Annotated in this window: 56 protein-coding genes, 1 tRNA gene and 1 pseudogene (2 of these 58 cut by a window edge); 37 read left to right on the top strand and 21 right to left on the bottom strand. The window is 64.9% G+C overall.

What is annotated here, in order from left to right:
• From hisC to AC1Q7H_RS16170, 14 genes are all read left to right on the top strand, one after another.
• Positions 1-1,070, top strand: partial view of a histidinol-phosphate transaminase gene (gene hisC, locus AC1Q7H_RS16235; RefSeq protein ID WP_013958204.1) — the 3' portion only. Its footprint begins 31 nt before the window's first position; the window shows 1,070 of its 1,101 coding nt (coding positions 32-1,101); the start codon falls outside the window, past its left edge; it ends in the stop codon at positions 1,068-1,070.
• Between the two features lie 4 nt (positions 1,071-1,074).
• On the top strand, positions 1,075-1,662 hold the full coding sequence (gene hisB / locus AC1Q7H_RS16230) for an imidazoleglycerol-phosphate dehydratase HisB (protein WP_013958203.1): 588 nt from the start codon (positions 1,075-1,077) through the stop codon (positions 1,660-1,662).
• A 92-nt stretch (positions 1,663-1,754) separates the two neighbouring features.
• Positions 1,755-2,378, top strand: a complete 624-nt coding sequence (locus AC1Q7H_RS16225; protein ID WP_010812329.1) for a YchE family NAAT transporter — start codon at positions 1,755-1,757, stop codon at positions 2,376-2,378.
• Entirely contained in the window at positions 2,375-3,028 is a 654-nt protein-coding gene (gene hisH, locus AC1Q7H_RS16220) for an imidazole glycerol phosphate synthase subunit HisH (RefSeq protein ID WP_013958202.1), read from the top strand. Before AC1Q7H_RS16225 ends, hisH begins: the two co-directional genes overlap by 4 nt.
• Positions 3,029-3,166: 138 nt before the next feature.
• Positions 3,167-3,913 carry a 1-(5-phosphoribosyl)-5-[(5-phosphoribosylamino)methylideneamino]imidazole-4-carboxamide isomerase gene (gene hisA / locus AC1Q7H_RS16215; protein WP_153955125.1) on the top strand — a complete coding sequence of 249 codons (747 nt, stop codon included), beginning with the start codon at positions 3,167-3,169 and terminating at the stop codon, positions 3,911-3,913.
• A 60-nt stretch (positions 3,914-3,973) separates the two neighbouring features.
• Complete coding sequence (gene hisF, locus AC1Q7H_RS16210; RefSeq protein WP_013958201.1) at positions 3,974-4,744, top strand: imidazole glycerol phosphate synthase subunit HisF; 771 nt, start codon at positions 3,974-3,976, stop codon at positions 4,742-4,744.
• A 2-nt stretch (positions 4,745-4,746) separates the two neighbouring features.
• Positions 4,747-5,151, top strand: coding sequence for a phosphoribosyl-AMP cyclohydrolase (gene hisI / locus AC1Q7H_RS16205; protein WP_013958200.1), 405 nt, complete (start codon positions 4,747-4,749; stop codon positions 5,149-5,151).
• On the top strand, positions 5,148-5,519 hold the full coding sequence (locus tag AC1Q7H_RS16200; protein ID WP_013958199.1) for a phosphoribosyl-ATP diphosphatase: 372 nt from the start codon (positions 5,148-5,150) through the stop codon (positions 5,517-5,519). The genes hisI and AC1Q7H_RS16200 overlap by 4 nt, the downstream gene beginning before the upstream one ends.
• 60 nt (positions 5,520-5,579) lie before the next feature.
• Positions 5,580-5,972: a DUF4870 family protein gene (locus AC1Q7H_RS16195; protein WP_041228198.1), complete on the top strand. Its 393-nt coding sequence runs from the start codon at positions 5,580-5,582 to the stop codon at positions 5,970-5,972.
• 63 nt (positions 5,973-6,035) lie between these two features.
• Positions 6,036-6,392, top strand: a complete 357-nt coding sequence (locus tag AC1Q7H_RS16190) for a histidine triad nucleotide-binding protein (RefSeq protein ID WP_013958197.1) — start codon at positions 6,036-6,038, stop codon at positions 6,390-6,392.
• 148 nt (positions 6,393-6,540) lie between these two features.
• Positions 6,541-6,774 (top strand): Sec-independent protein translocase subunit TatA, encoded by a 234-nt coding sequence (gene tatA, locus AC1Q7H_RS16185; RefSeq protein ID WP_013958196.1) that lies wholly within the window; start codon positions 6,541-6,543, stop codon positions 6,772-6,774.
• Positions 6,775-6,869: 95 nt separating this feature from the next.
• Positions 6,870-7,379, top strand: a complete 510-nt coding sequence (tatB, locus tag AC1Q7H_RS16180; protein WP_013958195.1) for a Sec-independent protein translocase protein TatB — start codon at positions 6,870-6,872, stop codon at positions 7,377-7,379.
• Between the two features lie 140 nt (positions 7,380-7,519).
• The gene (gene tatC / locus AC1Q7H_RS16175; protein ID WP_153955126.1) at positions 7,520-8,317 is read left to right on the top strand and encodes a twin-arginine translocase subunit TatC; all 798 of its coding nucleotides are present in this window, start codon (positions 7,520-7,522) and stop codon (positions 8,315-8,317) included.
• Positions 8,318-8,561: 244 nt separating this feature from the next.
• Entirely contained in the window at positions 8,562-9,680 is a 1,119-nt protein-coding gene (locus AC1Q7H_RS16170) for a porin (protein WP_041228196.1), read from the top strand.
• Positions 9,681-10,146: 466 nt separating this feature from the next.
• Here the strand turns inward: AC1Q7H_RS16170 and AC1Q7H_RS16165 are convergent, their stop codons facing one another.
• On the bottom strand, positions 10,147-11,340 hold the full coding sequence (locus AC1Q7H_RS16165; RefSeq protein WP_013958191.1) for a Do family serine endopeptidase: 1,194 nt from the start codon (positions 11,338-11,340) through the stop codon (positions 10,147-10,149).
• Between the two features lie 20 nt (positions 11,341-11,360).
• Between AC1Q7H_RS16165 and AC1Q7H_RS16160 the strand changes: the two genes are divergently transcribed.
• The gene (locus tag AC1Q7H_RS16160) at positions 11,361-12,107 is read left to right on the top strand and encodes a Nif3-like dinuclear metal center hexameric protein (RefSeq protein ID WP_013958190.1); all 747 of its coding nucleotides are present in this window, start codon (positions 11,361-11,363) and stop codon (positions 12,105-12,107) included.
• A gap of 72 nt (positions 12,108-12,179) precedes the next feature.
• Here the strand turns inward: AC1Q7H_RS16160 and mscL are convergent, their stop codons facing one another.
• Entirely contained in the window at positions 12,180-12,605 is a 426-nt protein-coding gene (gene mscL, locus AC1Q7H_RS16155) for a large conductance mechanosensitive channel protein MscL (protein ID WP_153955127.1), read from the bottom strand.
• Between the two features lie 214 nt (positions 12,606-12,819).
• Here mscL and petA point away from each other — a divergent pair, with 214 nt between their 5' ends.
• The 8 genes from petA to AC1Q7H_RS16115 all read left to right on the top strand — a co-directional run bounded on the left by petA (position 12,820) and on the right by AC1Q7H_RS16115 (position 17,978).
• Complete coding sequence (petA, locus tag AC1Q7H_RS16150; protein ID WP_013958189.1) at positions 12,820-13,437, top strand: ubiquinol-cytochrome c reductase iron-sulfur subunit; 618 nt, start codon at positions 12,820-12,822, stop codon at positions 13,435-13,437.
• Between the two features lie 2 nt (positions 13,438-13,439).
• A complete protein-coding gene (locus tag AC1Q7H_RS16145; protein WP_013958188.1) occupies positions 13,440-14,843 on the top strand; it encodes a cytochrome b in 1,404 nt (467 codons plus the stop codon).
• Positions 14,844-14,879: 36 nt separating this feature from the next.
• Complete coding sequence (locus tag AC1Q7H_RS16140; protein WP_013958187.1) at positions 14,880-15,623, top strand: cytochrome c1; 744 nt, start codon at positions 14,880-14,882, stop codon at positions 15,621-15,623.
• A 219-nt stretch (positions 15,624-15,842) separates the two neighbouring features.
• The gene (locus AC1Q7H_RS16135; RefSeq protein ID WP_010812311.1) at positions 15,843-16,454 is read left to right on the top strand and encodes a glutathione S-transferase N-terminal domain-containing protein; all 612 of its coding nucleotides are present in this window, start codon (positions 15,843-15,845) and stop codon (positions 16,452-16,454) included.
• A gap of 57 nt (positions 16,455-16,511) precedes the next feature.
• On the top strand, positions 16,512-17,000 hold the full coding sequence (locus tag AC1Q7H_RS16130; RefSeq protein ID WP_013958186.1) for a ClpXP protease specificity-enhancing factor: 489 nt from the start codon (positions 16,512-16,514) through the stop codon (positions 16,998-17,000).
• Between the two features lie 52 nt (positions 17,001-17,052).
• Positions 17,053-17,128 (top strand) — tRNA-Thr (locus AC1Q7H_RS16125).
• Between the two features lie 224 nt (positions 17,129-17,352).
• Positions 17,353-17,586 (top strand): type II toxin-antitoxin system Phd/YefM family antitoxin, encoded by a 234-nt coding sequence (locus AC1Q7H_RS16120; RefSeq protein ID WP_013958166.1) that lies wholly within the window; start codon positions 17,353-17,355, stop codon positions 17,584-17,586.
• A complete protein-coding gene (locus AC1Q7H_RS16115; RefSeq protein WP_013958165.1) occupies positions 17,583-17,978 on the top strand; it encodes a type II toxin-antitoxin system VapC family toxin in 396 nt (131 codons plus the stop codon). Before AC1Q7H_RS16120 ends, AC1Q7H_RS16115 begins: the two co-directional genes overlap by 4 nt.
• 141 nt (positions 17,979-18,119) lie before the next feature.
• Here the strand turns inward: AC1Q7H_RS16115 and AC1Q7H_RS16110 are convergent, their stop codons facing one another.
• The gene (locus tag AC1Q7H_RS16110; protein WP_153955128.1) at positions 18,120-19,952 is read right to left on the bottom strand and encodes a DEAD/DEAH box helicase; all 1,833 of its coding nucleotides are present in this window, start codon (positions 19,950-19,952) and stop codon (positions 18,120-18,122) included.
• A gap of 317 nt (positions 19,953-20,269) precedes the next feature.
• Here AC1Q7H_RS16110 and AC1Q7H_RS16105 point away from each other — a divergent pair, with 317 nt between their 5' ends.
• Both AC1Q7H_RS16105 and AC1Q7H_RS16100 read left to right on the top strand, forming a co-directional pair.
• Complete coding sequence (locus AC1Q7H_RS16105) at positions 20,270-21,184, top strand: sensor histidine kinase (protein ID WP_492381473.1); 915 nt, start codon at positions 20,270-20,272, stop codon at positions 21,182-21,184.
• Between the two features lie 14 nt (positions 21,185-21,198).
• Entirely contained in the window at positions 21,199-21,960 is a 762-nt protein-coding gene (locus AC1Q7H_RS16100) for a LytR/AlgR family response regulator transcription factor (protein ID WP_153955129.1), read from the top strand.
• Positions 21,961-21,998: 38 nt separating this feature from the next.
• Here the strand turns inward: AC1Q7H_RS16100 and AC1Q7H_RS16095 are convergent, their stop codons facing one another.
• Positions 21,999-22,322, bottom strand: a complete 324-nt coding sequence (locus AC1Q7H_RS16095) for a 2TM domain-containing protein (protein WP_013958161.1) — start codon at positions 22,320-22,322, stop codon at positions 21,999-22,001.
• A 304-nt stretch (positions 22,323-22,626) separates the two neighbouring features.
• On the opposite strand from AC1Q7H_RS16095, the gene AC1Q7H_RS16090 reads away from it, so the two are divergent.
• The 5 genes from AC1Q7H_RS16090 to AC1Q7H_RS16070 all read left to right on the top strand — a co-directional run bounded on the left by AC1Q7H_RS16090 (position 22,627) and on the right by AC1Q7H_RS16070 (position 27,034).
• A complete protein-coding gene (locus tag AC1Q7H_RS16090; RefSeq protein WP_238553008.1) occupies positions 22,627-23,361 on the top strand; it encodes a FadR/GntR family transcriptional regulator in 735 nt (244 codons plus the stop codon).
• A gap of 105 nt (positions 23,362-23,466) precedes the next feature.
• On the top strand, positions 23,467-24,888 hold the full coding sequence (locus tag AC1Q7H_RS16085) for an amidase family protein (RefSeq protein WP_013958159.1): 1,422 nt from the start codon (positions 23,467-23,469) through the stop codon (positions 24,886-24,888).
• Between the two features lie 15 nt (positions 24,889-24,903).
• Positions 24,904-25,908 carry a Bug family tripartite tricarboxylate transporter substrate binding protein gene (locus AC1Q7H_RS16080; protein WP_153955132.1) on the top strand — a complete coding sequence of 335 codons (1,005 nt, stop codon included), beginning with the start codon at positions 24,904-24,906 and terminating at the stop codon, positions 25,906-25,908.
• A 263-nt stretch (positions 25,909-26,171) separates the two neighbouring features.
• Positions 26,172-26,579 (top strand): hypothetical protein, encoded by a 408-nt coding sequence (locus AC1Q7H_RS16075; protein ID WP_153955133.1) that lies wholly within the window; start codon positions 26,172-26,174, stop codon positions 26,577-26,579.
• Entirely contained in the window at positions 26,576-27,034 is a 459-nt protein-coding gene (locus AC1Q7H_RS16070; RefSeq protein WP_013958156.1) for a DUF2846 domain-containing protein, read from the top strand. Before AC1Q7H_RS16075 ends, AC1Q7H_RS16070 begins: the two co-directional genes overlap by 4 nt.
• Before the next feature lie 58 nt (positions 27,035-27,092).
• Here the strand turns inward: AC1Q7H_RS16070 and AC1Q7H_RS16065 are convergent, their stop codons facing one another.
• From AC1Q7H_RS16065 to AC1Q7H_RS16055, 3 genes are all read right to left on the bottom strand, one after another.
• Entirely contained in the window at positions 27,093-27,278 is a 186-nt protein-coding gene (locus AC1Q7H_RS16065) for a DUF1484 family protein (RefSeq protein WP_211980358.1), read from the bottom strand.
• A gap of 351 nt (positions 27,279-27,629) precedes the next feature.
• Complete coding sequence (locus tag AC1Q7H_RS16060; RefSeq protein ID WP_153955437.1) at positions 27,630-29,036, bottom strand: amidohydrolase family protein; 1,407 nt, start codon at positions 29,034-29,036, stop codon at positions 27,630-27,632.
• A 3-nt stretch (positions 29,037-29,039) separates the two neighbouring features.
• Entirely contained in the window at positions 29,040-30,389 is a 1,350-nt protein-coding gene (locus AC1Q7H_RS16055; RefSeq protein ID WP_153955438.1) for a nucleobase:cation symporter-2 family protein, read from the bottom strand.
• Between the two features lie 344 nt (positions 30,390-30,733).
• Between AC1Q7H_RS16055 and AC1Q7H_RS16050 the strand changes: the two genes are divergently transcribed.
• Positions 30,734-31,741 carry an AraC family transcriptional regulator gene (locus tag AC1Q7H_RS16050; protein ID WP_153955439.1) on the top strand — a complete coding sequence of 336 codons (1,008 nt, stop codon included), beginning with the start codon at positions 30,734-30,736 and terminating at the stop codon, positions 31,739-31,741.
• A 70-nt stretch (positions 31,742-31,811) separates the two neighbouring features.
• On the opposite strand, the gene AC1Q7H_RS16045 is transcribed toward AC1Q7H_RS16050, so the two are convergent.
• Positions 31,812-33,002: a CaiB/BaiF CoA transferase family protein gene (locus tag AC1Q7H_RS16045; RefSeq protein ID WP_153955466.1), complete on the bottom strand. Its 1,191-nt coding sequence runs from the start codon at positions 33,000-33,002 to the stop codon at positions 31,812-31,814.
• 130 nt (positions 33,003-33,132) lie between these two features.
• Positions 33,133-34,035 carry a LysR family transcriptional regulator gene (locus tag AC1Q7H_RS16040; protein ID WP_249678668.1) on the bottom strand — a complete coding sequence of 301 codons (903 nt, stop codon included), beginning with the start codon at positions 34,033-34,035 and terminating at the stop codon, positions 33,133-33,135.
• A gap of 156 nt (positions 34,036-34,191) precedes the next feature.
• On the opposite strand from AC1Q7H_RS16040, the gene AC1Q7H_RS16035 reads away from it, so the two are divergent.
• Positions 34,192-35,175 carry a tripartite tricarboxylate transporter substrate binding protein gene (locus AC1Q7H_RS16035; protein ID WP_194946878.1) on the top strand — a complete coding sequence of 328 codons (984 nt, stop codon included), beginning with the start codon at positions 34,192-34,194 and terminating at the stop codon, positions 35,173-35,175.
• 54 nt (positions 35,176-35,229) lie between these two features.
• A pseudogene (locus AC1Q7H_RS16030) lies at positions 35,230-35,688 on the top strand (MaoC family dehydratase); the annotation flags it as partial.
• Positions 35,689-35,752: 64 nt separating this feature from the next.
• On the opposite strand, the gene AC1Q7H_RS16025 reads toward AC1Q7H_RS16030, so the two are convergent.
• The 5 genes from AC1Q7H_RS16025 to AC1Q7H_RS16005 form a co-directional block, all read right to left on the bottom strand.
• Complete coding sequence (locus AC1Q7H_RS16025; protein WP_153955441.1) at positions 35,753-36,841, bottom strand: CobW family GTP-binding protein; 1,089 nt, start codon at positions 36,839-36,841, stop codon at positions 35,753-35,755.
• A 62-nt stretch (positions 36,842-36,903) separates the two neighbouring features.
• Entirely contained in the window at positions 36,904-37,500 is a 597-nt protein-coding gene (locus AC1Q7H_RS16020) for a UbiX family flavin prenyltransferase (RefSeq protein WP_153955442.1), read from the bottom strand.
• Positions 37,497-39,785, bottom strand: coding sequence for a xanthine dehydrogenase family protein molybdopterin-binding subunit (locus AC1Q7H_RS16015; protein WP_153955469.1), 2,289 nt, complete (start codon positions 39,783-39,785; stop codon positions 37,497-37,499). The genes AC1Q7H_RS16020 and AC1Q7H_RS16015 overlap by 4 nt, the downstream gene beginning before the upstream one ends.
• Complete coding sequence (locus AC1Q7H_RS16010) at positions 39,785-40,291, bottom strand: (2Fe-2S)-binding protein (RefSeq protein ID WP_492381472.1); 507 nt, start codon at positions 40,289-40,291, stop codon at positions 39,785-39,787. The genes AC1Q7H_RS16015 and AC1Q7H_RS16010 overlap by 1 nt, the downstream gene beginning before the upstream one ends.
• Entirely contained in the window at positions 40,279-41,151 is an 873-nt protein-coding gene (locus AC1Q7H_RS16005; RefSeq protein ID WP_492378263.1) for an FAD binding domain-containing protein, read from the bottom strand. The genes AC1Q7H_RS16010 and AC1Q7H_RS16005 overlap by 13 nt, the downstream gene beginning before the upstream one ends.
• Before the next feature lie 196 nt (positions 41,152-41,347).
• Here AC1Q7H_RS16005 and AC1Q7H_RS16000 point away from each other — a divergent pair, with 196 nt between their 5' ends.
• Positions 41,348-42,271 carry a LysR family transcriptional regulator gene (locus tag AC1Q7H_RS16000; RefSeq protein WP_475681369.1) on the top strand — a complete coding sequence of 308 codons (924 nt, stop codon included), beginning with the start codon at positions 41,348-41,350 and terminating at the stop codon, positions 42,269-42,271.
• Between the two features lie 5 nt (positions 42,272-42,276).
• Here AC1Q7H_RS16000 and AC1Q7H_RS15995 read toward each other — a convergent pair whose 3' ends face one another.
• From AC1Q7H_RS15995 to AC1Q7H_RS15980, 4 genes are all read right to left on the bottom strand, one after another.
• On the bottom strand, positions 42,277-43,668 hold the full coding sequence (locus AC1Q7H_RS15995; protein ID WP_211980353.1) for a nucleobase:cation symporter-2 family protein: 1,392 nt from the start codon (positions 43,666-43,668) through the stop codon (positions 42,277-42,279).
• A gap of 226 nt (positions 43,669-43,894) precedes the next feature.
• Positions 43,895-45,337, bottom strand: coding sequence for a UbiD family decarboxylase (locus tag AC1Q7H_RS15990; protein ID WP_153955446.1), 1,443 nt, complete (start codon positions 45,335-45,337; stop codon positions 43,895-43,897).
• 116 nt (positions 45,338-45,453) lie between these two features.
• Positions 45,454-46,368: an amidohydrolase family protein gene (locus AC1Q7H_RS15985; protein WP_153955447.1), complete on the bottom strand. Its 915-nt coding sequence runs from the start codon at positions 46,366-46,368 to the stop codon at positions 45,454-45,456.
• 47 nt (positions 46,369-46,415) lie between these two features.
• Positions 46,416-47,318: an amidohydrolase family protein gene (locus AC1Q7H_RS15980; protein WP_153955448.1), complete on the bottom strand. Its 903-nt coding sequence runs from the start codon at positions 47,316-47,318 to the stop codon at positions 46,416-46,418.
• 417 nt (positions 47,319-47,735) lie between these two features.
• Here AC1Q7H_RS15980 and AC1Q7H_RS15975 point away from each other — a divergent pair, with 417 nt between their 5' ends.
• Positions 47,736-48,632, top strand: coding sequence for an endo alpha-1,4 polygalactosaminidase (locus AC1Q7H_RS15975; RefSeq protein ID WP_013958155.1), 897 nt, complete (start codon positions 47,736-47,738; stop codon positions 48,630-48,632).
• Here the strand turns inward: AC1Q7H_RS15975 and AC1Q7H_RS15970 are convergent.
• Both AC1Q7H_RS15970 and AC1Q7H_RS15965 read right to left on the bottom strand, forming a co-directional pair.
• Positions 48,617-49,186 carry a M48 family metallopeptidase gene (locus AC1Q7H_RS15970; protein ID WP_211980352.1) on the bottom strand — a complete coding sequence of 190 codons (570 nt, stop codon included), beginning with the start codon at positions 49,184-49,186 and terminating at the stop codon, positions 48,617-48,619. The genes AC1Q7H_RS15975 and AC1Q7H_RS15970 overlap by 16 nt on opposite strands.
• Positions 49,187-49,199: 13 nt before the next feature.
• Complete coding sequence (locus AC1Q7H_RS15965; RefSeq protein WP_010812270.1) at positions 49,200-49,424, bottom strand: hypothetical protein; 225 nt, start codon at positions 49,422-49,424, stop codon at positions 49,200-49,202.
• A 138-nt stretch (positions 49,425-49,562) separates the two neighbouring features.
• On the opposite strand from AC1Q7H_RS15965, the gene ettA reads away from it, so the two are divergent.
• The gene (gene ettA, locus AC1Q7H_RS15960) at positions 49,563-51,230 is read left to right on the top strand and encodes an energy-dependent translational throttle protein EttA (protein ID WP_013958153.1); all 1,668 of its coding nucleotides are present in this window, start codon (positions 49,563-49,565) and stop codon (positions 51,228-51,230) included.
• A 204-nt stretch (positions 51,231-51,434) separates the two neighbouring features.
• Here ettA and AC1Q7H_RS15955 read toward each other — a convergent pair whose 3' ends face one another.
• A complete protein-coding gene (locus tag AC1Q7H_RS15955) occupies positions 51,435-52,583 on the bottom strand; it encodes a metallophosphoesterase (protein ID WP_492381471.1) in 1,149 nt (382 codons plus the stop codon).
• Positions 52,584-52,931: 348 nt separating this feature from the next.
• On the opposite strand from AC1Q7H_RS15955, the gene AC1Q7H_RS15950 reads away from it, so the two are divergent.
• Positions 52,932-55,226: the 5' portion of a carbohydrate-binding family V/XII gene (locus tag AC1Q7H_RS15950; RefSeq protein ID WP_492381470.1), read on the top strand. Its footprint extends 102 nt past the window's final position; 2,295 of the gene's 2,397 nt are visible here — the first part of the coding sequence; its start codon is at positions 52,932-52,934; its stop codon lies off the right edge, out of view.

The raw sequence follows: 55,226 nt of genomic DNA, 5'->3' as shown, positions 1-55,226 counted from the left end.
GCATCATCCGTGACGACGTACGCGCCATGGGCGCCTACCACGTGCCGGATTCGCACGGTCTGGTCAAGCTTGACGCGATGGAGAACCCGTACCGGCTGCCGCCCGATCTGCGCCGCGAACTGGCCGAGCGCCTGGGCGAGGTTGCGCTGAACCGCTACCCGGTGCCCAGCAGCGAAGCGCTGCGCGCGAAGCTGAAGACCGTGATGCAGGTGCCCGCCGGCATGGATGTGTTGCTCGGCAATGGCTCGGACGAGATCATCAGCATGCTGGCGCTGGCCGCGGCCAAGCCCGGCGCCAAGGTGATGGCGCCGGTGCCGGGCTTCGTCATGTACGCGATGTCGGCGCAGTTCGCCGGCCTGCAGTTCGTCGGCGTGCCGCTGCGCGCGGACTTCACGCTCGACCGCGCCGCCATGCTGGCGGCGATGGCCGAGCACCAGCCCGCCATCATTTACCTGGCCTACCCGAACAACCCGACCGGCAACCTGTTCGATGCCGCCGACATGGAGGCCATCGTCCGCGCCGCCCAGGGCGAGGTCTGCAACAGCCTGGTGGTGGTCGACGAGGCCTACCAGCCGTTCGCGCAGCACAGCTGGATGCCGCGCCTGACGGAATTCGGCAACCTGCTGGTGATGCGAACCGTATCCAAGCTGGGCCTGGCCGGCATCCGGCTGGGCTACCTGGCCGGCGCGCCGGAATGGCTGTCGCAGCTCGACAAGGTGCGCCCGCCCTACAACGTCAATGTGCTGACCGAAGCGACAGCGCTGTTCGCGCTGGAGCATGTGTCGGTGCTGGACGAACAGGCCGCGCAGCTGCGCGCCGAACGCACCCGCGTGGCCGACGGCATGGCCGCCCACGCGGGGGTGACGGTGTTCCCCAGCGCCGCCAACTTCCTGCTGGCGCGCGTGCCGGATGCTGCACAGACGTTCGACCGGCTGCTGGCCCGCAAGGTATTGATCAAGAACGTGAGTAAAATGCACCCGTTGCTGGCCAATTGTCTGCGCGTCACGGTCAGCACCCCCGAAGAAAACGCGCAGTTCCTTGAGGCATTCGCAGCGTCGCTGCAGGATTAACACCATGCGTGTTGCAGAGGTCACCCGCAATACTTCGGAAACGCAAATTCGCGTTTCCCTGAATCTCGACGGCAGCGGCCGCCAGAAACTGGCGTCCGGCGTGCCGTTCCTTGACCACATGCTGGACCAGATCGCCCGGCATGGCATGTTCGACCTGGAGGTCGAAGCCACCGGCGACACGCATATCGACGACCACCACACGGTGGAAGACGTGGGCATCACGCTCGGCCAGGCCGTGGCAAAAGCCATCGGCGACAAGAAGGGCATCACCCGCTACGGCCACAGCTATGTGCCGCTGGACGAATGCCTGTCGCGCGTGGTGATCGATTTCTCCGGCCGCCCCGGCCTGGAATTCCACGTGCCGTTCACGCGTGCGCGCGTGGGCAGCTTCGATGTGGACCTGACCATCGAGTTCTTCCGCGGCTTCGTCAACCATGCGGGCGTGACCCTGCATATCGACAACCTGCGCGGCATCAATGCCCACCATCAGTGCGAGACCGTGTTCAAGGCCTTTGGCCGGGCACTGCGCATGGCGGTGGAGCTGGACCCGCGCGCGGCGAACACGATCCCGTCGACCAAGGGTACGCTCTGACCTTTCCACCACGGTAGGCGTGCCGGCTGGTTGCGGCGCCCGCTGACCTTCCAAGCCTGAACCTGGCCAGCGATGCTGGCGACCCGCAACCGATGGATACGCTCAAGTCGTTTATTTCGCTGCTGGCGCTGATCAACCCGATCGGGGCGATCCCGTTCTTCATCAGCCTGACCAGCCTGCAGACGGAAGCGGAAAAGCTGCGTACCATCAAGATCGCATCGGTTTCGGTGGCGATCGTGGTGGCGGTGTCGGCCTTGCTGGGGCAGCAGATCATCGAGTTCTTCAATATCTCGGTGGCGTCGCTGCAGGTGGGTGGCGGGCTCATCATGATCATGATGGCCATGAACATGCTGAACGCGCAGACCAGCCGCACCAAGGCCACGCCGGAAGAAGAGGACGAGGCCGAGGTAAAGTCCAGCATCGCGGTGGTGCCGCTGGCGCTGCCGCTGCTGACCGGGCCGGGCTCGATCAGCACGGTGATCGTCTATGCCGGCAAGACCCAGCACTGGTACCAGTTGCTGATCCTGGTCGGCCTGGGCGTGGTGATCGGTGCGGTGGTGTACCTGGTGTTTCGCGCGGCCGACCCGATTGCCCGGGTCATCGGCCGCACCGGCATCAATATCGGCACGCGCCTGATGGGGCTGATCCTGTCGGCGCTGGCCGTGGAATTCATTGTGGACGGGCTGAAGACATTGTTGCCTGTTTTGAAATCATGACTACCATAGCAATTGTGGATTACGGCATGGGCAACCTGCGCTCGGTGGCGCAGGCGCTGCGTGCCGCGGCGCCGGAAGCGGACGTGCGCGTGGTGAATGCCCCCGAAGGCATCCGCTCGGCCGACCGCGTGGTGCTGCCCGGCCAGGGCGCGATGCCCGACTGCATGTCGGCGCTGGGCGCGTCCGGGCTGCAGGAGGCGGTGGTGCAGGCCGCCGCCAGCAAGCCGATGCTGGGCGTGTGCGTGGGCGAGCAGATGCTGTTCCAGTTCAGCACCGAAAGCCGGGCCGGCGTGGACCGTACGCCGGCGCTGGGCCTGATGCCCGGCCAGGTGGTGCGCTTTGCGCTGGACGGCATGACGCAGCCCGACGGCTCGCGCTACAAGGTGCCGCAGATGGGTTGGAACCGGGTTCGCCAGGCCAGGCCGCACCCGCTGTGGGACGGTATCCCGGACGACAGCTGGTTCTATTTCGTCCACAGTTACTATGTGCAGGCGCAGGACCCGGCCCATGTTGCCGGTGAAACGGAATACGGAGTCGTATTTACCAGCGCGGTAGCGCGCGATAATATTTTCGCGACGCAGTTCCACCCCGAGAAGAGCGCGGCCCTGGGCCTGCAGCTGTACCGGAACTTCGTCCACTGGAATCCCTGACCCGATTCGTTTTTTTACCGATCATCGACCGCTAACTCGACCCGTCACCCGACCTGTTTCCGATCGACTATCGACCCGACCTGACCGGCAGCGCCGGTCTCGCTCAATCTCTATCACTCAACCACGCTCGTCACGCATATGTTGCTCATTCCGGCCATCGACCTGAAGGACGGTCAGTGTGTACGCCTCAAACAAGGCGACATGGACCAGGCCACCGTCTTTTCCGAAGATCCCGCCGCCATGGCACGGCACTGGGTGGAGCAGGGCGCCCGCCGCCTGCATCTGGTGGACCTGAACGGCGCGTTCGTGGGCAAGCCCCGCAACGAGGAGGCCATCAAGGCCATCATCGCCGAGGTCGGCGACGAGATCCCGGTGCAGCTGGGGGGCGGCATCCGCGACCTGAACACCATCGAACGCTGGCTGGATGACGGCCTGTCGTACGTCATCATCGGCACGGCCGCGGTGAAAAACCCCGGTTTCCTGAAGGACGCCTGCTCGGCCTTCGGCGGCCATATCATCGTCGGCCTGGATGCCAGGGACGGCAAGGTGGCGACCGACGGCTGGAGCAAGCTGACCGGCCACGAGGTGGCGGACCTGGCACGCAAGTATGAAGACTACGGCGTCGAGGCCATCATCTACACGGATATTGGCCGCGACGGCATGCTGCAGGGGATCAATATCGATGCCACCGTCAAGCTGGCGCAATCGATGTCGATTCCGGTGATCGCCAGCGGCGGGCTGTCCAACCTGGCCGACATCAACAACCTCTGCGCCGTCGAGGGCGAAGGTGTCGAAGGCGTCATTTGCGGCCGAGCGATCTACTCCGGGGATCTCAACTTTGCCGCCGCGCAGGCACTGGCGGACAAGCTGCGCGACGGGCAATAAGGCAACGCGCCGCGGGCGCAGCCGCCGCCAGGCCGGAACTGGCGGCGGACAAGGAATCTCATGCTAGCCAAACGTATCATCCCCTGCCTGGACGTGACCAACGGGCGGGTGGTCAAGGGCGTCAACTTTGTCGAGCTGCGCGACGCGGGCGATCCCGTGGAAATCGCGCGCCGCTATGATGAGCAGGGCGCCGATGAAATCACATTCCTGGACATCACCGCGACCAGCGACGGGCGTGACCTGATGCTGCACATCATCGAGGATGTGGCGTCGCAGGTCTTTATCCCGCTGACGGTGGGCGGCGGCGTGCGCACGGTCGAAGACGTGCGGCGCCTGCTCAATGCCGGCGCGGACAAGATCAGCGTCAACTCGTCAGCCATCGCCAATCCGCAGCTGGTGTCGGACGCGACCGCAAAGTACGGCTCGCAGTGCATCGTGGTGGCGATCGACGCCAAGCGCAGTTCCGCCCCGGGCGAAGCGCCGCGCTGGGAAGTCTTCACCCACGGCGGGCGCAAGGCCACCGGCCTGGATGCGGTCGAATGGGCGCGAGAGATGGCCGCGCGCGGCGCCGGCGAGATCCTGCTGACCAGCATGGACCGCGATGGCACCAAGAGTGGTTTCGACCTGGAACTGACCCGCGCCGTCAGCGACGCCGTGCCGGTGCCGGTGATCGCCTCGGGCGGCGTCGGCGGCCTGCAGGACCTGGCCGACGGCATCACCCAGGGCCGCGCCGACGCGGTGCTGGCCGCCAGCATCTTCCACTACGGCCAACACACCGTAGGCGAAGCCAAGGCATTCATGGCCCGCGAGGGCATTCCCGTGCGGATCTGATCATGGCAAAGAAGTGGCTCAACAAGGTCAAATGGGACGATAACGGCCTGGTGCCGGTGATCGTGCAGGAAGTCGGCTCGAATGACGTGCTGATGTTCGCCTTCATGAACCGCGACGCGCTCCAGCGCACCGTGGAGCTGGGCGAGGCCGTATTCTGGTCGCGCTCGCGCAAGCGCCTGTGGCACAAGGGCGAAGAGTCCGGCCACGTGCAGAAAGTGCATGAGATCCGCCTGGACTGCGATGAAGACGTGGTGCTGCTCAAGGTGACCCAGATCGACAATATCGCCTGCCATACCGGACGCCATTCCTGCTTCTTCCAGAAGTTCGAGGGCGATGTGGAAGCCGGCGACTGGCACACGGTCGAGCCGGTGCTGAAGGACCCTGCCCAGATCTACACCAAGCCATGAGCGACACCCAACTCAGCAGCAATGATGTCCTGGCGCGCCTGGCCGAAGTGCTGGAATCGCGCAAGCCCGCCAACGGCGGCGACCCTGACAAGTCCTACGTGGCGCGCCTGTTCAGCAAGGGCGACGATGCCATCCTGAAGAAGATCGGCGAGGAAGCCACCGAGACCGTGATGGCCGCCAAGGACGCGCGCGCCGCCGGGCAGAGCGGCGCCGAGGCCGGCAAGGTGGTCTATGAAGTGGCCGACCTGTGGTTCCACAGCATGGTATTGCTGGCCAACTTCGGTCTGACCCCGGCGGATGTGGTCAACGAGCTCGCGCGGCGCGAGGGGCTGTCTGGCCTCGAGGAAAAGGCCCGGCGCAAGGACTAGCTGGCGCAGGCGCCGGCCGGTCTTCCGCCTGCCCGCAAGGCAGGTTTCCAACCAAGGGCAATGATGGCGAACGACTACACCGGGCAAGTCACCACTCCAAGCGGCGAACAGTTGAGCAGCCTGCGCAAGCTGCTGCACATCCTGTATGCCCTGTATGCGATCTTCTGGCTGACCGGCGGCATCACCGCGCTGATCGCCATCGTGATCGACTACGTCAAGCGCGACGACGCGCGCGGTTCGCTCTATGCCTCGCACTTCGCCTGGCAGATCCGCTCGTTCTGGTGGTCGGTGGTGTGGGGCGTGCTGGGCGGGGTGCTGTTTGCGACAGTCGTGCTGATACCGCTGGCCTTTGCGGTCTGGGGCGTGCTGTCGCTGTGGATGCTGTATCGTATCGTCAAGGGCTGGCTGTACCTGAATGACAGCAAGCCGATGTACCCGGATCAGCAGTTCTGATGCCGGGCAGGCCGGGCGCGCGAAGGTGACAGCGGGTGCCGCGGCCGTCGCAATGAAATCTTCATGAACGCTCAGGATAATTGCATCTTCTGCAAGATCGTGGCCGGCCAGCTACCGTCGCGCAAGGTCTATGAAGACGACGACATGGTGGCCTTCCACGATATCCATCCCAAGGCCCCGGTACACTTTCTGGTTATTCCCAGGTTGCATGTCGACTCGCTGGCCGATTGCGGCGCCGGCGAAGGGGCGGTGCTTGCTAGAATGATGCTGAAGGTGCCTGAACTGGCGCGCGCGGCAGGCTGTGCCAACGGTTTTCGGACGGTGATCAATACCGGCCCGGACGGTGGGCAAGAGGTCTACCACCTGCACCTGCATGTGCTGGGTGGGCCGCGCCACGCGTGGAAGGCACCGCTGCCCTGACCGGGCAGCCTTGGCATGGGAGCGCCCGCGGCGGAAACGCCCCGGGCAGAAGCTGCGCCGGCAACCGTCGCCCGGCGCGGCCATAACGGGACGGAACAACGGGTCCGGGCATATCTGATTGCGCCCGCGGCTTCATCAGGAGCAAGAAATGGGTTCGTTTAGCATTTGGCACTGGCTGATCGTGCTGGTGATCGTCATGCTCGTGTTCGGCACCAAGAAACTGCGCAATATCGGCCAGGACCTGGGCGGCGCGGTTAAGGGCTTCAAGGATGGCATGAAGGAAGGCGAAGGCAAGGCGGCCGCCGATCCTGCCCAGTCCAAGGAACTGCGCGACTCCACCACCATCGACGTCGAAGCCAAGGAAAAGACCCGCCAGCAGTAATCCGGCGGTGTGCCATCCCTTCTACGCAAACCTCGCTGCCCGCGTGTCGTCCCGCGCCTGCGCTTTTCCGCATATTGTCCGCATGATGTGTCCGCATGATTGATCTCGGCATTTCCAAGCTGGCGCTGATCGGCGCCGTGGCACTGATCGTGATCGGTCCCGAACGGCTGCCCAAGGTTGCGCGCACGGTGGGCGCGCTGGTCGGCCGGGCGCAGCGCTACATCAACGACGTCAAGGCCGAGGTCAGCCGCGAGGTTGAACTGGAAGAACTGCGCAAGATGCGCACGGAATTCGAGGACGCCGCGCGCGATGTCGAGCGCACCATCCACAAGGAAGTCAGCGAGCAGACCCAGGCGCTGAACGAAGCCCTGGGTGGTGCCGAGGGAACCAGCGGCGGCAGCGCCGACGCCAGTGGCGGCTTTGTGCCAAGCTGGGATGCGGCCCACAAGGCGCACAACGGGCGCAAGAGCTGGCGCGTCAAGCAGGGCGCCCGCCCACTCTGGTTCAAGCGCCAGCACAATGTCCGCGTCTGGGTGCAGTCAGGCGCGGCGCGGGTCAAGCGCCACCGGCCGGTCACCCGGCCATCCCGATCCTTCTTCGAGTGAGCATGCGCCGCGGCAACACCTTGCCGGCCGTCGTTCCGGCCGCTGCCGTCGTGGCCGCAGTCCTGGTCGCACTCGCGCGCCGCCGCGTTGCGGCCCCATCGATCCACCTTGCCAGCCCCCGCGGCTGAGCGGTTCACGCCATGAGCGACACCCGGTCCCCAGATCCCCAAGACCCGCAAGACGAGTCGCAGCAGGAAACCTTTATTTCCCACCTGGTCGAGCTGCGCCAACGCCTGGTCAAGGCGGTGGCCGGCATCATCCTGGTCTTCGTCAGCCTGGTCTACTGGGCGCCGCTCATCTTCAACCTGTTTGCCGCGCCGCTGATGGAGTCGCTGCCCAAGGGCGGCAAGATGATCGTGACCGATGTCACCGGCTCGTTCTTCGTGCCGATGAAAGTCACCTTGCTGGTGGCCTTCCTGATCGCATTGCCGTGGGTGCTGTACCAGATCTGGCAGTTTGTCGCGCCCGGCCTGTACCAGCATGAGAAGCGCCTGATCCTGCCGCTGGTATCGAGCAGCTATTTCCTGTTCCTGTGCGGCGTGGCATTCGCGTATTTCCTGGTGTTCCCCACGGTGTTCCATTTCATGGCGCACTACAACGCCCCGTTGGGGGCGGAGATGTCGACCGACATCGACAAGTACCTCAGCTTTGCCATGACCACCTTCCTGGCCTTCGGCATTACCTTCGAAGTGCCGGTGGTGGTGATCGTGCTGGTGCGCTTTGGCGTGGTGGAACTGGAAAAGCTCAAGCAGATCCGCCCCTATGTAATCGTGGGGGCGTTCATCATCGCGGCCATCGTGACCCCGCCCGATGTGCTGTCGCAGCTGCTGCTGGCCGTGCCGCTGGTGGCGCTTTATGAACTGGGACTACTGCTGGCGCGCTTTGTGGGCCGCCCGGCACCTGAAGCCACCGCTTCAGGGGAAACGCAGCCGGACTAATTCGGCTGAGGTAGGAGATCTTGTCGGCCTGCCATCCCTGTTTTGCACCAAAACGGGGATTTTTCTACCCATTCCTGTTGCTCCCCGACAACAAAAACCGCCAGTGGGCATGGTTTACGCCGAAAAAGCCTTCTGACGGCCGGGGGGGCTGGCACATAATACGCAACAGACGTGAACGTTAATGCGTCGCCCAAGTACTTGGGCAACCAAGATTTCCCAATCAGTTGACAAGGAAAGTGTCGATATGAAGATGAAACTGTTTGCTGCTGCCGTCGCCGCTCTGGCCGCTGGTGGCGCCTATGCCCAATCGAGCGTAACCCTGTACGGCGTGGTCGATGCCGGTATCGAATACCAGCAAAACCAACCGAATGGCCACGACGTGGTTCGCATGACCTCGGGTAACCTGTCGGGCAGCCGTTGGGGCCTGCGTGGCGTGGAAGACCTGGGCGGCGGCCTGAAGGGCGTCTTCGTGCTGGAAAGCGGTTTCAACCTGGACGACGGCAAGTCGGGTAACGACAACCGCCTGTTCGGCCGCCAAGCCTACGTCGGTCTGGCTAGCCAATATGGCCAGCTGAGCCTGGGTCGTCACCAGACCCCGTTCTATGACTTCGGTCTGCAGTTCGACCCGATGGCCATTTCGAACAAGTACTCGATCACCGCTCAGGACGCCGCTTTCGCCAGCCGTGCTGACAACTCGGTCAAGTACATTGGCACGTTCGGTGGCCTGACCGCCAGCGCCCTGTACAGCGCTGGTGCAAACACCGGCGCCGGCGCCCTGGGCGAAGTCCCGGGTTCGGCCAAGCTCGGCCGTGAATTCGGCGCGAACCTGACCTACGCTGCTGGTCCGTTCGCGGTCGGTGCTGCCTATGACGAAGTCAACCTGGCTTCGGCAAACGCCGTGGGCACGGTCGTGAACCCGGACGCTACGATCCGCCGCGCTTCGGTGGCTGGCTCGTACGGCTTCGGCCCGGCTAAGGTCTACGCTGGCTACCGTTGGGCAAAGGGTGTGGATCTGGGCGCGCTGCCGTTCCAGGGCCAGAACATCCAGGCTATCACCGGTGCCAAGGCATCGTCGAACCTGTACTGGCTGGGCGTTGGCTACCAAGTGACCCCGGCTCTGTCGCTGACCGGCGCTGCTTACTACCAAGACTTCCGCGGCCAGAAGGGCGATCCGTGGAGCTTCGTGGCTTCGGCTGACTACGCTTTCTCGAAGCGTACCGATGCCTACCTGAGCCTGGGTTACGTTCTGAACAAGAACAACTCCAACCTGGGCCTGGACGGCTTCGGCAAGGTTAGCACCAACGCCAGCGGCGAAGGTGACAACCAGTTCGGCGCCGTGGTTGGTCTGCGCCACAAGTTCTAATCTGACGCGAGCGTAAGCTCGCTTAGGATTGGCTTGAACCAAGAGGCCGGCATCCGTAAGGATGCCGGCCTCTTGTCTTGTGGGGCTGCCAAGAGCAGGCACAGGCCGGGTTGTGCATGTTGCCGTGCTTCGCGTGTCATGTTGCGCATCGGCAGCCGGGCAGGGAGGGGGAGCGGGTGGCTCGCGGCGCGCAGGGAATTCTGCTTCGTCTTGCTGACGATCGGGAAGGCGTTGCCGGCGCGGATTGCGGCCCGCCAGCACGTGGACAGGATTCGAGGGGCTGCCCTGCCTACGACCCTCACGGGCATTGATGTGGGCCGCCATGCCATCGAGGCGCGGTGTCTGCCGCTCAGGTCCATTGTTTCCCGTCGCATCACCGTGACGCGGCGGGCTGCCTGGCCACCGGGCACAAAAAACCCCGCCAAGGCGGCGGGGTTCTTTCTTCAGGCCCGTGTCGTGCCGAGCCTCACTCTTCCTCTTCAAACGGCAGTGCGCGGCGCGGCGGCGGAGGCCGTTTGCCGATCGTCACCGTCAGGTCCGTTGCCTTGCCGCGGCGGATCACGGTCATCTTGATGTCCACGCCTGGCTTGAGTTGGGCAATCGCATTGAGCAGCGCGGTCGTGTCCGTGATCGACAAGCCATCCACCTTGGTCAGCACATCGCCGGGCTTCACGCCTGCCTTGTCGGCCGGCCCGCCCTGGACCACTGCGGCGATCAGTGCGCCTTCCTTGGCATCGAGGCCGAACGATTCGGCGATCTCGGGCGTCATGTCCTGCGGCTCGACCCCGATCCAGCCGCGCGTCACGCTGCCGGTGGAGATGATCGATTCCATCACCTGCTTGGCGGTCGACACGGGAATGGCAAAGCCGATCCCCAGCGAGCCGCCCGAACGCGAGTAGATCGCCGTATTGATGCCCAGCAGGTTGCCCTGCGCATCCACCAGCGCGCCACCCGAGTTGCCCGGGTTGATGGCCGCATCGGTCTGGATGAAGTTCTCGAAGGTATTGATGCCCAGGTGGCTGCGGCCCAGCGCCGAGACAATGCCCATCGTCACCGTCTGGCCGACGCCGAACGGGTTGCCGATGGCTAGCACCACGTCGCCGACCTTCACGTTCTCAAGCCGGCCCAGCGTGATCGCGGGCAGGTCCTTGAGCGTCACCTTGAGCACGGCCAGGTCGGTTTCCGGGTCGGAGCCCACCACCTTGGCGTTGGCCTTGCGGCCGTCGGTCAGCGCGATCTCGATTTCATCGGCGCCGTCGACTACGTGGTGGTTGGTTAGAATGTAACCCTCGGCGCTGACAATGACGCCAGACCCCAGGCTGGAGACCGGCTCCTGCCGCTCAGGCAGGCGGTCGCCAAAGAAGAAGCGGAACCACGGATCCTCGGCCTGCGGGTTGGGCGAGCGCTTGTTGCCGTTCTTGCTGGTAAAGATATTGACCACCGCCGGCATGGCCACCTGGGCGGCTTCGCTGTAAGACCCTTCGGCCGCAGGACCGGACACGTTGGGCACGACTTCCTTGAGCGCCACGATGGGCGAACCGGACTGGACCGCGACGCGCCCCCTCTGCAGCCAATCAGGCTTGAGCGTTGCCACGACGAACCAGACCGCCAGCACGACGGTGACAGCCTGGGCAAAGAACAGCCAAAAGCGCCGCAACATATTGGAGTTTTGAGCAGAAAATGAAAACAAAAGAGCTTGAATTGTACTTGAACGACCTGTTGGAAGTTTCCCGCTACAAGGACTATTGTCCCAACGGGCTGCAAGTGCAAGGTCGCTCGGAAGTCACACACGTCGTGACGGGAGTGACGGCAAGCCTGGCATTGGTCGATGCCGCGATCGAAGCGGGGGCCGACGCCATCCTCGTCCATCACGGCTACTTCTGGAAAAACGAAGATGCGCGCGTGGTCGGGCAGAAGCACGCGCGTCTGAAGCGCCTGCTGGGCGCGGACGTCAACTTGTTCGCCTTCCACCTGCCCCTGGATAACCACCCTGAGTTCGGCAACAACGCCCAGCTCGGCCTGCAGCTCGGCTTTACGCCGACCGGCCGCTTCAGCGACGACCAGCTCGGCTGGACCGGCACGCTGCCCGCGCCGATGCCGCTCTCTGCGCTGGCCGCGCACGTTGGTGGCGTGCTGGGGCGCGAGCCGCTGGCCATCGGCGAGCCGGACCAGATGATCCGCACCGTCGGCTGGTGCACGGGCGGGGCGCAAGGTTATTTCGATGCCGCGGTGGCCGCGGGTGTCGATGCCTATCTGAGCGGCGAAGTCTCGGAGCAGACCACGCACCTGGCGCGCGAAAGCGGCGTGGCGTATCTTGCCGCCGGTCATCACGCCACCGAGCGCTACGGCATCCGCTCGCTTGGCGAGCATGTGGCCGAACGCTTTGGCCTGCGCCACACGTTTATCGATATTCCTAATCCCGTCTGATCTGACGCAAAACAAAACGGCCCCATCGGGGCCGTTTTATCTTCCGGGTTCGGCGCGCATATGGCGCACCAATCAGCGGGTCTTCAGGCTGTCGCGGATTTCACGAAGCAACACGACTTCCTCAGGCGGTGCGGCGGGCGCTGCTTCCGGTTCCGCGGCGCGCATCCTGTTAAAGGCACGCACCATCAGGAAGATGATGAAGGCCAGGATCAGGAAGTTGACAACGATGGTCAGGAAATTGCCGTAGGCAAAGACGGGCACGCCGGCCTTCTTCAGGGCATCGAACGTAGTGGGTGTTCCCGGTGGGGGATCCGCCAGCACGATGAACATACTGGAGAAGTCCAGCTTGCCGATCACGCGGCCCACCAACGGCATGATCAGGTCGTTGACCACTGAATCCACGATCTTGCCGAATGCCGCGCCGATGATCACACCGACCGCAAGGTCGATCACGTTGCCGCGTACGGCGAAGGTTCTGAATTCCGAGATCATGCCCATGGGGGGTTCTCCTTCTTGTCACTAGCGATGAACGGTTTCAAGCTCGAAGCCTGCCGCATCACTCACCGGAAAGCAAGCACCGAAGCCGCTTTCCGGGTTGCACGTCCGATAATCGCGCATGGCCGTGGCATTTTCTGCCTATCTAGTGCGCTGGTGTCTAAGGTACACTTTATGGTTGACGCAAAATCTAAATTGACTTCCCCTGGGGTTTGGAATGAGTGACCAGCAAGACGTGAAGAGCGTGGATAAAGGTCGCCGCAATTGGTTGATCGCGACATCCGTCGCTGGCGGCGTCGGAGGCGTAGCGGTAGCGGTTCCTTTCGTCAGTACTTTTGCACCATCGGAGAAGGCCAAAGCCGCGGGTGCTCCAGTCGAGGCGGATATTGGCGCGCTGAAGCCAGGCGAGATGATGACTGTCGAATGGCGCGGCAAGCCAGTCTGGATCATGCGGCGCACGGACGAACAACTGGCGTCGCTGAAGAAGACGGACGGCGAGGTGGCCGATCCCAATTCCGACGTGCCATTCACCATGAAAACGCCTGAGTACTGCAAGAACGAAACCCGTTCGCGCGCAGACCACAAGGACGTCCTGGTCGTGGTGGGTATCTGTTCCCACCTGGGCTGCTCGCCTTCGGGCCCCTTCGGCCCCGGTGCCAATTCTCAGCTCGGCACTGATCCCGGTTTCCTTTGCCCCTGCCACGGGTCGACCTTCGACCTCGCCGGGCGCGTCTTCAAGAACAAGCCGGCTCCGCAGAATCTCGATGTTCCCCCCTACCAGTTCCTGACCGACAGCAAGATCGTGATCGGCAAGGACGAGAAAGGAGAAGCCTGATCATGGCGGCCGAAAAACAAGTCAAGACGACCGGCCTGCTGGGCTGGATCGACGCCCGCTTCCCCGCAACCCAACTGTGGGAAGACCACCTCTCCAAGTACTACGCGCCGAAGAACTTCAACTTCTGGTACTTCTTCGGTTCGCTGGCGCTGCTGGTGCTGGTGATCCAGATCGTCACCGGCATCTTCCTGGTGATGAACTACAAGCCCGACGCCACGCTGAACGCCGCCGGCATTCCCGTGGCCTTCGCCAGCGTGGAATACATCATGCGCGAAGTCCCCTGGGGCTGGCTGGTGCGCTACATGCACTCGACCGGCGCCTCGGCCTTCTTCGTCGTGGTCTACCTGCATATGTTCCGGGGCCTGCTGTACGGTTCGTACCGCAAGCCGCGCGAGCTGGTCTGGATCTTCGGCTGCCTGATCTTCCTGTGCCTGATGGCGGAAGCCTTCATGGGCTACCTGCTGCCATGGGGCCAGATGTCGTACTGGGGCGCCCAGGTGATCGTGAACCTGTTCTCGGCGATTCCCGTGATCGGCCAGGACCTGTCGCTGTTCATCCGTGGTGACTACGTGGTGAGCGATGCAACGCTGAACCGCTTCTTCTCGTTCCACGTCATCGCCGTGCCGCTGGTGCTGCTGGGCCTGGTCATTGCCCACATCATCGCGCTGCACGAAGTCGGTTCGAACAACCCGGACGGCGTCGAGATCAAGGCCAAGAAGGATGAGAAGGGCATCCCGCTGGACGGCATCCCGTTCCACCCCTACTACTCGGTGCACGACACGCTGGGCGTTGCCGGCTTCCTGCTGCTCTTCTCGGCCGTGATCTTCTTCTTCCCGGAAGTGGGCGGCTATTTCCTGGAACACAACAACTTCTTCCCGGCTGACCCGCTGAAGACCCCGCCGCATATCGCGCCGGTGTGGTACTTCACGCCGTTCTACTCGATGCTGCGCGCCACCACGTCGAACTTCCTGCCGATCCTGTGGGTGTTCTTCGCGCTGCTGCTCGGCATGGTGTTCCTGCGCAGCAAGGACGCACGCATCAAGGTCGGCGCGATCGCCATCGCGGTGATCCTGGCCGTGGGCTTCTACTTCATCGACGCCAAGTTCTGGGGCGTGCTGGTGATGGGCGGCTCGGTGGTGATCCTGTTCTTCCTGCCGTGGCTGGACTGCTCGCCGGTCAAGTCCATCCGCTATCGTCCTGCCTTCCACAAGACCATCCTGACCGTCTTCGTGGTGGTGTTCCTGGTGCTCGGCTATCTTGGCGTGCAACCGCCGTCGCCGGTCGGTGAGAAGGTGTCGCAGCTCGGTACGCTGCTGTACTTTGCCTTCTTCCTGACCATGCCGCTGTGGAGCCGTGTCGGCGAGTTCAAGCCGGTCCCGGAGCGTGTCACGTTCCACCCGCACTGAGCGAAGCGAACCCCGACAAGAGCACAAGGACACAAGATGAAAAAGCTGCTTTCGATCCTCGCGCTGGCCGGCGCCTGCTTTGCCGGCGCGCCTGCCATGGCATCCGAGGGGGGCTTCCCCCTTGAGCCGGCACCGGTGAACACTGCTGACCTGTCGTCGCTGCAGCGCGGCGCCAAGGTGTTCGTCAACTACTGCCTGAACTGTCACGGCGCATCGATGATGCGTTACAACCGGCTCAAGGACATCGGCCTGACCGACGACCAGATCCGCGAAAACCTGCTGTTCAGCGCGGACAAGGTCGGCGAGACCATGACCATCGCCATGCAGCCGAAGGAAGCCAAGGCCTTCTTCGGTGCGCAGCCGCCGGACCTGTCGGTGATCGCCCGCGCCCGCGGCGACGACTGGCTCTACACCTACCTGCGCACGTTCTACCGGGACGACAGCCGCGCCACCGGCTGGAACAACCTGGTGTTCCCGAGCGTCGGCATGCCGCACGTGCTGTGGGAACTGCAGGGCCAGCGCGCCGCCAAGTTCACGGAAGTGGAAGAGCACGGCGAGAAGGTGCACAAGTTCGCCGGCTTCGAGCAATTGAGCCAGGGCAAGCTGAGCAAGGTCGAGTACGACCAGGCCACCGCCGACCTGGTCGGCTTCCTGGACTGGATGGCCGAGCCCGCGCAGAACCACCGCAAGCGCCTGGGCGTCTGGGTGCTGCTGTTCCTGGGCGTGTTCACCGTCTTTGCCTGGCGCCTCAACGCCGCGTACTGGAAAGACGTGAAGTAAGGCATGCCAGGGGCCCGAATCCGGGCCCGGACAGGACAAAGGCCAGGGGTGGCCGCTGCGAAAGCAGCACCGCCCCTGGCCTTTTCCCTTGGAAAGCCTGCAGAAGCGCACCAGTAAAGTGCGCTATTTGCCACTAATTTGCTTTCTGGTGGCCGACTTTGGCAGAATGTCAGACCTTACTGTCCGACCCTGCTTCGGCTAAGCCCAAGGAATCCAACCATGATGGTGTTGTATTCGGGTACGACTTGCCCGTTTTCCCAACGTTGCCGCCTTGTCCTGTTTGAAAAGGGCATGGATTTTGAAATCCGCGACGTCGACCTGTTCAACAAGCCCGAAGATATTTCGGTGATGAACCCGTACGGCCAGGTCCCCATCCTGGTCGAGCGCGACCTCATTCTGTATGAGTCGAACATCATCAACGAATACATCGATGAGCGCTTCCCGCACCCGCAGCTGATGCCGGCTGACCCGGTGCAGCGTGCCCGCGCCCGCCTGTTCCTGTTCAACTTCGAAAAGGAACTGTTCACCCACGTCTACACGCTGGAGAACGAAAAGGGCAAGGCCGCGGAGAAGAACCACGAACGCGCCCGCGCCGCGATCCGCGACCGCCTGACGCAGCTTGCGCCGATCTTCGTCAAGAATAAGTACATGCTGGGCGAAGAGTTCTCGATGCTCGACGTCGCCATCGCGCCGCTGCTGTGGCGCCTGGATCACTACGGCATTGAGCTGTCGAAGAACGCCGCGCCGCTGCTGAAGTATGCTGAACGCATTTTCAGCCGTCCCGCGTACATCGAAGCGCTCACCCCGTCCGAGAAGGTGATGCGCCGCTAACCGGCACCGGCCCGAAAGCATCCGCCCTCGGGCCACCACGGCGCCATTGGAAGCACAATGCCTGAAACCTCCACCAAGCCCTACCTGATCCGCGCCATCTATGAATGGTGCACGGACAACGGCTTCACGCCGTACATCGCCGTCTTCGTCGACGCCAACACCAGCGTGCCGCGCGAGTTCGTCAAGAACAACGAGATCGTGCTCAACGTCAGCTTCGACGCCACCAGCGGCCTGGATATGGGCAACGAGTGGATCGCCTTCAGCGCACGCTTCGGCGGCGTTTCGCGCAAGATCGACGTCCCTGTCGAGAACGTGCTGGCCATCTACGCCCGTGAGAACGGGCAGGGCATGGCCTTCCCGGTCGAACGCAGCCTGCCGGAAACCCAGGCCGCCACCGAGCGCGAAAACAACCCGCCGCCCAAGCTGGCCCCGGTGGAAGCCGAGACCTCGGCAAGCACCGCCGACACCGGCCCCGGCGACGACGACACGCCGCCCCCGGTGCCCCGCATCGGCAGCAAGAAGCCCGCACTGAAAGTGGTGAAGTAAGCCACCCCAAAGCGGACCGCAATGCAGTAGAATCGCGGTCTGCACCAGATATGCCGGCTTAGCTCATCAGGTAGAGCAGTTGATTTGTAATCATCAGGTGGCGGGTTCGAGTCCTGCAGCCGGCACCAGAATTTGAAAACGGGCTACGCAATCTTGCGTAGCCCGTTTTGCTTTTGGCGTGATCTTGCACGAACGACTGAGCATTTCACTTCCCCTATTTCTGACGTTGGAAGAAAGCGATGCGGAGCAGGGCGGTCTGCCACCACAGTTTGCCCGGCGTCGAGAAATGACTTGTTTGCATAGTCATTTTGGCGTAAATTCCTGACTGGTAGCAATGACTGGGAGGCAATCCATGCCCGGCAACCAGATTTCCAAGACCGAGTTCAAGGCGCGCGCGCTCGAGTATTTCCGCCAGATCGAAGCCTCGGGCGATCCGGTCATTGTCACGGACCACGGCAAGCCCACACTCGAAGTGCGTCCCTATCGCGGGCTGGAGCGTGACCCCCTTCAGGTGTTGCGCGGCACCGTGCTGCGCTACGATGCACCAACGGAGCCAGTGGACGTTGAGTGGGAGGCCGGGCAGTGATCGTGCTGGATACCCATGCCTTGGTCTGGTGGGCAACTGGGAGCGACGAACTGAGCGACCCCGCGCGGGCGGCGATTGATCGCGAGCTACAGGATGGCCAGATTATCGTGTCGGCCATCTCCGCGTGGGAAGTCGCCATGCTGGTCGAGCGCGAGCGCCTGGTACTGGCCATGGACGTCGACACTTGGCTGGCGACGATCGCTGACATCGATGCGATCAGCTTTGTCCCCGTCGATACCGAGATTGCAACCAAATCGGTCCACCTGCCGGGGGACTTTCACAAGGATCCCGCGGATCGCATGATCGTTGCTACGGCGCGCAAGCTGGCCGTGCCGCTTGTTACCCGCGACGAGAAAATCCGCGCGTACTCGCACGTGAAGACGATCTGGTAGAAGACACCTCTAGGATCGCATAGACGGCGAGATACCATCTCGAATGCAACGCCATTGGACGGAGCTGAGCGCCCAGCTAGGCCGCCCCGAAACGCCAAGTTCCTTGCCGCTCGCTGCACGGAATTCCAGTGGGCCAACAAGCTACTGCTGCAGGCGCCCAACCGCGTCCCGCAGCTTCCCAACAAACCGCGACCCATCCCCAAACGTCATCACCAACTGCCGCGTAGCCCGCGTCATTGCCACATACATCAGCCGCGCTTCGTCTTCATCCGCCTCATCATGCTTATGCGGCATCCCCGTGGCCGGAATGCACACCAGCGGAAACTCAAGCCCCTTGCTGCTATGCATGGTGATCACCTTGACGCTGTCCGCGCCGGGCGTAAATCGCTTGGTGACTTGGGGGCATTCGAATGGAATACCCTTCCGGGTCAGCGCACTAGTGACGTGCCCGACCGTATCCCAATGGCGATAGAGCACTGCCATCTCTGACCAGGGCGTGCCTGCCCGGTTCTCGTCAGTCAGGATCTGCGCAATGCGCTCAGCTTCCGCCTCTACGTTTGGCAATTCGATTAGCAGCGGCTTGTTGCCGCGGCGGCCAGCACCGACAGGTTGCACGGTAGGCGCTTCGTCTTCGGCTGCCTCAGTCGGCCGCAGCAACTCATCCGCGAAGCTGCGTGCGACGGCCAGTATCTCCTGCGTATTGCGGTAGTTCAGCTTGAGGATGGTCGTACGGCCTCGGGCCTGGATGCCCACACTGGCAAAGGTCATCCCGCGCTTCCTGGCGCCGCCATAAATGGACTGCGCGTCATCGTAGAGCACCAGCAGCGAATTGCTCTCGGGATTCACCATCTGCACGACCAGCTTGAACCACTCCGGCCGGAAGTCGTGCCCCTCATCGATCAGCACAGCGTCGTACTGGCCGGCCGGGATCGCTTTCCGGTCCACGCCCTGGATGACCCGATTCACCATTTCCTCAAACAGCGCATCGCTGGGGCGCCCCTTCGGCCGGTCAATGTTGTAAGTCTCTAGTTGCCGCGAGCACCACGCGTGGAAGTTATAGACGTGGACCTTCTCTTCGATGCCTTTCTCGATCATCGTCGCCGCCAGCTTGGCCGCGAGGGTCTTGTTGTAGCAAAGCACGAGAACTGGCCGTGTGACGATCTTTGCCAGATGCTCAGCCCGGTAGCCGAGGATCATCGTCTTGCCAGAGCCGGCGACGCCATGAATGACCCGGTGGCCTTCGCCGAGACTGCGTGCCAGCTGCTCCTGCTGGAGATCCATGACGCGAAGGATGTCAGGCATATCCAGCGGCTCAGCGGCATCCTCCGGAAAGAGCGCGCGTTGCTCCGGCATGCGGATCTGCGGGAACAGGTGCCAGCGGATCCGCTCGATCTGCGGCAGGGAAAGCTTGAAGGTGAACTTGACCGGGAACATCTCCCACAGGCGCTGCTGGAAGTGTTCTGCGTCGACCGTCTCGTACATCTCGTCCTGGCAGATCACCAGGTGCGGCGGCAGGACGTCACCGAGGTTGGTCTTGTCGAACTGGGCACGCGTGATGTTGGACAGGACGACGCCGCAGCCGTAGGGAAAGAAGGGTTTGCCTTTCAGTGAGCCGCTGGGCCAGACCAGTTGCGGATCACGCTGCAGCAGGTTGGTGACATAGAACATGTACTGCCGGGCTTGCTCAAGGGGGGTCATCTCCCGCACCTGCCCGCGATCCGTCAGCAGCGTGACATCGCGCTGGTCGATCTCCCGGATGGTATCCAGCCGCCAGTCCTTGACCTCCAGCACCAGCAGACCCCGGCTGGGATGGAAGACGATGAAATCCGGATGCCTGGTCTTCTCTCCGATGGCGACGTCATACCAGCACAGGTAGTCGTCCTCCAGCTTTGTCTCCAGACGCTCGGCGAAGCGTCTCTCTCCACTGGTCATGCGCGAAGTGACCGAACCCAGCGCGGGAATCAGCGTGGCCATGCGTTGTTGCTCTTCTTATTGCCCGTTCAGGAGCTGCGCTGACCACGGTTGGTGCCGCGGACCCGGTGCGACGGCGGTCAGGCAGGTTTGTTATGGGGCAATTGTAGGCACAAAACGGTAACGGTGGCTATTTCGGTAATTTTGGTGATTTGCTGGTTGGCGACACTGGCGAGCCGGCGGCTCCGGGGGGCTGCCAAGCGGTCTGCGCCTGCTTTCCGGCGATCCGCGCCGCCGATCCGTCGATTCCCGCCACCCCCATGTCAGAGCCCGGATCGCAGTGGTAACCTCCCGCTATCTCCGCCCCCAGCCACCCGCCCGTGCACTCCCCAGACTCCCGCATCTGGCGATCCGCCCCAGAGCAGCGCGCCTACGAAGACGCCCGCCGCCGCGTGCGCGCGCTGCGCTTCTTCTATATGCACGCCATGGTCTACGTGGCGGTCAATGCATTGCTGATCGGCTTCCATCTGGTGGGATCGCCGCATCGGCCGTGGTCCGGTGGGCCGCTCATGGGCTGGGGCATCGGCCTGGCGATTCACGGCGTGATGACCTGGGGGCGCGTCGGCCTGCTCGGGCGGCAGTGGGAAGAACGTAAGATCGCGCAATACATGGCGCAGGAACAGGTGCGCACGCTGTCGACGGAGAAGCAGCTGGTCGAAGCCCGCATGCGCCTGCTGCAGGCCCAGATCGAACCGCACTTCCTGTTCAACACGCTGGCCAACGTGGTCAGCCTGATCGAGCCAGCGCCGCAGAAGGCCACGCTCATGCTGGAGCATTTCATCGCCTACCTGCGTGCATCGCTTGCAGCCAGCCGCGCCACGCAAGGCACGGTGGTGCAGGAGGCGAAGCTGCTGCGAGACTATCTGGCGCTGATCCGCATCCGCATGGGGGACCGGCTGCACTACTCGGTCGATGTCGAACCCGAACTCGAATCGATGCCGCTGGCGCCGATGCTGCTGCAGCCCGTGGTCGAGAATGCGATCAAGCATGGGCTGGAGCCCAAGATCGAAGGCGGGCGGCTGCTGGTCCGGCTTGAGCGGCGCGGCCCGCGCATGCTCGCAACCATCGAGGACGATGGCATGGGCTTTCGCCCCTCGGCCGGCGCCGGCGTCGGGCTTTCGAACCTGCGTGAACGGCTGGCTGTGCTCTATGACGGTGACGCCCAGGTACGCATTGAAGAACGCTCGCCCGGCACCGCCGTGCTGATTGAAATCCCGCTGCCGCGTGCATCCTGAAACGGAGACGCCCTATGACGCCCACCGCCCTGATTGCCGACGATGAAGAGCACCTGCGCGCATATCTGCGCGGCAAGCTGGAACGCCTTTGGCCGGAACTGCAGATCGTTGCCGAGGCGACCAACGGCATCGAAGCTGCCGACGCCATCGCACGGTTGTCGCCGAGCGTAGCCTTCCTCGACATCAAGATGCCCGGCCTGTCCGGCCTGGAGGTGGCGCAAGGGATTGAAACCGATACGCGGCTGGTGTTCATCACGGCCTATGACGAGTTCGCGCTCGATGCGTTCGAGCGCGCGGCAGTTGACTACCTGGTCAAGCCGGTCAGCGAGGAACGGCTCGGCCGCACCATCGAGCGGCTGCGCAAGGCGTTGCAGGAAGCGGCGCCTTTGCCGGAACTGGCACAGCTACTGAACCAGCTCACGCGCGCCCAGCCGCGCGCGGAAACCGGTGGCCAGTTGCGCTGGGTACGCGCCAGCCGTGGCAATACCACCAGCCACGTGCCGATCCAGGAGGTGATGTATTTCCAGAGCGACGACAAGTATGTGGTCGTGCATACCCGCGATGGCGAACACCTGATCCGCACACCGCTGGCGGAGTTGATTGCCGGCCTCGATCCCGAGGTGTTCTGGCAGATCCACCGCTCGTCCATCGTCAACATGGAATACGTGGCCGGCACGCGCCGCGATGAGTCGGGACGGCTTTTTGTCCGGATGCGCGACAGCGAAGCCGAACTGCCGGTATCGCGCGCCTACATGCATCGTTTCCGGCAGATGTAAGGCAGCCAGCGGCGCCACTGCGCCGCCGGCTGAGGGATTCACTGGCGATCCATGAATTCCTGGATCTTGCGCTGTTCCCAGTCACGTCCGCGGCGTGACAGCCGCGTCCAGACCAGCAACCCATGCACCGCCAGCGCCAGGCCCCAGGCCAGGGTGGTGGTCAGCGGCCACGGCCAGCCGGTGCTGGCATAGTGCGACCACCGCGGCGAGGGAAAGTAGAAAAAGCGGAACCACAGCCAGCCATTGACGACAGCGTAGACCAGCAGGTGGATGTACCAGCCGCGCAGGGCACGCACCATGCGGCGCGCGCGCCAGTAGGCCATGGCGTTGGGGTCGTCGTTGGGCGGGAGGGCGTGGTGCATGGGATACCTCGTGATCACGATGGTTGGCTTGCCTCAGGTATAGGCCACTGCAAAGCGCCTCTCCAGCCCCATGGGCCGAATCGACGGATTTCGTTCGCCGGTGTGCGCCCGGATAGTGCGAATGTCGGCAGGTCCGACACCTCCATGTCCCCCGACATGCTGCGACCTGATCAGCTTTTCGCCCCGCCGCCGGGAATACCCGCATAGGAAAAGCCCAGTCCTTCACCATAATCATAGTAATTATGATCATAAATACGAAGCGATGGACTCCAAGCCCACTCCTCAGATAGAGGGCAGCAGACGCGTGAAGCGTTCGGACCAGGTAGTCAACGATATCAAGCGCTGGATCGTGCAGACGCACCAGAATGTCGGAGACAAGCTGCCGCAGGAAGCAGCGTTGATCGAACAGATGGGCGTCGCACGCGGGACGGTGCGTGAGGCGCTTGCCTCGCTGCAGGCGCAGGGGCTGGTCAAGGTCAGCACGGGGCCGAACGGCGGTGCCACTCTGACGCAGCCGCCTTATGAGCGATGCCTGGAGGCAGTGTCCAACTTCCTGTACTTCCAGTCGGTCGACATCGTCACGCTGTACGCCCTGCGCCGCGCGGTTGAGCCGGAGCTGGCAGCCAACGCCGCCTTGCGCCTGACCGATGCCGATATCGCCGATCTGGAAGCCCTGGTCGGGCTGAGCCACCCGGAACATGGCGGCAGCACGGACTGGAACGAGCGGCGCGAAGCCGACCTGCTGTTCCACGACCGCCTGGCCGACGCCTGCAGCAGCCCGATGCTGGCGTTGTTCTGCCGCCTGCTCAACGACATCATCCGCCGCGTCATCGTGGTACGGAATGCGCAGGATGATTTCGACGACTTTGATGAAGAGATCTTCCACAGCCACAACGCGCTGATCGAAGCCTTCCGGTCGCGCGACCCGGAGCGTGCGCGTGCCCTGATGCAGGAGCACATGGAGCATGCCGAATCCCTGGCCCTGGAGGCCGAATCCCGGGTGGACCGCGGGAGCTTGCTGATGAGCCCGGGCGACTGATCCCCTGACGCGCTAGCGTCCCCCCTTTTCTGCACACCCAACCGCCATCGTCGCATCCGACACGGCGGGTGGGATTCCTATTGCCTGAATCCTGGGAGCCTTGACGTGAAACCTGCTGATTTGCTTTGGCGCTGGAGCGCCGTCGATATTGCCGATGCCGTGCGGCGGCGCGAGATTTCCTGCCGCGAGGTCACGGCCAGCGTGCTGGCCCGCATCGACGCCCTTAACCCTCGTCTGAATGCGTTGCCGGAGGTGCTGGCAGAAGAGGCGCTGGCCAGCGCGGATGTTGCAGACCGCCAGGTCGCCGAGGGCGCAGAACTGGGGCCGCTCCATGGCGTGCCGGTCACGATCAAGATCAATGTCGACCAGGCGGGCCATGCCACCACCAACGGCGTGATCCCGCTGAAGCACAACATCGCGCGTGAGGATGCCCCCGTGGTCGCAAACCTGCGCAGTGCCGGGGCCATCATCGTCGGACGCAGCAATACGGCTACCTATTCCTCGCGCTGGTTTACCGACAACGGCCTGCATGGGCGCACGCTGAACCCGTGGGATGCGGATATCACGCCCGGTGGGTCCAGCGGCGGTGCCGCGTCCGCGGTCGCTTCCGGCATGGGAGCGCTGGCGCATGGCAATGATATCGGCGGCTCCATTCGCTATCCGGCCTATGCCTGCGGTGTCGTCGGCTTGCGGCCGACGACGGGGCGGGTGCCCGCGTACAACCCGTCGGCCACTGCCGAGCGCAGCATCACGCCACAACTCATGTCCGTGCAGGGGCCGCTTGCGCGCAGCATTGCCGACCTGCGGCTCGGCTACCACGCCATGGCCCGTTATGACGGGCGCGACCCGGCATGGGTGCCGGTGCCGCTGGAACTGCCGTTGCCGCCGGGACCGATACGCGTCGCGCTGTTCCGGCGTTGTCCGGGCATTCCCGTCGATCCCGCGGTCAGCGCAGCGCTGGACAGTGCCGCGCAATGGCTGCAGCAAGCGGGCTACGCCGTCGAGGAAGCCAGCCTGCCTGATTTCATGGAAGCGGCAGCGCTCTGGCGCACGCTGACGGTCGACGACAGCCGCCGCAACATCATCGCAGGCGTTGACCAGCATGGCGACGAGGCCATGCGGCAAAGCCAGCGCAACATGCTGGACGGGATGCAGGAAACCGATCGCGATGGCTTTCTGGATGCCCTGGCGCGGCGCCAGGCGATCGCACGAAGCTGGTCGCTGTTCATGCAAACCTATCCGCTGGTGCTGATGCCGGTGTCGTGGCAGCGCCCGAGCGTGCAAGACGCGGATATCCGCACGCCAGAAGAGAACCGGGCCTTGCTGGACGCACAGAGCCCCATGCTGGCAACGGCGATGCTCGGCATGCCGGGGCTGTCCGTGCCGACGGGCATGGCCGGCGGCGTGCCGGTCGGCGTGCAGCTGATGGCATGGCGCTTCCGGGAAGACCTGTTGCTGCGCGCCGGCCAGGCCATTGAAGACGCGACGCGTTTTACCCCTTTCACCGACGTGCAAACCGGCATCTAGTCCCAGGAGCTTCCCATGAACGAACGCAAACCTGCTTACGCCCCGCGGCTGTCGCGCCGCGCCATGCTGGCCGGCACCGCCGCCGCCCTGTGTACCGGTGGCCTGCTCTCCAGGACCGCATGGGGGCAGACCGTATCGCGCATCATCGTGCCGTTCCCGCCGGGAGGGCCGGCCGATTACATGGGCCGCCTGCTGTCCGAGAAGCTGAAAGACACAATGGGCCGCACCGTCATCGTCGACAACCGGCCCGGTGCCGGGACGCGCGTGGCGGCCGAATTCCTGAAGAACGCGCCGGCCGACGGCACCACCGTGCTGCTGGCCCCCGTCGATCCAATGTTCATCGGGCCGCTGATCTACAGCAATATGCGCTTCAACCCCGCCACCGATTTCACGGCGATCACCGATGTGACGGGCGTCCAGTTCGGTATCGCGGTCAGCGCCAGCTCACCCATCAAGACACTGGCCGACTTCGTCAAGGCCGCCAGGGCCAAGCCGGCTGACTATTCGATCGGCATCAGCACGGTTGGCTCGCTGCTGCATTTCCTTGCCGTGGAGTTCGTCAGCCAGTCCCGCACCGGCAGTACGCTGGTGCCGTATCGCGGTGGCGCGGCGATGGTGACGGAAATAATGGGTAACCAGGTCGCGGCGGGCATGGACGCCATTACGACCTTCACCGAGCTGCATCGCGGCGGCAAGCTTCGCGTGCTGGCCGTGGCAGGGGAAAAGCGCGCCGATGCCTTGCCGGATGTGCCTACCTTTGCGGAGTCTGGCTTTCCCAACCTGGTGACGTCGTCGCGCTATCTGCTTTACGTCCGCGCCAACACGCCGCCCGACGTGACAACGCAGTGGTATCAGGCCGTGCGCAAGGTGCTGGCCATGCCGGATGTGCGCGAGAAGCTGGCGCGCGCTGGCTATGACATCTTGCCGGGCGGCACTTCTGATGAGGTTGCCAGGTATGCGAGCGCGCTCTCGGCACGGTGGACCCCGGTGATCAAGGCGTCGGGTTTCAAGGGGGATTGAGCGGAATTCCGTAGCCGCAGCCAGACTCGGCTGGAGACGATTTCTATTTGTGTTAGCTTGCTGGAGAATTCCCGCGGCACCCTCCTCCTGTAGGGTGCCGCCTTGTATTAAGCATGTCCGCCCCAGTGTCGTAATTAGCCTCAGAAGACAACCCGGCCGGCGCCAAGGGAAAGTGCCAATGGCGCCGCATCGTGCCGACTGGCGCAATTGCTGTGGGGCGCAGCCACACAGGCTGCGAGCCATACACCCGAGGGTATCCAGCCATGACCGCCTTCTCTTTCCGCGCCCGCCGCCTGTGGCTCGCCACAGGCTTTAGCCTGGCACTCTCCGCCTGCGCCCCAATGATCGCGACCACCCCGGCAACGGTGGAGCTCATGCAGCCAGCCGCCACGGCCAAGCGCGTTCAGCTTCTGGCGCCGGCACAGGTCAAGCTCGACACCGGCTATTCCCGAGACCTCGCTGCCAAGTCGACCTGGTCGCAGGTCGGGCGCCTCCCGCAAGGCGATGTCTACCGCCCCGTCGGCACCATTCTCACAATCGAGGGCCGCCATGTTCACGAGGCCTACCTGGTCGTTCGCAACAAGACGCTGGTGGGCTTCTATCTGCCTGGGGAGCAGAACTACTCCCCGCTAACGACAGCAGTACCTTTGAACTTGGGAGAATCGGAATGAAACGGATTGCGCGCATGCTGATCGCCGGACTGGCGGTGTCGTCGCTGCTGGCGGGATGCGCTTCGGGCGTGAAGCACGCCGAGATGGCGGCATCGATGCCCACGCTGAAGCCGGGCGAGGGCCGGATCTATTTCCTGCGTTCGGCGTCGATGTTCGGGGCGGCCATCCAGCCAGATATTCGCCTGAATAGCCAGGTCGTGGGCGAATCCAAGCCCGGCGGTTTCTTCTTCGTGGACCGCACGGCTGGCAAGTATGTCGCGGCGGCTTCGACCGAAACCGAGAAGACGCTCAGCTTCATGCTGGATGCCGGCGAGACGAAGTACGTGCGCAGCTCCCCGTCGCTGGGGCTGATGGTGGGCCGCGTGGTGCTGGAGCTGGAAACGCCTGAGAAGGCGAAGGAAGAGCTGGCGTCGCTGAGCTATACCGGTGATCAGGTGAAGGCTGCGGCAAAGTAAGCATTACAAGCTTGCTCAGGTTGACGACGCAATGCGTCGTCAACCGAAGGCGTCCGGATCAAGCGGCTGAATCCTCTGCCAACAAACTCTCCAGCTGCGCCTTCACCAACCCCAACAAACAAAACGCACTAAAGCAGGCCTCCGACTGCTCGCTATGCTGTTCCAGCAGCACAAGCACCCCTTCCATACCTGTTGCCACCGTCTCAAGACTGTACCGCGCCGTGGATAGATCGACTTCCGACATAGGACCTCCTACCGTTGGATGAAGGTCCGCCGCGCGACATAAGAGGAGGGCGGCGGGCCTGACAGCGAGGGTGGAAAACCGGTGCCAAAGCCAATGCCGGTCAGCCTTGCGGCTACCTCGCCCGGCCCGCCATTGCAGGATGGCTTGCTCGTATGGGCGGGACCGATCGTCAAGTACGACCGGTCCGGCTTTGGCCTTCGAGTTTCCACACTCGGTCACCGTTGTTCGATGACAGCCCCAGTCTCCCGCGTCGTGGCGCTCGACTCGATAAGACACTTCGCATTCCAATACGGACGCCGCATCCTGCCCGACCTCCGCCCGCCAGCAAATAGCCAAACGCCTAAACCACCCTCAATCCACCAGCGTCACCAATGCCTCCCGAGCCTCCCGACGCAGCTTCTCCAGATCCAGTCCCACGATCGCGCCATCGCGCACGACCTGACGCCCGCGCACCAGCACGTCCCGCACCGGCGTAGGCTCGCCAGCCGCCACCGGTGCCGTGCCGATGTCGTGGAAGCCATGGAACCGCAGCCCGCTGACGTCATAGATCGCGAGGTCGGCCGACTGCCCCGTCGCGAGCGTGCCGATCCCTGGCAGCCCCAGGACCTGCGCACCGCCTGCGGTGCCCCAGTGGATGACCTCTTCCACGCGGGTTTGCGCGGCCCCGCCCAGCGCCCGGTGCACCAGCCACGCGAAGTTGGCTTCATGCACCATGCTGCCCGACTCGTTGGATGCCACCCCATCCACGCCCAGTGAGATCGGCACGCCCGCATCGGCCATCGCGCGCACTGGCGCAATACCGCTGCCGAGCCGCGCATTGCTGACGGGGCAGTGCGCCATGCCGGTGTTGGTCACGGCGAGCATGCGGATCTCTTCGGGATTCACGGTGACCAGGTGCGCGAACCAGACGTCAGGCCCCAGCCAGTCGTGGTCGGCCACGAACTGCACCGGCGTGCACTGGTACTTCTCGCGGCAGAACTTCACGTAGTTGTCGGTCTCCGACAGGTGCGAATGCAGCCGCAGGTCCATGCCGCGACCGAAGGCGGCCAGCTCGCGCAGCAGTGCCGGCGGCAGGGAGAAGGTCGGCGTGGTCGGCGCGACTACCACGCGCCGCAGGCCATCCGCGGAGGCATCGTGATAGCGGGCCTTCAGCCGTTCGATATCGGCCAGCATTTCGTCCAGCGTCTCGGGCACCAGCGCGGTGACGCGCATACCCGGATGATCTGAGGCTGACTGAATGGCACCACCGCGGCACAGCACCAGGCGCATGCCAAGCTCTTCCGCTACTTCGAACAGCACGTCGCCAGTCTCCGCGCCGTGGCCGTGGTGGTAGAGGTAGTGATGATCGGCGCATGTGGTGGTGCCGGACAGCAGCAGCTCGGCCATGCCCAGCCGCACGGCGGTGCGGAAGATCTCCGGCGTGAAGCGCGCCAGGCGCGGGTAGGCGACGGAGGCCAGCCATTGTTCCAGCCCCACGTTCATGCCGCTGGGTACGGCCTTGAGCAGGTTCTGGAACAGGTGGTGGTGGGTGTTGACCCAGCCTGGGTAGACCACGCAACCGGTGGCGTCGAGTGCCGCTTCGCCGTCGTGGCGCTGCAGGCTGGCGCCGATCTCGGCGATGCGGCCGTCGCGGATGCGGATGTCGGCGGCGCCCGCTCGCGCGTCATGGCCGGTGCGGCCGGTCATGACGGCAGCGGCGTTGCGGATCAGCAGGTCGCCGGCGGGCGCGTTGGTGGTGGCGTTGGTGTTCTGCACCATGTTTCAGACCCCTTGGACGTTGTCGGCACTGGCGGGCAGCTCGTCGGCTTCACGAGCGGGCACGCCGTTGAGAATCAGGTTGAGGACCACGGAGACCACACAGGCGATGATCACGCTGCTGTGGACAAAGGGCTGCAGGAAGCCGGGCAGCTTCTCCAGCATGCCGGGCAGCATCACGGGCATCATCGCGCAGCCGAGCGTGATGGAGACGATGGAGAGGTTGTTGGGGTTGCGCTCGTATTCGACCTCGCCCAGCGTCTTGATGCCGGCGGCCACGACTACGCCGAACATGACCATGGTGGCGCCGCCCAGCGCGGCGGCCGGGATCGAGGCAAACAACGCGCCGATCTTGGGCACCAGCGCCACGGCGCACAGCATCGCGCCGCAGGTGGCGACCACCCAGCGGCTGCGCACGCCGGTGACGATGACCAGCCCCACGTTCTCCATGAACGCGATATACGGGAAGGCCGCGAACATGCCGCCGATGGCGCTGGCCAGGCCGTTGGCGCGCAGGCCGCGGGTGGCGTCGCGCTCGGTCAGGGGGCGCTTGACGATGTCACCGACGGCGATGAACAGCCCCATCGATTCCACCATCTGCACCACCATCACGATCACCATGGTGGTGATGGCGCCCACGTTGAAGGTGGGCATGCCAAAGGCAAAAGGCGTCACCATGGTGAACCACGGCGCGCGCGCGACTTCATCGAAGCTGCCCATGCCCAGCATCCACGCCACCGCGCCGCCGACCAGCAGGCCAATCACGACGGACAGGTTGCGGATCAGCTCGCCCCCGTGCCGGTTGATGAACAGGATCAGTGCCACTACGCCGAAGGCGACGATGAAAAAGATGGGGGCGCCGAAATCCGACGCCCCCCTTCCGCCTCCAAACCAGTGAAACGAAACCGGGAACAGCGACAGGCCCACCGCGGTGATGGTGCAACCACTGACCACCGGCGGAAAGAAGCGCTTGAGCTTGCCGATGATGGGCGCAAGGAACATCGCGATCACGCCCGCGGCGATGATGGCGCCGCAGACGCCGTTGAAGCCCAGCGACGGATCGGTGCCGATGGCGATGACGGGGCCCACTGAGCTGAAGGCCACGCCCTGCATCAGCGGCAGGCGCACGCCGAACTTCCAGAAGCCGACGGTCTGCAGCAGGGTGGCGATGCCGGAGGTGAACAGCGCGGTGCTGATCAGCATGGTGGTCTGCGCCGGCGTCATCTTGAGCGCGCCGGCCACGATCATCGGCACCGCAATGGCGCCGAGATAACTGACCAGCATGTGCTGGAAGCCGAGCGACGCCATGGCGCGTGCCGGCAGGATCTGGTCGACGGGGTGAACCGCTGCTTGCATGATGTTGTCTCCTGCCGCGTGCTGGGGGAAAGTGCGCCATGCCGGCGGCGGCTGGCCCGGTCTGTGGTTGCCGGGCTCGGTCCGTCACGGTGCCATGCGCGGCGCATGGCCGACGCATGCCTTGCACAGTAGTGATGCACGGGAGGCCGTCATAGCGTTATTGCGAAGGCCCTGGCACCGGACCGCAATCGCGTTTGCAAAATGCGCGCCTGGGACATCAGGGGTTTCCCTTGGGTTGCGTGAGGGCGGGGGTGGTCATAGGATGGATGCGCTCCTTCATTGCTATCCGAATGCGCTGGAAGCGAAGACGTATTTCCGGCTCTTTCCACCACTTTCCCAACGCCATGTCACCCAGCGCAGGATGGTTTGCTGCAGCCTCCCGCTCGCCAGTCAGCCGCGGCGGTGACCTGGATCGCATCCAGTCGCTTTCCGGCCGCGTGTTCGGCCCTACGCGGCTGCGCGCGACCGAAGCCGAAGCGGCGCTCGATGCCCGTATCGACACCAGCACCATCGGCCGGCTGACGCTGGTCACCATTGCCTATAACCAGGCAGTGCAGATCGAGCCGCAGCCCAACAAGGATGAGTTCGTGATCCAGACCGTGCTGGCGGGTACGTGCCGCGTGGAGACCCCGCGCGGTGCGATGCTGATGTCGCCGGGGGCGACCTTTGTGTTCTCGCCCACCGTGCCGGCCACGTTGTCGCTGGACCCTGGCTGCGAGCGCTTCAGCGTGGTGATCCGCCGGCAGCTGATCGACGAGGCGTTCCGCCAGCAGTTCAGCTTCGAACCGCCGGTGCCGATTGAATTCGACATGCAGCCGGTGGCGGACGATGGCCGTGCCGCGCGCTGGCAGGCGCTTGTGAGCTATCTGCGCGCGGAAACGCGGGTGCGGCGCGAAGGCAGCGGCGTGCCGGCGGTGGATGGCAGCATCGAGCGCATCGTGCTGTCGACACTGCTGCTCGACCGCTTTGCTGCGGACGGCAATATGCTGCCGCGCCGGTTCGAGGCGGTGCTGCCGGACTATGTGCGCAATGCCATCGCCTACCTGCGCGCCAATCTTGACCAGCCGCTGACGCTGGAGCAGATCGCCACACATTGCGGCGTATCGGCGCGCACCTTGCAGCTGGGCTTTCGCAAGAGCAAGAACACCACGCCGATGGAGTACCTGCGTCTGCTGCGCCTGCATGGCGCACGCGCCGACCTGCAACGGGCGCGGCAAGAGAAGGGGATGGTCAGCGCGATTGCGCTGCGGCACGGCTTTACGCACCTGAGCCTGTTCTCGCGCGAGTACCGGCGCGAGTTTGGCGAGCTGCCGTCACAGACCTTGCGGGCGGCAGCGGAGCAGGGGGGCTGAGGGCGAGCCAGCCCTCTGTTGCCCAGTACCATCTGGCTGCCGGCGCCACCAGCAGCCTGACCTTCAGCACTCAGATCGTGCCCGCGGCCGCCAGGGCTTCGATCTCTGCCTCGTTCATGCCGAGTGACTTCAGGACAAGGGCGGAGTGCTCGCCGACTGCCGGCACATTCCCCATGGCAGCCGGTACGCCCGACAGCGTTGCAGGCGGCAGAAGTGCCTGGATGGCGCCACCCGGCGTCTGGACTTCCCGCCAGCGATTGCGTGCGGCGAATTGCGCGTGCTGCCACACATCATGCATGTCGTTCAGGGGCGAGTTGGCAATGCCTCCGCGATCGAGCCGCTTGACCAGCTGCTCCCGGGTCATGGACCGAAGATGATTGGCGATCTCCTGGTCCAGCGCCGCGCGATTGGCTACGCGTTGGAGATTGGAGTTGAAGCGGGCATCCGCCGCCAGGGCCGGGTCCTCCAGCACCTCGGTGCAGAAGCGCTCCCATTCCCGTTCATTCTGCAGCCCGAAGATGACGCTGGCCCCATCGCCGGTCTGGTACTGGCCATAGGGGGCGATACCCGGATGCGCAACGCCGTTGCGTGCCGGCGGCGTGCCGCCATAGTGAGCGAAGTTCAGGGGATATGACATCCATTCGCTCAACGCCTCGAGCATGGTGACTTCAACCCTGAGGCCGGCGCCAGTCCGTGCGCGTTGCAGCAAGGCGGACAGGATGCCGGTATAGGCGTACATGCCAGCGGCAATGTCCGCGATGGAAATGCCGGTGCGCGACGGCGCAGGTTCCGAACCGGTTACCGAGATCAGGCCCGCAGCGGCCTGGATCAACAGGTCATAGGCCTTCTTGTCGCGGTATGGCCCGCTGTCACCATATCCTGAGATATCGCAAACGATCAGCTCAGGATAGTCAGCATGCAATGACTCGAAGTCCAGCCCCATGCGTTGGGCGGCGCCCGGCGCCAGGTTCTGGATGAACACGTCCGCTTTGGCGAGCAGCTTGTGCACGATCGCCTTGGCCTCGGGCTTCTTGAGATCGAGCGTGAGGCTTTCCTTGCCGCGATTTGCCCAGATAAAGAACGACGACTGGCCGTGCACTGAATGATCATAGTCGCGGGCGAAATCGCCGACGACCGGGCGTTCCACCTTGATGACGCGGGCGCCGAGGTCGGCGAGCTGGCGGCTGGCAAAGGGTGCCGCTACAGCGTGCTCAAGCGCCAGAACGGTGATGCCATCAAGGGGGCGTAGGTTGGGTTTCATGGAGGGGGAATGAAGGGACCTGGTGGCACACGGGCCGGACGACAAAGTATAGGAACGGTCCTCTTCTCCCGAACAGTCGAGAATTCCTAAGGCGGCTTCGAAGTCTTCGAAACTGGCCGCTTGCGTGGCCTTACGGCGCGGCGTCCGGTGCGCCCCATTCGGCGACATAGCGGATAAAGTCGCGCGTATAGGCCGGGAGCGCCTTCTGGCTCCGCACGACAATCCGCTGCTCGCGCCGGGCCCATGGCTCATCCAGGGTGACCCCTTCCACCACCCCTTGCTCAATCAAGGGACCCGCTACGGAACGTGGCACGAGCGAGATGCCGGCGCCTTCCTGTACGCAACGCATGGCCGCGGCAAAGTCGGGTGCATGCACGCGAACGCGTGGCTTGATGCCGGCACGCGCGGCCATGTCATTGAGGAAGAGGAAATTGCTGCTTTTGCTGCCGACGGATACCAGGTCGTACGCCAACGCCTGTGCAAGGGACATCTTGTCGAGCAACCCTGACTGGTGGCGTGCCGGAACCACGAACATCAGCTCATCGACGCCGTATCGAATGAACTCCAGGCCCCGCATGTCGATCGCGCCGGCCACCAGTCCGACGTCGGCACGGTCCTCGATCACGGCCCGCACGCTGTCCTCGCTGAGGTGCTCCTCCAGATCGACATTGACATTCGGGTACGCCGCCAGGAACCTGCTAAGTGCCGCGGGCAGGCTGGCCATGGTGCTACTGTTCGCGTAGACACGGATATGCCCTTCAATGCCGTCGGTATGGCGCCGCATCTCCGACTGCAGGCGTTCGACGTTCTCCATGATTGCCTCGGCATAGCGCAGTACTGTCTCGCCCGCCGGCGTCAGGGCCATGCCCTTCTGCGTCCTGTTGAACAACGGGACGCCCATCGCCTGTTCGAGGTTCTTGAGGCGGTAGCTGGCCGAAGGCGCCGTCAAATGCATATCTGACGCTCCTGCCGTCACACTCTTGGCCTGCGCAATGGCGAGGAATACTCGCAGATCGGTGAGTTCGAAACGCACGCTTGTCTCCGTTGGCCGACAGTTCCCGGGGTGCTTAGAAAAATTCTAACGACACCCCAGGAGCTTTCGACTGGTGTCCTTGTAGGGTCCGATTCTATATTTCGGTTCGTCACCGCAGCTACCGCTGTGCTACGCAAAAAAGAATCGGAGACCAACATGACCATACTCTTGCGCAGGATCGCCAGCGCGCTGGGCAGTGCCGCGACACTCCTGGCCTGTGCGTCCCCTTCGGTGGCGCAGACAGACTACCCGGTGCGGCCTGTCCGACTCATCGTTCCGTATCCCGCTGGCGGACCGACGGACACCTTCGCCCGATCGCTGGCTGCAAGCTGGGGCCGCAAGCTGAACACCTCGGTGGTTGTCGAGAACAAGTCGGGGGCCGGCACGATAGTCGGTACCGAGCTCGCGGCGAAAGCCGCACCGGACGGCTATACGTTGCTGCTGACCACTGTCGCGCATGCCGTGAACCCAAGCATTCACGCCAGCCTGCCGTATCGCACGATCGAGGACTTTGCGCCAGTCGGGCTGGCGGCTCGTGCGCCCCTGGTGCTGGTTGTGAACAAGGGCGTTCCGGCGAAAACACTGCCGGAATTCATCGCGTATCTGAAGTCGCGTCCCGGTCAGGTCAACTATGGTTCGGCGGGAGTTGGCAGTGCCCCGCATCTCGCCGGGGAACTGTTGAACTACACGGCGGGAACGAAAGCGGTCCACGTCCCATATCGGGGGAGCGCGCCTGCCATGGCCGATCTTATCGGTGGCCATGTCGAATTCATGATCGACAGCGCACCGACAGGGCTGGCGCAGGTGCGCGCGGGAACGGTGCGATTGCTGGGAACGTCGATGGGAAAACGCCTGCCGCAGACCAAGGAGACGCCGGCGATTGCGGAAGCCGTGTCAGGCTATGAGGCGTACACCTGGAATGCGGTATTCGTGCCAGCCCGAACACCGTCGGCCGTTGTCCAGAAGCTGGTCTCGACCCTCGGCGATGCACTCAGCGATCCCGCCCTGCAAAGCAAAGCCTTCGAACTCGGATTGCAGCTGGAGACCCAGCCTACACCAGCGGGGCTCGACAAATTCCTGCGCGCGGAACTGGAGAAGTGGAAGCGGGTGGCCGTCGCCACGAATATGAAAGCCGACTGAGCGAAGTCTGCGCACGCCAGCGCCGGAACCAACCATCAGGAACACGGAGAAGCCATGAATGCCTATCAACTTTGTCCGCAACGCTACTTTGAGGATTTCGAACTCGGAGAGCACTTCAATCTGCCGTCCCGCACCATGACCGACGCGCTGTTCGCTGCGTTCCAGCTGGCAAGCGGGGACAACCATCCGGTTCACTACGATGTTGAGTACTGCCGTGCTCACGGCATGCAGCACATGCTGGCACACGGCTTCCAGGTCGTGATACAGACTGCCGCGGGGGCAGGCCTGTTCCCCCATATGGTCGAGGAGTCCCTGAAGGGCTTTATCGAGCAGAGCAGCCGCTTCCTCGCACCTGTCTTTGTTGGAGATACATTGTACTGCCGCCTCACCGTCACCGAGCTGGTTCCCGGCCGTACGACTGGCGTGCTGGCGATGCGGTCGGAGGTGCGAAACCAGAACGACGTCTGCGTCATGGAGGGGACGCAAAGGTACTTGCTGCGCAAGCGCGTGCCAGCGCGGGTCGGCAGCGGGGGGGGGGGGGGGGGGGGAGCCCCCCCCCCGCTGCTGGTCAGGACCGTCAGGCTGCCTGGGCCACGGGCAGGCAGACCTTCAGCAGCGTCTGCAAGCGCAGCTTGTCGAGGTGCCGGCCGATAAACACGAATTTGCTTTGCGCGGCATCCGCGCCCCACGCATCGGCCGGATGGAAATCCATCAGCCGGTGCACCGCTTGCAGCACGTAGCGGCGGTCATCGCCCTCCACCGCCACGATCCCCTTCATCCGGAACACATCGTCGCCCTGCGCCGCGAGCAGGGCCTTCAGGCCGTGCTCCAGGCGCTGGCGGTCGAACGGCTGGTCGAACACCAGCGATACGGACGTGACCGATGGATCATGGCGGTGGCCATGCGCGTCGTCATCGTGCACGTGGTCGCAATGCTCGTCGCACACATGGTCGTGATGGTCGTGGTCGTGCGCGTGATCGTGGTGGTCATCGTGCGCGTCTGCCTGGATCGTGCCCGTGGTAAAGCCGCCGATGCCGAGGATCTTGCCCAGGTCCACCTGCGCAAAGTTGGAACGCAGGATCTGCGCACCCTCGTTCAGCCGGTGGATGCGTGCCTCCAGCCTGTCGAGCTGCGCGGCGTTCACCAGGTCGGTCTTGTTGAGGATCACGCGGTCGGCCGCCACGATCTGGTCGACGGCCTGGTTGTCGAAGCCGGTCAGCTGGGGATCATCGAGGTGGCTTTCAATATGCACCGCGTCCACCAGCGTCAGGATGCCGTCCAGCGTGACCTGCTTGGCGACTTCGTTATCCATGAAGAAGGTGGCGGCCACCGGCGTGGGATCGGCCAGGCCGCTGGTCTCGACCAGGATATGGTCGAAGCGCTCGGGCTGCTCCAGCAGCTTCTGCAGGATGCGCACGAGGTCGGTGCGCACATCGACCACGCAGCAGATGCAGCCGTTGGTCATCTGGTAGATCTCTTCGTCCGAGGTCATCACCAGGTCGGAATCGACATCGACCTCGCCGAACTCGTTCTCGATCACGGCGATGCGGTGGCCGTGCTTCTGCGTCAGGATGTGGTTGAGCAGCGTCGTCTTGCCCGAGCCGAGGAAGCCGGTAAGGATGGTGACCGGGACGGGCGGCTGTTGTGCGACGGCAGGTGCGTTCATGTTGTCTCCTGATTGGGTACTGCGTTCCCCGCTATCGCGGGGCGAAAGTTCTCTTGTTCCCTTCAGGCGGTAGCGACGTTGGGGCGCAAGCCTTCCCAGCGTTCCACCAACCCGTCGTGCGGCACGTCGAACAGGTCCAGCACGCGCCCCACGGTGTGGTTGACGATGTCGTCCACTGACTGCGGATGTGTGTAGAAGGCCGGCACCGGCGGCAGCACGATGGCGCCCATCTCGGTCACCGTGGTCATGTTGCGCAGGTGCACCAGGTGGAAGGGCGTCTCGCGCGCCAGCAGCACCAGCCGGCGGCGCTCCTTGAGCATCACGTCGGCGGCGCGGGTGACGAGGTTGTCGGCAAGCCCGGTGGCGATAGCGGCCAGCGTGCGCATGGAACACGGCGCCACCACCATGCCATCGCAGCGGAACGAGCCGCTGGCGATGGTGGCGCCGATATCGCGCACGTTGTGCACCACGTCGGCCATGGCTTCGATCTGCGGGCGCTGCAGGCCCAGTTCATGGTGCGCGGTCAGTAGGCCGGACGGCGAGCAGACCAGGTGGGTCTCCCAGCCGTCCAGCGTCGACAGTGCCCGCAGGATGCGCACGCCGTACACCGCGCCGCTGGCGCCGGTGATGGCGACCACCAGGCGTTGCTTGCGGGTCATGAGGCGGCGCCTTCCTTCGCTGCCTTCTCCGCCAGTGCCTGCAGCACTTGCTCCGGCTTGATCGGGTAGTGCCGAAAGCGCACGCCGACGGCATCGAACACCGCATTGGCAATCGCCGGCCCGATCGCGACGATCGGGTCCTCGCCCACGCCCTTGGCGCCGAACGGGCCGCCGGGGTCGGGGGCCGCTTCCAGGATCACCGTGTGGATGGGCGGCATGTCCATCGCCAGCGGCATCTTGTAGTCGACGAAGTTGGCGTTGAGCGAGCGCCCGGTGCGCATGTCGATCTGGTAGTCCTCATACAGCGTATGGCCGATGCCTTGCTGGATGCCGCCTTCGATCTGCCCCGCGGCCGCGACCGGGTGGATCACCTTGCCGACGTCATGCACTGGCACCACCTGCTGCACGGTGATGAAGCCGGTTTCGGTATCGACCGCCACCTCGACAAAATGCGCGGCGAATGAATACGACTTGGTCGGGTGATAGGTGGCGGTACCCACCAGCTGCGCGGCGGGGATGCCCTTGCGCGGCATCACGGCCTCGCGCACGGTCAGGGTCGGGCCGTCGCGGTCGCGCACGGCGATCACGCCGGCGGTGAGCGTCAGGGCCTCAGGCTCGCATTCCATCAGCTTCGCGGCGCGATCGAACAGCTGGCGCTTGATCTCGCCCGCCGCCATCTGCGCGGCCTTGCCGACCATATAGGTGGTGTGGCTGGCAAAGGCGCCGATGTCCCAGGGCACGACGTCGGTATCGCCGTGCACGACCGCCACCGCTTCGAACGGCAGGGTCAGTTCTTCTGCCACGATCTGCGCGAGGGCGGTATGCGCACCGGTACCCAGCCCGGCCGCGCCGGTCAGCAGCACCACGGTCCCATCCTCATTCATCTTGATGATGGCGTTGCCTTGTTCCTTGATGCCGGGATAGGCGCTGCTGCCGTGCATCTCGCAGCCCAGGCCCCAGCCGGTGCGGATCGGGCCGCTAGTGTCGCGCGGGCGGCGACGCAGCGCGGGCCAGTCGACAAGTTCCATGCCCTTCTCGATGCAGGCCTCCAGGCCGTGCCCGATCAGCGGATGGTTGGACGGTGCAATGTCGCCTTCGCGCACGGCGTTCTTCAGCTTCAGCCCGGCGGGGTCCAGGCCCAGGTGTTCGGCGGCCTCGTCCATCTGCACGTCGAGCGCGTAATAGGTCTGCACCACGCCATAGCCGCGGAAGGCGCCGGCGATGGGGCTGTTGGTGTAGACGCAGCGGCCTTCCAGCAGGACGTTGTCGCAGCGGTACAGCGAGACCATGGCGGCGGTGCCGACATTGGTTACGCCCGGGCCATGCGAGCCATAGGCGCCGGAGTTGAACACCACTTTGGCCTGGCGCGCGGTGATGGTGCCGTCGTTGCGGAAGCCCTGCTTGAGCCAGATCCTGGCCGGATGGCGCGTGCGGCCGCCGAGGAAGGTTTCCTCGCGCGTGTATTCCATGCGCACCGGTCGGCGCGTCTCGCGCGCCAGCAGCGCGCACAGGAACTCCTGCTGGAACAGGTCCTGCTTGGCGCCGAAGCCGCCGCCCATGTGGTCGACCAGCACGCGCACCTTGTGCAGCGGCAGGCCTAGCACCTCGGCCATGATGCCGCGCACCATGAAGGCGGTCTGGGTGGAGATCCACACCGTCAGGTTGCCGTTGCCGTCCCAGCTGGTGGTGCAGACGTTGGGCTCCATGTAGGCGGGGGTGGGGCGGCCGCCTTCGTAGATGCCTTCGAGGATGAAGTCCGCCTCGGCAAAGCCCGCTTCCACGTCGCCGCGCTTGATGATCACCGGCGGCAGTACCAGGTTGCCGCCGGGTTCGCGGTCGTGGATGCGCGGGGCATCGGAGCGCTCGGCGTCCTCGGTGGTGAAGACGGCGGGCAGCGTTTCATATTCGACTTCGATCAGCTCGACCGCGCGCTCGGCGATCTCTTCGCTGATGGCGGCCACCGCAGCCACGCCTTCGCCCCAGTAGCGCACCTTGTCGTCCAGGATGTACTGGTCGCAGGTCACCGAGGCGGAGCGCGGGTGGGGCGAGCCGGCGTGCAGCACGCGCGGCACGTTCTCATGGGTCAGCACGGCCTTGACGCCCGGCAATGCCAGCGCACGCGCGGTGTCGATGCGGCGGATTCTCGCGTGCGCGACGTTGCAGCGCTTCATCTTGCCGAACAGCAGGCCGGGGAAGGGCATGTCGGCAACGTATCTGGCGTTTCCGGTGACCTTGTCGAGCAGGTCGGTGCGCTTGACGCTGTGTCCGATCACGGCGTGGGTCATCATGCCTCCTCGCTGGCGCGGGTCTTGCAGCCCGCGAAGTCCATGGCCTCGGCGGTTCTCTCGATGGCCTCGATGATCTTGGTGTAGCCGGTGCAGCGGCAGATATTGCCGGCAATGGCAAAGCGGATTTCGTCGCGCGTGGGACGCGGGTTCTCATCCAGCAGCGCCTTGGCCATCACCACGAAGCCCGGCGTGCAGAAGCCGCACTGCGCGGCGCCGCACTGCATGAACTGCTCCTGGATCGGGTGCACGGTGTCGGGCGTGGGCTGAACGCCTTCGATGGTGGTGATGTGGCAGCCGTGCGCTTCGGGCGCCAGCACCAGGCAGGAATTCATCGGCTGGCCGTCCATGATGACGGTGCACAAACCGCATTCGCCCACGTCGCAGCCCTTCTTGGTGCCGGTCAGGCACGCGTCGTTGCGCAGGGCGTCGAGCAGCGTGCCGTGCGGTTCCACCGCCAGTTCGCGCGGTTCGCCGTTGATGACGAGTTCAATTATCTTTCGCATGTTGCGGCCTCCAGGGCTTGTTCCAGGGCGCGGCGGGTCAGCACGCTGACCATCTGCCGCCGGTACGCTTCGCTGGCGCGCACGTCGCTGATGGGGCGCGCTTCGCCCATGGCAGCGTGCGCGGCCTGCAGGATCAGCGCGTCCGTCACGCGCTGGCCGCGCAACACCTGTTCGGCACGCACGGCGCGTACCGGGGTGGGGCCGACCGCTGCGAGCACGATGCCGACCTCGGCGCAGTAGCCGTTCTCGACCGTCAGCGATACCGCCACGCCGACGGTGGCCAGTTCCATCTGCACGCGGCGGCCATGCTTGAGGAAGACCTTGCCGGTGTGGGGGCGCGGCGCCGGCACGGTGATGCGGGTGACGATCTCGTCCGGCGCGATGGCGGTCTTGCCAACGCCGGTGACGAAGTCCTCCACGCGCAGCTCGCGCGAGCCGGACAGGCCATACAGGTGCACCGAAGCACCATCCGCCACCAGCGGCGCGATCGAATCGGCCGACGGCGACGCGCGGCAGACGTTGCCCACCACCGTGGCGCGATGGCGCACCTGGATCGAGGCGAAGTCCGTCACGGCTTTCGCCAGGCTGGCGTAGTGGCGCTGCACGAAGCCTGAGGTCTCCACCGCGCGCGTGGTCACCAGCGCGCCGATGCGCAGGCCGTTGACGGGGTCGAACGTCAGCACGTCCATGCCGGGGATCTTCTTGATGTTGATCACCTGCTCGGGCTTGCGCACGGACTCCTTGATCTGGACCAGCAGGTCCGTGCCGCCGGCCAGCACGCTGGCCTTGCCGCCGCACCGGTGCAGCATGGCCGAGGCTTCCGCCAGCGTTGCCGGTTCGAAATATTCAAACGCTCTCATTGCTCCTCCTGGTCTGTGCCATCGGCGGCGTCTTGCCTGTCGTGTGGGGCCGCACCGTTGAAGTCATCATGGGCGGATGGCCTTCATCGGTAAAGGCCCGGAAACGGATTAATTGATCGTGTTACCCTCTGAATCAGACGCGCCGGCCAAACCTGGCAAAGCAAGAGCGCACCCCGACATTCCGGAGGCAGACAACGTGCCCAACATCAGCAACATGAACGTGTCGCTGCGCCAGCTGCGTGCGTTCATCGCCGTGGCGCAGGAGCGCCACTTCACCCGCGCGGCCGAGAAGCTGGACCTGTCGCAGTCATCGGTCAGCGCGCTGATCCATGAACTGGAAGGCAACCTCGGCCTGAAGCTGTTTGACCGCCACACGCGCCAGCTGCACATCACGCAGGCGGGCGCGGAGCTGCTGCCGCTGGTGAAGAAGGCGGTGGCCGATATCGACAGCGTGATCGAGAACTCCAGCGAGCTGCGCACGCTGGGGCGCGGGCGCGTGTCGATCTCGGCCTCGTCGATCCAGGCGGCGCTGATGCTGCCGCGCGTGATCCGCGAGTTCTGCGTGAGCCATCCCGGCGTGAAGGTGGAACTGCACGACGTGTCCGAGCATGAGGTGACCAAGATGGTCAGCTCGGGCGAGGTGGATTTCGGCATCGGCACCATCCCCGAGGGCCAGCCCGAGCTGAGCGCGCACCGGCTGATGTCCGATCCCTTCGTGATCGTGATGCCGGCGCATCATCCGCTGCGGCGGCGCAAGACGCTGCGCTGGGAAGACGTGGCGGGCCTGCCCGTGATCGGGCCGCACAAGGGCAACCCGATCCGCGACTGCCTGGATACCGCGCTGGCCGCGCGCGGCATTTCGCTGCAGCGGGTGCACGAGGTGTTCCTGCCGCTGACCATGGTGGGCATGGTGGATGCCGGGCTGGGCATCGCGGTGATGAGCGCGGCGGTCACGCGGCTGACTTCCGCGCTGGGGCTGGCCACGGTGATGCCGACCGATCCGGTGATCCACCGCGAGATCTCGCTGCTGGTGCACGCGGACCGGTCGCTGTCACCGCCGGCCCAGGCCTTCCGCGATCTGCTGATGCGCTATCGCGCCAAACTGGCCGACGCAGCCTAACTACGTCATGCCGGCTCCTTCGCCAGCCCGTGGGCCTGGGGGACCGGCGAGCGGGCGTTGAACAGCAGGTTCAGCAGCACCGCGGTCAGCGTGCCGAGCAGGATGCCGTTCTGGCAGAACTTGGCCAGCAGCTCCGGCATCTGCGCGAAGAACTTGTCCGACACCAGCGGGATCATGCCCAGCGCCACGCTGACGGCGACGACATAGGCGTTCTTCTTGTTCTCGACAAAGTCCACATGGCCGAGGATGCGCACGCCGGTGGCGGCCACCATGCCGAACATCACCAGCGCGGCGCCGCCCAGCACGTATTGCGGGATCGATGCGGCAAAGAAGGCCAGCTTGGGCAGGCAGCCCAGCACGATCAGGATGCCGCCGGCGGTGGCGCAGACCCAGCGGCTGCGCACGCCGGTGACCTGCACCAGCCCCACGTTCTGCGCGTACGAGGTGTAGGTGAAGGTGTTGAACACCGCCCCCACCAGTGCGCCCACGCCGTCGGCACGCAGGCCGCGCGCGAGGTCGTCGCAGCCCACCGGGCGGCCCACGATCTCGCCCAGCGCCAGGAACTGGCCCACCCCCTCGATCATGATCACGATCATCACCACGCACAGGGTGACCGCGGTCATGGCATCGAAGGTGGGCCAGCCGAAGTGGAAGGGCGTGATGAGTTCCACCCAGTGCGCGTTGTGCAGGCCTTCGAAGTTGACCTTGCCCAGCGACAGCGCGATCCCGAAGCCCACCGCAATGCCGATCAGCACCGCCACGTTGCACAGGAAACCCCTGGCAAAGGCCACCAGTGCCAGCACTGTGCACAGCACCGCGGTGGCGATGGCGATGTTCACCGGCAGGCCGAAGTTGGGATTGGGCACGGGACCGGCCGCCGTGTTGATGGTCGGGTTGCCGCCCGCCGCCCAGTTGATGCCGACGCGCATCAGCGAGACGCCGATCACCAGCACCACGGTGCCAGTCACTACCGGCGGGAACCAGCGCACCATCTTGCCGACATAGGGCGCGGCCATGTAGGTGAAGATGCCCGCCACCATCACCGCGCCGAACACGGCCGGCAGGCCCAGCGACGGATTGGAGCCGGTGGCGATGATCGGCGCGATCGCGGTGAAGGTGACGCCCATCATCACCGGCAGGCGGATGCCGATCTTCCAGATGCCGATGCTCTGGATCATCGTCACCAGGCCGCAGCAGAACAGGTCCGCGGCGATCAGGAAGGCCACCTGGTCCTTGGGCAGTTTGAGGGCGCCGCCGATGATCATCGGCACGGCAATGGCGCCGGCATACATCACCAGCACGTGCTGCAGGCCAAGGGCCAGCAGGCGGGGCGGGGGCAGGACCTCGTCGACGGGATGCGCGGGGGCATTCCCTTGCGTAGGCAGGGTGGGGTTCATGCTGTCTCCTTTGGTCGGTACCACGCCGGTCGCGCATTGCGCTAACGTGTCGCCAAGGTCGCCGGCGTTTCCTCTGTGGGATGGTCGTGCCATCCTCTCGTGCGAAGCCCGCGCCTGTCCTGTCTTGTCAATCCAGCATGACAGCGGCGGCGGGAGGGTACAACGTGTGCGGCGGATTTATCGATCGGGTTAAACGATGAATCCGCCGTTTCCAGCGGGTTATCCCTTACGGCATATGGGAACCCGCACGTTCCAGCCGCTTCAGCAGTGCTGCCGCGCGCGCCATCGCGGCAGGGTCGATGCGCGCGCGGATACCGTCGAAGGCAGGTCCGCGCGTGGCGTCCAGCCCCATGCGTGACGTGGTGCCCGCACCCGATGCCGAGGGGTCGAGTGCGCTGCCAGGCAGTCCGTCGACCATCACCACATCCAGGTGCGGTTGCAGGTGCGTGGCCATTGCCCACAGCACCTCTGCATCGCGGGTGATGTCGACGTCCTCATCCACCGCGACTACGGTCTTGAGGTAGGGATCCCAGCCGAGCAGGCCCAGCATCACCTGGCGCGCCTCGCCGGGGCGGCTCTGGCGCAGCGCCACGTAGGCGTGGAAGTGCGTGCCGGAGCTGGGGTAGTGCACGGCGGTGACGCCGGGGAAGCGCTCCCTGAGCTTTTCGACCATCTCCGATTCGCGCGGGATGCGGCCCAGGTTCAGGTGTTCGGCCGAGTTGCCGCCGACCACGTCGACCAGCCATGCATCCGTGCGGCGCATCACGCTTTCCACGCGCAGCAGGTTGTTGGTCGAGCGGTCCGACGAGTAGCCGGTGAATTCACCGAAGGGGCCTTCCTCGACGCGCGCGTCGGGATCGATCACGCCTTCAAGCACGATCTCGGCATGCGCCGGCACCAGGATGCCGTGGCGCGGCGTGCGTACCACTTCCAGCGGCGCGCCGAACAGGCCGCCGGCAACGTGGCGCTCGTCCACGCCGAACGGCAGCCGCGCGGCGCCGGCCAGCATGAACAGCGGATGCGCGCCGATCACCATGGCCACCGGCAGCGGCCGGCCCAGTTCGGTGGCGCGCTGCTGCATTCGCCACAGGTGCCCGCGCGAATGCAGGCTGGTGGCGATCTCGGTCGGCGAGTGCAGCATCGAGCGGTGGTAGCTGGCGTTGCCGATGCCGGTGTCGGGGTCTTCCGCGATCAGGATCGCGTTGGTGATGTAGGGGCCGCGGTCGGTGGCGAAGTGCTTGATCGCCGGGATCGTGCGCAGGTCGATAGGTTCAGTCTCGACATGGCCGGTGACGGCACCGCTGTCCAGCACGCGCGGCGCCACCATGCGGCGGCTGCGGGCCTGGTATTCGGCATGGATGCCGGCGGGCGGCACGCCGCCCAGCATGCGCCCCACGCGCTCGCGCGAGGCAAAGAGGTTGGTTGCCAGCGACGTGCCCAGTCCTTCGACATGGTCGAACAGCAAGGCCGGATGGCGGCCCTGCGCGGCCAGCGCCCACACCAGCGCGGTCGGGTCCTGGTCGGCGCCGACCGGCTCGCGGATATGCAGCACGTCTTCGGGAAAGGCCTCGCGGTAGGCGGCCAGGAACTGGTGGAAGTCCTGCGAGGTGTCGTGGAAGGGCTTGCGCGCCGATGCCGCTGAGGCGAAGGGCGCTGAGGGTGAGTTCATGGATCGGCTCCTGTGGTCAGGGTTGGCCAGGGCGAAGGCTGCCCCGGCGGCCGGGAATGCTCCCGGCCGCCGTGCCGTGCCTGCCTGCCGAACAGCTAGCGGCTAGCGACTACACGTCAGCGCGTGCTGGCGTACGTATCCTTCAGCCGCGCCAGTGCCTCTTGCTGCGTCTTGGGCGGCGCCGTGGTCTCGATGCCGACCAGCCGGGCGATGTTGTTGCCCATGTAGTCCTCCAGCCCGTCCTCGTCCAGGTCCATGCCCTGCGGCGCGGGGCCGCACAGCATCTCCAGCTCGCGCAGCCACATGCCGGGCTCGTTGGGCGGGGTGTCGGTGCCGAACACGATCTTGTCGCGCGGCAGCTGGCGCGCGAACTCGACGATGCGCGACTGAAAGCACCAGCCCGATTCGCAATACACGTTGGGCGTGTCCATCGCCATCCAGAAGGCCTCGAACGAGTAGTTGCCGCCGGTCTGGATGCCGAAGTGGCCGATGATGAAATTGACCATCGGGAACTCGCGGATGATCGGGTAGAACATCGTCGGGATCGTGTACGGGCCGTCGCCGGTGTGGATCAGCACCACCACGTTGTACTTGGCACAGACCTTCATCGCCGGGCGCAGCCAGTCCAGCGCGCGGTCGGGGCGGTAGCCGTGCATGTTGGCATGCAGCTTGAGCATCTTGAAGCCATATTCCTTGACGTGGAATTCCAGCTCCTGCGCGCCTTCTTCCGGGCCCCAGCGCGGGTTGAAGGTGAAGTTGCCGATAAAGCGGTCGGGATACTTCTGGCAGAGCTCCGCGATGTAGGCCATGTAGTCGCGGATGCCTTCGCGTCCGCGGCGGTTGCCGTCGCGGTAGCCGGTGTTGCCCGGGGGCGGCTGGATAAAGCCCATGTCGATGCGGCGCGGCTTGCCGTTGATCATGTAGGGGCCGTCCATCATCTTGAGCATGCGCTCGCCGTTGAAGGGCTCGCCGGTGTGGCGCCAGGCTTCGTCGACGAGATTGGTCGGGTGCAGATGGGTATCGATAATCATGTTGTGTGCTCCGGAGTCCGTTGTCGGTGGCGCGGGCTTGTGTGCGCTTACGCGGCCAGGCGCGCTTTCGCTTCTTCGAGCGTGCGCGGGACCGGCGTCGGCTCCAGGCCGATCATCCGGGCGACGTTGTTGCCGAGGTAGTCCTCCAGCGTGTCTTCATCCAGGTTCAGGCCCTGGGGCGGCTCGAAGCACAGCACTTCCAGCAGGCGCAGCCACATGCCGGGCTCGTTGGGCGGGGTGTCGGAACCGAACAGGATCTTGTGCCTGGGCAGCACCTTGGCGAACTCGACGATGCGCGACTGCAGGCACCAGCCCGATTCGCAGTACACGTTGGGCATGTCCATGGCCATCTGGAACGGCTCGAAGCAATACACGCCGCCGGTCTGCACGCCGAAGTGGGCCATGATGAAGTTCACCGTCGGGAACTCCTTCATCATCGGCACCCATTCGGTCGGGATGCTGTAGGGGCCGTCGCCGGTATGCAGCTTTACCAGCACGCCCAGCTCGGCGCATTTCTTCAGCGCCGGGCGCAGCCAGTCGAGGGCGCGGTCCGGGCGGTAGGCATGCATGTTGGCCTGGAACTGGACCATCTTGAAGCCCAGCTTCCTGACGTAGTGCTCCATGGCGTTGACGCCGTTCTCGACGCCGCAGCGCGGGTTGTAGACGAAGCAGCCGATAAAGCGCTCCGGGTACTTCTTCACCATCTCCGCGGTGTAGGCCATGTACGCGTCAATGGACTCGCTGCCCGACTTCACGCCGTCGGTGTAGGTGTAGATGGTATTGCCCTGCGGGGGCTGGATAAAGGCTTTGTCGATGCGGCGCGGCTTGCCGTTGATGGTGAACGGGCCGTCCATCATCTGGATCAGGCGCTCGCCGGTGAATGGGTCGCCGTCGTGGCGCCAGGCCAGGTCCACCAGGTTGGTCGGATAACAGCTGGTGTCGATGATCATGGGAGATCCCCTAACAATGACTAGGTTGGACACGCATGCGGCGGGCGTGCGCGAACAACGCCGCGGGGCCGGCCTTGCATGCTGCTATCGGGAGTCTTTGTCAGGGGAGCTGTTGGACCACTGCGCCACCGACGAAACACTCCGTCAGTGAGCAATCTCCAGTTGAACCTCGCGGCATTGCACCGCTGCTGTCCAATCGACCGCTTCTACCCACGCGCTCTTTATACATAGCGCCTCAGCGTTGCGTCAAGCGCATCATGTGTTGCGCCGCACGAACAACGGGCGCATGGGCATTCCAAACCATGGTACCAATCCGCTACATTGCATAAACCACAGCGGCAGGCCCGCCGCTGCAGGGCGGGGACAACATGGGCCGATTGCTTTTCAACGGGGTTTACGACAAGGAAGGGGGAAATCATGCACGGCAAATATGCAGCCATGGCGGGGGCCATGCTGTCTGTTGCGCTGTCAATGGCGCTGGGCGGCTGCGGCGGGGACGGGGACGCGACGGAGATGGCGTCGCCGGCCGCAGCAACGGCAACGGAAGCCACAAAGTACGGCACCACGGCTACCACTGTCACCAGCACAACCACGCGCTGGATGCCCGCGATCACCGACACCTGGCAGATCCAGCTCACCGGCAAGCTCAATACCAGCTACCCGGTCGTGATGTACAACTTCGACCTGTTCGACACGCCGCAGGCCACCATCGACGCGCTGCACGCCAAGGGCCAGCGCGTGGTCTGCTATTTCTCGGCCGGCAGCGCGGAAGACTGGCGTCCAGACTACAGCCAGTTCACCGCGAGCGATCTGGGCAGCCCGCTGTCAGGCTGGGCCGGCGAGCGCTGGGTGGATACGCGCTCGGCCAACGTGCGCCGGATCATGCAGGCGCGCATGAACCTGGCCGTGTCCAAGCGCTGCGATGGCGTGGATGCGGACAATGTCGACGGCTATACCAACAGCACGGGTCTGCCGCTGACGGCCGACACGCAGCTGGACTACAACCGCTTCCTGGCGACCGAGGCGCATGCGCGCGGCCTTGCCATCGGCCTGAAAAATGATATCGACCAGGTCGGGCAGCTGGCGGCGGACTTTGATTTCGCCGTCAACGAGCAGTGTTTCCAGTACCAGGAGTGCGGCGCCTATTCGGCGTTCACCGGCCAGGGCAAGGCGGTCTTCAACATTGAGTACAAGTCGAGGTACAAGACCGTGTCCCAGCGCAATGCGCTGTGTGCCGCGGCCAGGGCAGCGAACCTGCGCACGCTGGTGATGCCGGCCAACCTGGACGGCAGCTCGCGCTACGCCTGCGACTGAGTAATTGCCGGGGCGGGGGCGGCCGCCGTCCCCGCCTTGTCCAGTTCGCGCCACGCCAGCCACAGGCGGGTGTCGAATTCCAGCTGGTGGTAGCGCGGCTCCATGTGTTCACAGAGCCGGTAGAAGGCCTTGTCGTGATCGCTCTGCTTCAGGTGGGCGAGCTCGTGCACGACGATCATGCGCAGGAATTCCGGCGGCGCCTCTTTGAATAGCGACGCCACGCGGATTTCCTTCTTTGCCTTGAGCTTGCCGCCCTGCACGCGCGAGATCGCGGTGTGCAGGCCCAGCGCACGCTGGGCCGAATCGAGGCGCGCATCGAAGCCGACCTTGTGCAGCGGCGGCGCGCTGCGCAGATACTCCTGCTTGATGTCCGTGGTGTACTCGTACAGCGCGCGGTCGGTCTGCACGGTATGGCGCCCGGGGTAGCGCCGGGCGATATGGTCCCCGAGCCGGCCGGCGGCGATCAGCTCGCGCACCTGCTCCAGCACGCCGGGCGGGTAGCCGCCCAGGAAGCGCGTCGGGTCCTTGCCGGCGGGGCGCCAGATTTCACTCACGGCAGTGGCCTGCTCAGTGGTGGTGGTGATGGTGGTGCATCCAGCTGTTGTCCAGCGAGTTGACGAAGGACTCGACTGCGTCCTTGTCGCCGGTGGCGTGGCGCATCATCTCGCCGCACTTGCAGAAGCCCTGGTACGGGGTGATGTGCGAGCAGGCCGACGTCTTCTGCAGGTACAGCGTGACGGGTTTGGTGCACTTCTTGCACTTGAACTTCAGGGTCAGGGCGGGTTTGCTCATGGCGATGGCTCGGGAAATCGGCGAAAAATCGAACCTGTCATTGTACCGGCCAGGGCGGAATCGAGCAGGAGCGCCTCAGCGCGCCGCGCCTGCCTGATACACTCCCGCCATTCCCGAACAACCCTCCAACACGCACCCATGGCACAGTACGTTTTCACCATGAACCGCGTGGGCAAGATCGTCCCGCCCAAGCGTCACATCCTGAAGGACATCTCGCTGTCGTTCTTCCCCGGCGCCAAGATCGGCGTGCTGGGCCTGAACGGCTCGGGAAAGTCCACGGTACTCAAGATCATGGCCGGCCTCGACAAGGAAATCGAGGGCGAAGCCACGCCGATGCCCAACCTGAACATCGGCTACCTGCCGCAGGAACCGCAGCTCAACCCCGAGCAGACCGTGCGCGAGTCGGTGGAAGAGGCGCTGGGCGGCGTGTTCGAGGCGCGCAAGAAGCTTGACGAGATCTACGCGGCCTATGCCGAGCCGGACGCCGACTTCGACGCGCTGGCCGCCGACCAGGCCAAGTACGAAGCCATCCTGGCCGCCAGCGATGGCAACAACGTCGAACTGCAGCTGGAAATCGCCGCCGACGCGCTGCGCCTGCCGCCGTGGGACGCCAGGATCGAGCATCTCTCCGGCGGTGAAAAGCGCCGCGTGGCGCTGTGCCGCCTCTTGCTGTCGCGCCCCGACATGCTGCTGCTGGACGAGCCGACCAACCACCTGGATGCGGAATCGGTGGAATGGCTGGAACAATTCCTGACGCGCTTCCCGGGCACCGTGGTGGCCGTGACCCACGACCGCTACTTCCTCGACAACGCTGCCGAATGGATCCTGGAACTGGACCGCGGCCAGGGCATTCCCTGGAAGGGCAACTACAGCTCGTGGCTGGACCAGAAGGAAGCGCGCCTGAAGCAGGAAGAGGCCAGCGAATCGGCCCGCCAGAAGGCGCTGCACAAGGAACTGGAGTGGGTGCGCCAGAACCCGAAGGGCCGCCAGGCCAAGTCCAAGGCACGTCTGGCCCGCTTTGACGAGCTCAACAGCCAGGACTACCAGAAGCGCAACGAAACCCAGGAAATCTTCATCCCGGTGGGTGAGCGCCTGGGCAACGAGGTGATCGAGTTCGAAGGCGTGAGCAAGGGCTACGGCGACCGCCTGCTGATCGACAACCTCAGCTTCAAGGTGCCGCCGGGCGCCATCGTCGGCATCATCGGCCCGAACGGCGCCGGCAAGTCGACCTTCTTCCGCATGCTGACCGGCAAGGAACAGCCCGACAGCGGCGAGATCAAGATCGGGCCGACCGTGAAGATGGCCTTTGTCGACCAGAGCCGCGACGCGCTCGACGGCACCAAGACCGTGTTCGAAGAGATCTCGGGCGGCTCCGACATCCTGACGGTGGGCAGGTACGAAACGCCGTCGCGCGCCTATATAGGCCGCTTCAACTTCAAGGGTGGCGACCAGCAGAAGCAGGTCGGCACGCTGTCGGGCGGCGAACGCGGCCGCCTGCACATGGCCAAGACCCTGATCGCCGGCGGCAATGTGCTGCTGCTGGATGAGCCGTCCAACGACCTTGACGTGGAAACGCTGCGGGCGCTGGAAGACGCGCTGCTGGAATTCGCGGGCTGCGTGATGGTGATCTCGCACGATCGCTGGTTCCTGGACCGGATTGCTACGCATATCCTGGCGTTCGAGGGGGACTCGCATGTGGAGTTCTTCCCGGGCAACTACCAGGAATATGAGGCGGACAAGAAGCGGCGGCTGGGTGAGGAAGGGGCCAAGCCCAAGCGGATTCGGTATAAGCCGATTGTGCGGTGAGCGTTGTGTAGCGGAGTTAATTCGTCGTTCGCGCTTTCGTGCAAACGACAAATCACAGACTTTGCACAAAAGGCATTCAGTGCGATGGACTTGCAAGGAAAGCAGCACTGACCGTCGCCAAAACAAAAAGCCCCGCTCAATTTGAGTCGGGGCTTTTTGCTGCACCATGCCTGCGACTATTCTTCGGCCTTCTACGGCAATCTCTTAGCCCGCTTTCACCAGCCTCACCCGCGTAATCTCCGACGGCGCCCCAAACCGCTTCGGCGGCCCCCAATACCCGGTGCCACGGCTGATATAAATCCACAGCGAGCCATGCCGCACCAGTCCGGCGGTGTATGGCTGCTGCATCGGCACGAACAGGTTCCACGGCCAGAACTGGCCGCCGTGGGTATGGCCGGACAACTGCAGGTCGAAACCTGCTTCCGCCGCGGCGGCAGCGGTGCGTGGCTGGTGGGCCAGCAGCACGCGCGCGCCGGCGTGTGCCGGGGCGCCGGCGATGGCGCGGTGCGGGTCGCTGCGGTGGCTTTCGTGGAAGCGGCCGGCGGAGTAGTCGGTCACGCCGCCGAGTACCAGCGCGTCGCCGTCGTGCTGCAGCACCACGTGTTCGTTCATCAGCACGCGCACGCCCAGGCGGCGCAGCTCAATGATCCACGGTTCCGCGCCGGAGTAGTACTCATGGTTGCCGGTGACGAAGTAGGTGCCGTGGCGCGCCTGCAGCCGGGCCAGCGGCGCGGTGTGGGCGGACAGTTCGCGCACGGTGCCGTCGACCAGGTCGCCGGTGATGGCGACGGCGTCGGCCTGCAGGCTGTTGACGCGGTCGACGATGCGGTCGAGGTAGGGCCGCTTGATGGTGGGCCCGACATGGATATCGCTGATCTGGGCGATGGTGAAACCGTGCAGGGCGTCAGGCAGGCCGGCCACGGGCACGTCGACTTCGACCACGCGTGCCAGCCGGCGGGCATTGATATAGCCGGCCAGCGTGACCAGCAGCGCCAGCAGCGGCACCGCCGCGGCACTGCCCGCGGACAGGCCGGGCGCGTGCCAGCCGAGGAGCCGTTCCGCCGGCCAGGCGGCGGCCAGTGCCACGTCGCGTACCAGCGTCAGCACCAGCAGGGATGAGAAGAATCCCATTGCCAGCATGCCGATCCACGAAACCAGGTCCGACCAGGGCTGGCTGACGCGCCGCGCCAGCAGCCCGGCCGGCAGCAGGGCGCAGGACAGGGTCAGCCAGGCGACGGCCAATGCCTTGACCGCCATCGGCACCGGCATCGCCGGCAGCAGGCGCAGCCCGATATAGCCGTGCAGCAGGGCTGTCACGAGGGCGGCGGTCAGGATGGTGGTGCGTGGAGGCATGAGGGCGGGGCCAGGGGGGAGTCTTTCAAGATGAGGCCGCGGGGGGCGGCTTCAAGGGGCGATGGGGTGGCATCAGGCCAAGCAAGATGCACACCCGCCTCGCCTGCGCGTGTCGCAACGGCGCGTCGCGGCTTGACATGGCGGCGCGCCGCCCCGACTCCTTCTTGTACGAAGGCCGCTGTCGAGGCCGGCTGATCTGTCTTTTTTCTGGCAGATCCTGAATGTTTTCAAATCAGATTGTTCGCCTTTGCGGCCTAATTTAGATTCGCGGGATGGGCCGCCTGTTGTGCAGCATCGTGCCCGCGGTGCCGGCCCGCCGGCGCAGGCAGCTTCCTCCCGGAGAAACCCATGTCTTTTCGCCTGAAGCAGACCAGCGCCCTGATCGCCGCGGCGTGGCTTGCATTCGCCCCGCTCAGCCCGCAGGCCGCCACGCCGTCCAGGCCAACCGCGGCTGCCCTGAGTTGGCCGCGCAATTTTGACGCCGCCACCGATCATGTGGAGCTGTACCAGCCCCAGATCGAGACCTGGGACGGCAACCGGCTGTCCGGGCGCGCGGCGGTGGCGGTGGGCGAGAAATCGGGTTCGCCGACCTACGGTGTGGTGCATTTCTCGGCCACCGGCGATATCGACAAGCCCTCCGGGCTGGTGCAGCTGACCCGGATCACGGTGGACAGCGTCGAAGTCCCGACCCGGCCCGACGCCGCCGACCGGGTGCGCCAGGCGCTGGTGTCGCGCCTGCCGGCCAACGGGCTGACGGTGCCGCTGGACCAGCTGCAGGCCAGCTACGCGGTATCGCAGCAACTGGCCAAGGCTGGCCGCGTGGCGGTGCGCAACGACGTGCCCCAGATCCTTTTTGCCACCACGCCGACACTGCTGGTGCTGGTCGACGGCGAGCCGGCCTGGCGCGCCGTGCCGGGCACGCAGTACGAACGGGCGCTGAACAGCCGCGCGCTGCTGCTGCGCGAATCCGGTGGCGAGCTGCACCTGAAGGCGGCCGGCTACTGGTATCGCTCCGAATCGGCCGGCGGCGCCTGGGAAGTGATGACGACCGTGCCCAAGGCGCTGGAGAGCGCGGCCACCAAGGCGGCGGCCGGCATGAAGCCCGATTCGATGCTGCCGGCCGACGGCAAGCGGCCGGCCAGGGCGCCGGCGATTCTCTTTGCCACGCAGCCGACCGAGCTGGTCATGACCAGCGGCGCGCCGCAGATGACGCCGGTCAGCGGCGTCGGCCTGCTGACGATGTCAAACGCCGACCATGCGGTCTTTGTCGATCCGGCCGCCAACCAGTATTACGTGCTGGTCTCGGGCCGCTGGTTCCGCGCGCCGATGCTGACCGGGCCGTGGGAGTACGTGCCCGGCAGCCAGCTGCCGGCAGACTTCGCCAGAATCCCGGCGACCGACCCCAAGGCCAATGTGCTGGTCTCGGTGCCCGGCACGCCGCAGGCACGTGAGGCCGAGATCGCCGCGGCCATCCCGCAGACCGCCACGGTGTCGCGCAGCAAGGCCAGCCTGGCGGTGGAGTATGACGGCGCGCCGCGCTTCACGCCGATCACCGGCACTTCGCTCAGCTACGCGGTCAACAGCGGCACCCCGGTGATCGAGGTCGACAGCAGCCACTACTACGCGGTCGCCAACGGCGTCTGGTTCACGGCGCCGGCGCCGTCCGGCCCGTGGCATGTGGCCACCGAGGTGCCGTCGGCGATCTACACCATCCCGCCGACTTCGCCGGTCTACTACGTGACCTACGTGCGCATCTACTCGGTCGCGCCGGAGACCGTGGTGGTGGGCTACACCCCTGGCTATATGGGCGTGGTGGTCAGCGCCGACGGCACGGTCGTGTACGGCACCGGCTATGTCTATCCGCCCTATGTGGGCGCGGTCTACTACGGCTACCCGGCCACCTATGGCTACGGCGCCGGCTTTGGCATCGGCATGGCCGAGGGCTTTGCCTTCGGCGTCGCCGCGGGCGCGTTCTGGGGGGCGGCGTCGCCGTACTGGGGCCCTTATTGGTGGGGCGGGGCGTACAACTGGAACTACGTCAACGTGAACCAGGCCAATTTCTACGGCCGCTGGGGCCAGGGCACCGTGACCCACGCCCAGGGCTGGAACGCCTGGACCGGCACCGAATGGCGCGGCACCGCCGGCGCCGGCTACAACCCGGCCACCGGGGCGCGCTACCAGGGCAGCCGCGGTGCGGCGTTCAATCCCTATTCCGGCAACTATGCGGCGGGCCGCCAGGGCTCGTTCGCCAATCCGTCGACCCGGCGCGAGGGCGCGGCGCGCGGCGGCGTGGCCGGCAACACCTACACCGGCAACTATGCCGCCGGCCGCCAGGCGGCGGGCTACAACGCGCAGACCGGCCGCGTCGGCGCGGCCGAAGCGGGCATTGCCGGCAATACGCAGACCGGCCAGCACACTGCCGGCAGCCGTGGTTTTGTCGCCAATCCGGACAAGAACAATGCGGTGGTGTGGAACAACGGCAACGTGTATGCCGGCCACGACGGCTCGGTGTACCAGCACACCGACGACGGCTGGCAGAAGCACACCCCCAGCGGCTGGCAGCCGGTGCAGTCCGGCAACGACGCCACCACACGCCTGGAGCAGCAGCGCCAGGCGCGCGAGGTAGGCCAGCAGCGCTTCCAG

The sequence above is a fragment of the Cupriavidus sp. GW823-FHT06D04 genome (assembly GCF_058795055.1).
Note: the sequence above shows the minus strand (reverse complement) of the source record. Positions and strands in the feature narration are given on the sequence as shown.

Coding starts and splice junctions, on each gene's coding strand:
- tatA (WP_013958196.1), top strand. CDS start 6,541: ATGGGTTCGTTTAGCATTTGGCACTGGCTGATCGTGCTGGTGATCGTC.
- AC1Q7H_RS16140 (WP_013958187.1), top strand. CDS start 14,880: ATGAAAAAGCTGCTTTCGATCCTCGCGCTGGCCGGCGCCTGCTTTGCC.
- AC1Q7H_RS16025 (WP_153955441.1), bottom strand. CDS start 36,841: ATGAACGCACCTGCCGTCGCACAACAGCCGCCCGTCCCGGTCACCATC.
- AC1Q7H_RS15965 (WP_010812270.1), bottom strand. CDS start 49,424: ATGAGCAAACCCGCCCTGACCCTGAAGTTCAAGTGCAAGAAGTGCACC.
- AC1Q7H_RS15955 (WP_492381471.1), bottom strand. CDS start 52,583: ATGCCTCCACGCACCACCATCCTGACCGCCGCCCTCGTGACAGCCCTG.
- AC1Q7H_RS15990 (WP_153955446.1), bottom strand. CDS start 45,337: ATGAACTCACCCTCAGCGCCCTTCGCCTCAGCGGCATCGGCGCGCAAG.
- AC1Q7H_RS16060 (WP_153955437.1), bottom strand. CDS start 29,036: ATGGTGCAGAACACCAACGCCACCACCAACGCGCCCGCCGGCGACCTG.
- AC1Q7H_RS15995 (WP_211980353.1), bottom strand. CDS start 43,668: ATGAACCCCACCCTGCCTACGCAAGGGAATGCCCCCGCGCATCCCGTC.
- AC1Q7H_RS16080 (WP_153955132.1), top strand. CDS start 24,904: ATGAACGAACGCAAACCTGCTTACGCCCCGCGGCTGTCGCGCCGCGCC.
- AC1Q7H_RS16010 (WP_492381472.1), bottom strand. CDS start 40,291: ATGCGAAAGATAATTGAACTCGTCATCAACGGCGAACCGCGCGAACTG.
- AC1Q7H_RS16170 (WP_041228196.1), top strand. CDS start 8,562: ATGAAGATGAAACTGTTTGCTGCTGCCGTCGCCGCTCTGGCCGCTGGT.
- AC1Q7H_RS15975 (WP_013958155.1), top strand. CDS start 47,736: ATGCACGGCAAATATGCAGCCATGGCGGGGGCCATGCTGTCTGTTGCG.
- AC1Q7H_RS16020 (WP_153955442.1), bottom strand. CDS start 37,500: ATGACCCGCAAGCAACGCCTGGTGGTCGCCATCACCGGCGCCAGCGGC.
- hisF (WP_013958201.1), top strand. CDS start 3,974: ATGCTAGCCAAACGTATCATCCCCTGCCTGGACGTGACCAACGGGCGG.
- AC1Q7H_RS16200 (WP_013958199.1), top strand. CDS start 5,148: ATGAGCGACACCCAACTCAGCAGCAATGATGTCCTGGCGCGCCTGGCC.
- AC1Q7H_RS16055 (WP_153955438.1), bottom strand. CDS start 30,389: ATGCAAGCAGCGGTTCACCCCGTCGACCAGATCCTGCCGGCACGCGCC.
- AC1Q7H_RS16225 (WP_010812329.1), top strand. CDS start 1,755: ATGGATACGCTCAAGTCGTTTATTTCGCTGCTGGCGCTGATCAACCCG.
- AC1Q7H_RS16070 (WP_013958156.1), top strand. CDS start 26,576: ATGAAACGGATTGCGCGCATGCTGATCGCCGGACTGGCGGTGTCGTCG.
- AC1Q7H_RS16160 (WP_013958190.1), top strand. CDS start 11,361: ATGAAAACAAAAGAGCTTGAATTGTACTTGAACGACCTGTTGGAAGTT.
- mscL (WP_153955127.1), bottom strand. CDS start 12,605: ATGGGCATGATCTCGGAATTCAGAACCTTCGCCGTACGCGGCAACGTG.
- AC1Q7H_RS16095 (WP_013958161.1), bottom strand. CDS start 22,322: ATGCACCACGCCCTCCCGCCCAACGACGACCCCAACGCCATGGCCTAC.
- AC1Q7H_RS16035 (WP_194946878.1), top strand. CDS start 34,192: ATGACCATACTCTTGCGCAGGATCGCCAGCGCGCTGGGCAGTGCCGCG.
- AC1Q7H_RS16015 (WP_153955469.1), bottom strand. CDS start 39,785: ATGACCCACGCCGTGATCGGACACAGCGTCAAGCGCACCGACCTGCTC.
- AC1Q7H_RS16135 (WP_010812311.1), top strand. CDS start 15,843: ATGATGGTGTTGTATTCGGGTACGACTTGCCCGTTTTCCCAACGTTGC.
- ettA (WP_013958153.1), top strand. CDS start 49,563: ATGGCACAGTACGTTTTCACCATGAACCGCGTGGGCAAGATCGTCCCG.
- AC1Q7H_RS15985 (WP_153955447.1), bottom strand. CDS start 46,368: ATGATTATCGATACCCATCTGCACCCGACCAATCTCGTCGACGAAGCC.
- tatC (WP_153955126.1), top strand. CDS start 7,520: ATGAGCGACACCCGGTCCCCAGATCCCCAAGACCCGCAAGACGAGTCG.
- tatB (WP_013958195.1), top strand. CDS start 6,870: ATGATTGATCTCGGCATTTCCAAGCTGGCGCTGATCGGCGCCGTGGCA.
- AC1Q7H_RS16110 (WP_153955128.1), bottom strand. CDS start 19,952: ATGGCCACGCTGATTCCCGCGCTGGGTTCGGTCACTTCGCGCATGACC.
- AC1Q7H_RS16130 (WP_013958186.1), top strand. CDS start 16,512: ATGCCTGAAACCTCCACCAAGCCCTACCTGATCCGCGCCATCTATGAA.
- AC1Q7H_RS16120 (WP_013958166.1), top strand. CDS start 17,353: ATGCCCGGCAACCAGATTTCCAAGACCGAGTTCAAGGCGCGCGCGCTC.
- AC1Q7H_RS16050 (WP_153955439.1), top strand. CDS start 30,734: ATGTCACCCAGCGCAGGATGGTTTGCTGCAGCCTCCCGCTCGCCAGTC.
- petA (WP_013958189.1), top strand. CDS start 12,820: ATGAGTGACCAGCAAGACGTGAAGAGCGTGGATAAAGGTCGCCGCAAT.
- AC1Q7H_RS15980 (WP_153955448.1), bottom strand. CDS start 47,318: ATGATCATCGACACCAGCTGTTATCCGACCAACCTGGTGGACCTGGCC.
- AC1Q7H_RS16045 (WP_153955466.1), bottom strand. CDS start 33,002: ATGAAACCCAACCTACGCCCCCTTGATGGCATCACCGTTCTGGCGCTT.
- AC1Q7H_RS16005 (WP_492378263.1), bottom strand. CDS start 41,151: ATGAGAGCGTTTGAATATTTCGAACCGGCAACGCTGGCGGAAGCCTCG.
- AC1Q7H_RS16065 (WP_211980358.1), bottom strand. CDS start 27,278: ATGTCGGAAGTCGATCTATCCACGGCGCGGTACAGTCTTGAGACGGTG.
- AC1Q7H_RS16145 (WP_013958188.1), top strand. CDS start 13,440: ATGGCGGCCGAAAAACAAGTCAAGACGACCGGCCTGCTGGGCTGGATC.
- hisA (WP_153955125.1), top strand. CDS start 3,167: ATGTTGCTCATTCCGGCCATCGACCTGAAGGACGGTCAGTGTGTACGC.
- hisB (WP_013958203.1), top strand. CDS start 1,075: ATGCGTGTTGCAGAGGTCACCCGCAATACTTCGGAAACGCAAATTCGC.
- hisI (WP_013958200.1), top strand. CDS start 4,747: ATGGCAAAGAAGTGGCTCAACAAGGTCAAATGGGACGATAACGGCCTG.
- AC1Q7H_RS16165 (WP_013958191.1), bottom strand. CDS start 11,340: ATGTTGCGGCGCTTTTGGCTGTTCTTTGCCCAGGCTGTCACCGTCGTG.
- AC1Q7H_RS16190 (WP_013958197.1), top strand. CDS start 6,036: ATGAACGCTCAGGATAATTGCATCTTCTGCAAGATCGTGGCCGGCCAG.
- AC1Q7H_RS16195 (WP_041228198.1), top strand. CDS start 5,580: ATGATGGCGAACGACTACACCGGGCAAGTCACCACTCCAAGCGGCGAA.
- hisH (WP_013958202.1), top strand. CDS start 2,375: ATGACTACCATAGCAATTGTGGATTACGGCATGGGCAACCTGCGCTCG.
- AC1Q7H_RS16075 (WP_153955133.1), top strand. CDS start 26,172: ATGACCGCCTTCTCTTTCCGCGCCCGCCGCCTGTGGCTCGCCACAGGC.
- AC1Q7H_RS16100 (WP_153955129.1), top strand. CDS start 21,199: ATGACGCCCACCGCCCTGATTGCCGACGATGAAGAGCACCTGCGCGCA.